This is a genomic window from Mariniphaga anaerophila (genome assembly GCF_900129025.1).
In the GTDB taxonomy this organism is placed as follows: Bacteria; Bacteroidota; Bacteroidia; order Bacteroidales; family Prolixibacteraceae; genus Mariniphaga; species Mariniphaga anaerophila.
Genome location: NZ_FQUM01000002.1, coordinates 576714 through 634384 on the forward strand (window position 1 = coordinate 576714; position 57671 = coordinate 634384).

Here is a 57671-nt window from a genome sequence, read left to right on the forward strand (position 1 = left end):
GGCGAATGGCATTTTCTGCCCAGTTATCAAAACCTTTGGATAACTTAGTTTATCCAAACTTTTATATTATCCCAACTTTCATTTTAACAATCATGCAGACAATGTGTTGCCTGTGGAAAGTTAGGATAATATTATTGCCTTTATTCGATTTTCATTCCAAACAATGCAGCCAATCCCTTGTTCTCGGGTAGTTTCCATTTTTTTCTCATGGACTTGGTTACAGTATCTTCTAGTGTTTCAATTGCAGCCTTTTTTTGTTCTTCTGTAACATCCTGATATATCATTGTTGATTGCAGACTGGAGTGTCCCATCAATTCCTTTATTTCAACGATATTGATGTTGTCTTCTCTCCAATGACATGCCATACTGTGACGCCATAAATGACTGTGTAGGTCGAGGGGAACCTCCTTACATCTTTCATGGGCTTTTTTTGCATATAACTTAAGGCGTTTGCTAATAGCAGGTTGTGTCAGTTTGCCTCGTGTTCCGTGGCATGGGGAATAAAACAGAAAGTCATCCTGTTTCGGATTAGTTTTATGGAACAACTTTAGATACCGCTCCAGCCATTCAACAAGTCGCTTTTGAAGGTATATCGATCTAATCCTACCCCCTTTACCATGAAGAATAACAAAAGGTTCCTTTGCCTCAAGATGGATGTCAAGAACTTTCAATGAAAGTATTTCATCAATACGGGCAGCAACTCCGTAACTCAGCATCATTAAGACAAGGTCTCTCAAGCCTATGCGTGTTGTCGTGTCAGGAACTGCAAATACAGCCTGTACCGCATTTCTACTCATTCCGTTTACCTTTCTTTTAGGCTCTCTGAGAGAATGTATATGTTCGGAGGCTCTGATATAAAGATAACTGTATGCGGGGTTTCTTCCCCCGATGTATTCCAACAGGCTTTTTATTGCCGCCATTCTGTTATTGCAAGTTCCGTTGCATACTCCCCGTTCCTGCTTCAACCACGTCCGCCATTCATTCAATTTTTCAACGGAGAAACATTCACCATTCAAATTGAATGGTGTGATACCTTTATTGGATTCCAGAAACCTGCCATATAATGAAAGGGATAATCTATACGACCGCTCAGTATGGCAGCTGCTTGTCTTCAGTGAAGGAATATGGATATTAATCCAGTCATATGTATAACGTGCAAGATCCTTTGCTTGCTGGGGAATGCTACTTTTTATACTATTCTTCGTTCTCATCGTCTGATAATTGAGGTAAGACATTGTTGAAACTGTTTTCGGTATTCCTTTTCAGTTTGTCGGTGAGCATCGGTGTTATATGGAAGTAACCATATGTACTTTGGATACTTTTATGCCCCATGCTTCTGGACAGAAAAAGAAGTTTTCCGCTTAATTCATACCCATGGTCCTCCCATTTGGTAATATTAGTTACTGCGTAATGACTACGAAGATCATATGCACGTGCTGCTTCGGTATTCAATCTGTACCAGATATTTCTGAAGTGATATCCTTCCCATGCGGGAGTATGTACATTGTCATTCCTATCCGGGAAAAAGTATTCGCGCCTCGGCATCAGTTCTGACATAGCTACATTATACTTTTTTAGAATAGCCAGCATTGATTGGTGAAGTGCGATACGGTGTTGGCCGGCCCCTTTAGACTTTTCAATCTCTACCACTCCATTCTTTAGGTCAACATTTCTGCACTTCAGCCATCTGACCTCACAGGTTCTCATTCCCGAACTCAAAAGAAGGCGGAAGAATACCGGGAGTTCAAGGCGGTTCAGCAGGGCATGGAGACTCCTTTGTCGTAATGACAGCTTCATGAAGTAGATGTCGCATTCATGGAAAAAGGAAACCAGTTCTTCTCGTGTAAAATAATGAGGTAAATATGAACTTGGAACACTTGCAGAATTTCTTTTCGATCTCGATTTCGTCCATTTACGCTTGCGAGCATAATCTATAAAGTTCCATATGACCGTAGTTCGTACCCTACAAGAATTTCCATTTTCTGTCGGTCTTGGATTACACCAAGAAGTCATTTCATCGGTAATGATATCCGCTGTCGGATATTTGTCAGCAATGTAATTGTCAAAATAATGCAGGTTCTCGTAATAAGTCTTGCACCATTGTCCTGCGGCCTGCCTGCTCAGGATAAACTCTTCAAAAAGCGGCGCAAGAAAGGATTTAAACGGCCTTTTCATATTTCGAACAATTCGTTTGATACCGGAAATTCAGCAACGCTTATTGAGCATTCACGCAGATGCTCAATATCTGCATCTGCATACGGTTTGATGGATTCAGGAGAGCTATGGCCGGCAATCGAAGAAACAACATCACATTCAACACCGTGACTTAAAAGATATGTGACCAGGTGGTGGCGCAGTACTCTCAATCCTTTGGGCTCTCCATCGGTTCGTACTCCCGATTTTCTTAAAAGCTTCCGAGCTATGCCTCCAAGATATTTCAGTTCACCATGAGGCCGGCTTTTTGTTACCAAAACAGTCTGCGCGGCATTTTTAGGCCTTTCTGTTGTTATGTAATCAAACAGCTCGTTTCCTATTGCTGCATTCATGGGCATTGTTAATGGCTCCCCTGTTTTTGATTGTATAAGGTGAATCCGGTCATGTTTCCAATCAATATTTTCTGGCTTAAGGTTTGAGATATCAGTTCCCCTTAGTCCCAGAAAATATAACAGCCATCCGACACTCCGTTCTAGGTGTGTCAGTCCCGAGGTCTCGTTTTCAAGGCATTCTCGTATTTTTGTTGATTCTTCCGGTGTCAGATACTGGAAATTCTTGTTGCCGGCTTTTATACTCGGCAACATTTCGAGAATGTTTAGTGCCGGCTCTCCATATAATTGCACAGCTGTTTTTAATGCAGCCTTAATCAAGTTACAATAATCTTTGCCTCTAATTTGTTGTTCTCCATTGAAAAAGAATGTATAAACCATTTTGTTTTCAACATCAAGGAATGTTTCAGCGCCACAGTTTTGCAAATGTTTGAAGAAATTCATCGCTGCACGAGCCTCTGTCCATACGGTCTTTTCACGTTTTTCATGCAATCCGCCTAATCTAAAATGATTGTCTATAGCTGATTGAAAAACTGTATTCAGTTGGTCATATAAAGATGGAGATGCGAGAAATCCATTTTTGGAGCCAACTCCTCCTGGGTATATGCCTTTACAGTCAAACTGTTTAACATTTCCCATATAAGTCCTTAAATGTTTATACCTTCCCTCTTCCGGTTTATAGCCACGTTTCTTAACTTCAAGAAAAAAAAGTTCCTCATACGAGTTAATTTCTGGTGATGTACCAGCTTCCAAAGCCAACCTGATACATTTTCTGGTTTGCAGGAGAGAATCTTTCTTGTAACCGTTTTTAATAAGGAAGTCCATCAACTTTTGATGTATCTTCCGAAGATTTGATGTATCCATATGATATTATATTTAGTTTATGGACACAATTTACAATAATATTATCCAAACTTTCAACAGGTAAAATATTGATTATATGACTATTGGACTAAGTATTTGGATAATGGTAAAGTTTGGATAAGCCAGGTTGTTGTCGATTTCCAACGAGCCGTCGTGCAGATAATTTATCAGGTTATCCCATCGGGGCAGACAATAAGCCACAGCCTTGCCAATGGGCGATTTTGGAAGTGATGTTTTCCAGGTTTTCACCATCCATTTGCTCATCTCGTTTAACAGCGGGAGCGATTTTTCAAGCCTGAGTTTATACCGTTCTTCCGGCGAAAAGTTTTCCTCCCTGGCTACCTGTTCAATGGCATAAAGTTTCTGGAACATATCCATGGCATACCCGGCCTTCTCTTCATCATAAGGCAATGCTTTTTCAACCCCCCTTCGGGCATGCGCCATGCAATTGAGATGGGTTATGTTTTTTCTTTTGGCGATAAAATCATAAACAGTATAACCATCGGTCTGGAGGTAGCCTTTAAAGTTTTTCAATAGTTTTGATGGCCCTTCCCTTGAACGGCCGTGCTGATAATCGAACAACACGGTTTTTTCCAGTGGCGATGAATAAATCCAGTGGTACCCGCGGTGAGTTTTTCCCTTTTTTGTTTTGTCAAGTACCTGGATTGGCGTTTCATCGACCTGTAAATATCCTTGCTGCAATACCCTTCGTTTCAGGTTTTCATACAGCGGCCAAAGCAAACTGCTGACTGATTCCTGCCATCCGTTAAGGGTCGATGACGGGATTTTGATGCCTTCGCGTTTAAACCGCTCGATTTGACGATAAACCGGCAGGTGATCGACGAATTTATCAATCATTACCTGCGCCAAAAGTCCGGGTCCTGCTATCCCTTTTTCAATGGGGAACACCGGAAGCGGGGCAATAACACCTTTTTGTGTCAATGTTTCTTCATCTTCAGGTTTGATATATTTGGGGCGAATAAACCGCCTAATGAAAAGTTTTGCCGGAATCAGCTCCAACTGGTCGGTTACTTCGCGTCCGATACATTTCATGCCGGTGGTGTCTTCCTCGGGCTCAATTACAGTTTCTTTAACCGGAAGATGAGACGGAAGCGCCATGCGCCCGGGGTGGTTTACCCGTTTTGTTTTTTTACGAACGTAGGTAATGGTTTCTTCTTGTTTTTCCGGCTGGGCTTCTTTAGGAACATCAAAGGGGAGTTTCATCTGGTTTTCATCCTCGTTTTTTATGAAACGTTCGCGTTTTGAACCATAAAGCAAACGGTTCATTTGGTCAACCTGAAACTGGAGTTGAGATACTTTCGATTCTAATATGGATTTGTCAGACTCCAGCTTTTTGTTAGCCTCCAAAAGCTGCTCGTAACTCATATTTCCCAGTGCCTTTGACATACGACAAAAATACTGTAAATACAGGTTTTTCAGAAGAAAAAACAGAGGGAGTTATCAAGGTATTATTCGGATAAATAATGGGGTAAATATTTGGCTCCTAACTTTCGTTTACAACTCCGGTTGGCGAAGTGTAACGTTTTCTTTTTTGAATGTTTTCAATGCTCAAACCATCGATAATCATCACCAGCTTGGCATAATCCAGGACAATGCTCCCGGCCGAAGAGTCGTACCGGGGAAGTTCAAAAGCACCTTTCTCCAGGCGTTTGTAATACAGGATGAACCCCGCTCCCTGCCAGTGCAGTAGTTTAATTTTGTCGCGGCGTTTATTAATGAAAATAAACACATCGCCATTACAGGGATTGCGGGCAAGAATATTTTGTATAAGTCCGCTCAGACCGTCAAAACTTTTTCTCATATCAGTTGGCTGGCTGTACAAATGGAACCGGTTTTCAGATGACAGGGCAAACATGGGCTAAAAGTTTATCAGGGTTTTCAACTGGCTGATATCAATCCCGACCGGACAACTCAGCTGGACCCCGTCTGAAAAAGATACATCTATCCGCCCGGAATTTGCGTTTGTTTCGGTTGGAGTTCCACCTCTGGAGATTTCCACAGGAATAAATGTGTCGGAAACTTTTTTGTCACCCTTAACCTGGAACGCCTTTTCCTTTCTGTACTTCCTCAGCCAGTAGCTGAATGTCTTTACTGAGAGTTTTTCACGTGAACAAAACTTAACCTGGGACAATCCGCTTTCCTGCCATAACTCAATGGCCAGGTACATCTCCTCTTTGCTATACTTCTGATTTTTTCGCATGGCGCGAAGGTAGGCCCCGGTTATTCAACTGGAAAGACGGGGTTGGTAGAGGGGATACGTATAAACAGTGCTATTTTGTCCATTTCGGGCTTTCGTCTGAAGAAGAAGAAGTCTTTCCCTTAAAGTAAGGCCAGCCGTTTTCATCCCAAAATACTTTATCTATGTTCATGCACCGACCGTTATAGCCGTTTTCTGCCCAATACGCATGGTAAGGCATCCAGTCCTGTCCAGAATCATCTGTAATGATTTCAGCGTTATGCCCGGTTCCTGTGAATAACTTGTCCTCACTGGATTGAAGTATTGTGTAGCTGTAACCTTCATTGGTTAGTGGCTCTCCCGCAGGACTAACATACGGGCCTAAAATATTTTTTGAACGTGCTACTACAATATGGTAAGTACTCTCTTTGCCTTCACAGCACAGCCCTTTGGATGTGAATGCATAATAGTACCCGTTGGAATGTTTATGAATGTATACGCCTTCCATATTATTGGCGCCTATAAATGTTTTTTTGGCTCCTGCTTTTATTGCCAAACCGTCATTTGTCAGTTCAATAGCCCAGATGCCGGAATTAGCACCAAAACTACCCCAAAAAAGGTATTTCCCTTCTCCTGTATCAATAAAATTAGGATCGATTGAATTTTTCACACCCGTGTTTTCGTATCCGATAAGCATTCCCTGGTCTTCAAAAGGTCCAGTAGGAGAATTTGAAACAGCCACTCCACTTGCACTCCATTGGGGGGCATCCCAAAGACCAGCAGCGTAGTAGAGAATATACTTTCCGTTGATGTAATTTATATCCGGAGCCCACATTCTGCTATCTTCTCGCCATTGCGGTCTGTCCTCGCCAAATGCGTCTGCAATGTATTCCCAGGTTACCAAATCTTTGGATCTATATATCGGAAGATAAACGCAATCGGATGCGCCGCTGGTTCCATTCTGAGTTGAATATGAATAAAAGTACCCTGTTCGGTCGCGGTCATCAATTACCGAAGGATCTGCACAATTGTGAGCGATTACAGGATTATAATATTTCGAGTTGTTGAATTCATCCTCATCAACAGGCGTATTGTTACAAGCAGATATTATTAGGAGCAGCGTTGCTGAAAATGTTTTGCCAAATATTTTTTTCATTTGTGTATTTTTTTAAGATTACGCAATATTTATGCTGATTTTGTATGATAAAGCCGCCACTGGCAGCCGTTGAAGTTAGCTATTCAGCTAAAGTAATATTTCCTATTTTATATCGTTTATGAGAATCTGAATTGTTGTAGGGTAGCTCGAATATTGGAGTCCCATCAAGAGTTCCTACAGAGATATATAAATCATACGTTCCGGGCAGACATGTTCTTGAAAAAAGGCCTTTTATATCATGAAATGAAGGAGCCACAACGAATGAGGAAGTCAATGGGTATTCTGCTGCTTCTCCCGGAGGCGCTGGCTGCATCTTTTTTACATTAAAAGAGGGGTCGACTAAAACTGAAACTATTCCTCCTTTTTTGTCTTTCAATGTAAAGCAAGGATACCCCCCGGCATAACATGGTGCAACTCCGACATTTTTCCAAACGGATTGTATAATGAAAGATTCTGATTTTTTTATTTCTTTTGGGTATACTAAATGAGTAACCTGCAGCCGATATCCCAAACGCCTGTTGATTCGACTTATTACATCTTCATTTTCATTCAATAATAATCTTGGCCAGGTATGTATGGACATATAGGATGCATGATAGTCTTCTATCGATTGAATAAGCAATTCTTTATTCCAGCACCCCCTGGCTTTGGAGCCTTCATAGTGTTCATGTTCCAAAATAACAGGTAACGACGGCCAGAATAGCTGCGCCATTTCGCTGTGAAACCATTGCTTCGGCGCTTTTTGTACCAGTATGCTGTCGTCTCTCATGGTCACTCCCCGTGAAAAAGCATAATCCATAATAGGAAAACGTTTTCCCGGAGTATATGCGCCGGCATAATCGTCTGAAATACACAGCAAGGTTTTTTTAAAGTGGCGGCAATAAATATCGATATGTTTTTTTTGAGTTTTTATTCCCCATGATTTTCCGTGTACAGGAGTGGAAACAATTGTATGTCCTTCTCCCCACATGCCATAATGACCAACATCAACGAACGCAACATTAGGATTTTCATCATATTTTTCGGCCATCTTCGCAACAAATTTTTCAACTTTTTCAACGAAAACTGGGTCGTCATAATCAGGTTCAATATAATCGTGAGCCTTATAATATTTAGCTCCTGCATCGAACACCCATTGAGGAGTTCCCTGATGCATCCAGTTTTCAGTTGCAGTAATCCGGAACGCTACTTTTTTCCCTTTTTCAATCCATCGTTGGGCAGGCGTATCCAGAATTTCCCACGTATACTGGTTTTCTTCAGGTTGAACAAAAGCCCAGGGAATACGAAGATATACAGTACTTAACCCCGGAAAATCGTCCAGGGTGTCTGAAGGTGCTAATTTGGAACCATAGTTACTCAGCAGATTCGAATAAAAATGCATGGTCCAACCCATATCCGGATTTACCAATGCTTTGCCGTTATCTTCAGGGAAAAACTCATATATATCAGAGGGGTCTGTCCTTCCTTTTTTTAATGAATGATTCGTTGATAGCATATTATTGGGGACAATAACAACTGATAGCATACCAGTTGTTGCAAGTCCCATTTTGTTTAAAAATTCTCGTCGGTTTATCCCTTCCATACTATTATTTTTCACGTGTGAAATCGTCGGTTCTAAAGGAACTTGCCGGCAATCCGTGTGCATTAAATAACGAGCCTTTTAAGAAGTTTTTAAATCCATAACGTACATAATACGGCTCTTTTACATCATCTGACCAGACTTCGATCGTGTTCCCAAAGTTATTAACCACAGCTTTTGCTGTAACATATTTGCCATCTTTGCCGGCAATCTGAAAGCCTTCAAGCTCAACTAACCTGGGGTACAGGCCAATTTCTGCATTTTTAAAAGCAAGAATCATTTTATTCTGCTCAATATTTACCGATTCTAAATTGGGTCCATCACATGGAAAATTTTCAAACTGATAGGTTTTGGCCAAAGCCTGATAGGCTAAACGCTGGCCAACGATTTCCTTTTCTGCCGGATGGATACAGCTTTGTTCTCCTTTATCCAAAGTTATGGCCATTCCTGAATTGGGAATAATTGTAGTGCACTTTAGCTGGGATTCCCTTAGAAACGCACTTTCTTCTTTGTCTTTCCCGCTGTAAACGAAAGGAGCAATTTGCACATAATAGAATGGAAGATTTTCATCGCCAAACAAAACACGCCATTCTTTAACCATGTCAGGGAATAGAGAAGTATATTGATCGTAGTTGGGAATATTGGTTTCGCCCTGATACCAAATAAAACCTTTTATGGTATACTTACTTACCGGACGAAGCATTCCGTTATATAAAAGAGTAGGAACCTGTTGCGGGTGAGGTGAATCCAGGTTTAGATTGTCCAGTTTGATATTTGGATACATTCTCAGTATGTCCTTGCTCATCCATGCCTCAATAGAGGCACCTCCCCAACTAACGTGAATCATGCCAATGGGAATGTGCAATGCCTGATATAAGGTTTTTGCATAAAAATACCCCACTGCACTGAATTTCCCTGATTCTTTGATAGACGCCTGTTTCCAGCTTCCTTCAACATCATCTTGAGGAGTTAATGCCGGAGTTTTGATTCCGGTATACATGCGAATTTCGGGATACTGTTCTGATTCAATAATAGCATTAAGCGAATTTTCTACAGGTTGGCCGGTAAAGCCTTTCAATGGCATTTCCATGTTCGATTGTCCTGAGCATACCCAAACATCCCCAAGAAAAACATCGCTAAGAACAGTTTTTTCTCCATCATCAAAACATATGGAATAAGGTCCGCCGGCCTGAATCGTTTTTATTTTTACAGTCCAATTTCCTGCCTGGTCGACTGTTGTTTTGTAAACTTTGTTATCCCATGAAGTGGTTACTTCTATAGTTGTATGCCGGTTACTCTTTCCCCACAGGCAAACTTCTGCGTCACGTTGTAAAACCATATTATCTCCAATTACAGAAGGGAGTATAACATTTGCATGCAGTGTTGTCATGTTGGTCAATACAACAACAATAATAAATAGTATTCTTTTCATGTTTTTCAGATGTAGAGCAATAATATGTAAAAAAGATATTTAAAACAACACCACCTTCCTTTTAGAAGGTGGCGTTTCAATTAAAGACAAAATGATCAGCTAATTATTAGTTCCATCCCGGATTTTGAAAATTTTCCCCGGTATATTCTTTCAACCGAATAACTTCATCTCCGGGTATAGGAAAAATTAAGTATTTATCATCGTAAGCTTTTCTGTCATTATCTACGACAATGCGCTCGTAAGTATATTTCCCGTCGTTTTTTATGGCTTTCATACCGGTTACAACTTTATCAGTCTGTGACAAAATTTTCCAACGGCGAACATCAAAAAAGCGGTGTTCTTCAAATGCTAATTCCACGCGTCTTTCGTTTCTTACTTTTTTTCGGAACTCGTCACAGGTAATATTATCAGGAACCGAAACCATTCCTACTCTGTTGCGAACCGTATTTACAGCGTTAATCGCATTTTTGGGAACATTGGCATTGCCCTGAGCTGCCGCCGCTTCATTAACCGCTTCTGCCATGTTAAGGTATAACTCAGCCAGACGGAACACTTTAAAGTAACCGTCTTTATTCGTGTTTTTATCGGAAGAGTAGTTGGAAAATTTCCTTAAATAATATCCGGTACGGGTATTGAGGGATTTTGTTTTTGAAATTTCACAATTTCCTCCTTCATATGTCCATACCCTGCTGTTTGCATCATCGAGCCTGTAAGGTGCTCCGTTATAATAAACAGAAGCTTTCAGTCGGGGATCCCTGTTCGCATAAGGGTTGTTTTCGTTATATGCTGTTGCTTCAGGATTAATGACAGGTTCTAAATGATTAGCATCTTTATATCCCAGAATAGGAGCTTTACCATTAATGGTTTCATATGAATCTATCAGCTCTTGAGAGGGACAGATGCCTGCTTTTTCTGAACCTGAGGTAATTGGTAAACCACAGTATTTAAATATCGCCAACTGCACGTTTTTTGTCTCATAAATGGTTTCTTTATCAGAAACACCGTTGACGTCTGAACGAGTGTAAAAATACACATCATACGGAGAATAGCCGGCAGTACTACCCGGGTAACTTTTATACAGGCTGTACCCATTTTGAACACAAGCTTCTAAGGCTTCGGTTGTAATAATTGCCGCATCAGCCCAGGTAATTGTTCCGTCACTCCACAAAGGGCTGGCAGCATAAAGAGCCGTTTGTGATTTAATTGCATGCACAACAGCTTTTGTGAACTTGCCCCTGTCGCTTTCAGCACTACCAGCAATCCATCCGAGTTCATTGTCTTTTGCTGTTAAAGCACTGTCGCAATCTGCAAAAATTTGTTTTGCGCAGTCTGCAAAAGAATTTTTTCTCACTTGTGAATAGTCAAAGTTCATAGGATAAGGTTCGGTGGCAATGGGCACCCCTCCGAATCGTTTTATAAGTTGTAAATAGTAATAAGCTCTAATGGCATAAGCCTGATATTTCCAACTGTTGCGGTTTATCTCGTTGTTAATGCGAGCGGTATAAATGTTATCCAGGAAAATATTGCAGTGACGTATTCCGGCCCAATAGTGCTCCCACCATCCATTACGTATAGGATTATAGTAAGGGGTCATGCGGCCCTGATACCAGCTTGAAGCACTACCGTTTAATACATCCCGGGCATCATGGGCTTCATCTGAAAAGGCAGCCAGCATAGTGTGGTCAGAATATTGCATCCCTAATGGCTCGATATATGCATAACAGCGATTCAAATATGCGGCTGTTTTTTTATCGTTCTGAAATATTTCATCATAGGAAATTCTTCCATCCTCGTATATGTCTATTTCTGTACAGGAGCCTAACAAAGCAGCTGTAAGAATAATCAACGAATATTTTATTATTTCTCTCATTTGATTTTATTTTAGAAAATAATATTGAGTCCCAAATTATACGTACGATATTGGGGATAGCTTGATAAACTGCTTGTTTCCGGATCCAAATCCTTAAATTGCATATTGTCAAATGTCAACAGGTTTGTTCCACTCAAATAGAAGCGGATTTTTTCTGTCGAAATTTTGTTGCACAAACGACTTGGTAAATTGCATCCAATTTCTATGTTTTTCAACCTTAAATAAGATTTGTCGCCAATGAAAAAGGAGTTGGCTTGTATGCTTGAAGAAGCACTGGTAGACAAAGCCGGGTAAGAAATTTTTTCTCCGTTTTGGAAGCGTTCGGCGCTCCATGCATTTTTATGCAGCTCGCTGTATGTGCCTTCGCTGTATATTTCATTAACACCAATCCCTGAATAGTACCCTGAAACTTTTGATATACCCTGAAACTGAACAAATAAATCAACGACTTTATATGCTAAGTTAAGGTTTGCTGCGTATGCTAGTTGAGGAAGCGTGTTGTATTTTATAGGAGCATTATCCTGATTGTTGATAACTCCGTCTTCGTTCAGGTCTTTATAAATAAAGTCTCCCGGACGGGGAGCTATTCCCTCATAATGCAGGTTACTGTCAATAATTTCCTGCTCACTGTTAAAGTATCCGTTTCCGTTAGAATAGTCAACAAGTAATCCGAAGTTTTGCCCAATTGAATAGCCAGTACTGCGATATGGATAGAAAAAATTGCTTGAAGCGCGATTAACCTCATTTATATCAACAATTTCATTTTTATTGTAAGCAATATTTCCGGAGGCGCTAATATGCCACTCGTTGTCAATTTGTTTCTCGTATGCCAGTTCAATTTCAAATCCGTGATTTTTTACTTTTCCGCTGTTTTCATACGGATAATAGTCAAGGGGCAAACCCTGCAATCCGGGTATTTGGCTGTTTTTAATCAGTACATCGCTCTGGTTGTGAATGTAATAATCAAAATTCATAGTAAGGGAGTTAAACAAACCGATACTGACCCCATAGTTCTGCTGTCTGGAATCTTCCCATTTTAGATACGGATTTCCCAATAAAGATTCGTAAATGATAGCGCCGGAATACAATCCGCTGATATATCCACCACTTCCTAAACGTATATCATCTTCATACATGTATCTGCGATCGGTAAACTGGTCATTACCAACTTTTCCATACGAAGCTTTAAATTTCAGCAGCGTTAACCAGGAATCGGTATTACTTTTAAGAAAATTTTCGTTCGATGCAATCCATGCTCCAGAAATGGTAGGGAACAATCCGTAACGGTTTTCCCCTCCGAATTGGTCGGATGTCATAAAGCTTGCATCCATCTGGATATAGTATTTGCTGTTGAACCCATATTTGGCATGACCGTTAAATGAAATTTGATCATAAGGAAGCAGTTGTGAACCAGCTCCTTCCTGTATTACATCTTGATTAAAATAGCTCACGAAAGCATTAACTTCATGAACTTTATTAAATGTTCTTTTGTAATTGATAAATCCCTGGAAATTAATAAAGTAACGATAATTGGAGCCTTTGTTTAGTTTTAACTCTGAATCAATCCACGAGCCAAAAGGTTTGAAAGCCAATTCATCATAACTACTGTCGTCTTTAACATAGCGGGCATAACTCCTCGAACCGAATATTCCACTTTGATGACGTGATTCGTATCCAAAAATACCTTTCATATTAAGCCCTTTGGTTATAAAACCTATATCCCAATCTAATCCCAACGCAACATTCACTGTTGTTTCTGTATATTTTTGGGACCCCGAGCGGTTTATTTTGCCATAAATGGGGTTGGTATCCCATGGTGTGGCAATAACGTTGCCATCAGGAGTCAGAGGGCCGTATTCTGTAGCAGGCATGCTAAATATGCCACTTAATATATCACTTGTCGAATATGCAGGTGAATTAATTCTTTTTACAACCACCATCTGATTTAAGAAAGCACGCAAATTTGAAAGCAATTTAATGTCGATATTAGTTCTTTCGTTAAATCGCTGCATATATTTTGACGGGTCACATACTTCTTTTTCCTGTACCTTCAATAAAGCGTCTTGCTCTATAAATCCTGTATTAACGAAATACTTGACACGTCCATTCCCTCCGCTTATATTAACATTGTAACGCTGCATGGGGGCAATGTCCTTCATATAAGCATCGTACCAATTGTTATCGGGGAAAAGTTCGCGATTTTCTCCAGTTCTGTATGCATTAATTTTTTTCTCACTAAAAGGCATGTCCATATCGTCATTGCTGGCAGCTTCATTACGTAACATCGCGTACTCCCAGCTATGAAGCATTTTGGGCCTGACAGTAGCTTCCTGCAGGGAGAAATCGGCAGACACCGATACTTGTGATTCTCCGTTATAACCGCGCTTGGTTGTAATAAGAATAGCACCGGCAGAACCATTAAACCCGTATAATGCAGTGGCCGCGGCGTCTTTTAATATAGCTATAGATTCTACTGTTTTGGGGTCAAGCATGTTCAGGTCGAAAGTAGGAGAGGGGACTCCGTCAATTACAAAAATCGGATGGTTACCACTTGTAGAATTACGGCCACGAATGAACATTCCAACACCATCATATCCGGGTTCGCCACTTCCCTGGAGAATAGTGAGGCCGGCAAGTTTGCCTGTTAAAGAGCCTGCAAAACCTCCAGACGGATATTTTTCCAGCTCACTGCCTTCAACTATTGAAAAAGCCCCTGTTATACTTTTTCTTCTTTCTTTTCGAAGCATTGAAACAGGTATGTATTCATCTTGCCTGTGTGCATCAGGTATAAGGGAGATGGTAACATCATCGCCACTTTTTACCGATAATAGTTTGGTTTTGTAGCCTGTGAATTCTACCAGAAGTTCGGCAACGTCGCCAGTAAGAGGAACCGCAAATTTTCCCTGTCTGTTGGTTGAAATAGAGAAATCTGTTTCAGGAACAGAAACAACAGCACCAACAATAGGTTTTCCTGTCTCATCAATAATAACCCCGGATACAATTTTTTTTGAAGCTGTTTGCTCCATCCGGTTTTTTGCCGAATAATTGTTCCCGGCAAAGGTATTGTACCCCAATAAGCATGCGGCTAATAAGAGGAGGATTGTTTTTCTCAAAGAATATTGTTTTGTTATCATAATTTCAATCTGTTATAAAATATTACCATCCAGGATTCTGCCATTTCTGACCGGTCTGAGTCTCCAGTTTGGAAACCTCAGCCAACGGTATTGGCATCCAGTGATATTTTCTTTCGTATGACATTTTGCTGGGGGAGCTTGAGTCTAGAGTACCTACAAGAATTCGTTTATAAGAAAATGTATTATCTGCGTTTTTAGTAATCTCCATTCCTGTACTGAATTTCTCAACTATATTATCTTCGTCAGGCATGCTCCATCTTCTGGTGTCGAAATAACGATGTTCTTCGTAGCATAATTCAACCCTGCGCTCATGGCGAACCAACAGTATAGCCTCTTCTTTTGAAGATGCTTTTACATCTACAGATGCTGGAAATCCGGCACGATGCCTGATTGTGTTCACATATTTCATTGCTTCATCTGTTTTGCCACATTCGGCAGCTGCCTCTGCTGCATTCAGGTAAACAGCTCCCAGACGATAGTATTTCCATGTTCCGTCGTCTTGCGGACGCAGTGGCCCTGATTCCGGGTGCATAAATTTTTTGGAATAGTAACCGGTACGTGTATGTGAGCGGTTATTAGGGTGTATTCCACAATTCCCTCCCACATAAGTTTCAATTTTTGTTGAAATGCCCGACATTAATTTATAACTGCCGTTATAAAATACTGTAGCATAAAAACGTGGGTCGCGGTCTTTGTAGGGGTTTTGGAGATCGTAACCTGAATCAGGATTGTAATTGGGTTGCAGTTTTGTTTCATCTTTGTATGGTTTAGCCAAATTCAGAACAGGTTTGCCGGTGGTAACCATATCAAAAGCATCTACAAGTTCCTGGGTAGGTACACATCCTGCCATATAACCCCCTTCAATAGGAAAGCCCCTGATAACAAAGTGCCCGGCAGCTTTATGCCTGTTTTGCCATATGGTTTCACGGTCACGCGGGTTTTCGTTCAAATCGGCTGTTTCAACAAAATATTCTTCATACGCACTGTTATACAGGTTTGTATTATGTACTTTGGTATATAATTCGTAGCCATTGGCAAGTAACATATCTAAACTCTCCTTGTTAACCTTGTATGCCCATTCCCAAATGTTTTCGCCACCATTGTTTTGCGGACTTGCTGCAAATAGACTGGCCTCTGAACGAATAGCAGCAGCTATGGCTTTGGTCATTCGGTGAATTTCTGCCTCAGATTTGATTCTCCAGGGAAGTGTCTCGCATTGAATCGCGAAGTCACAGTCATCTACAATCTGTTCTGCACATTCCACAAAAGTATTTCTCTTCATTTTTGAGTAATCGTAGTCCAGCGGTATTGCTTCTGTTTCAATAGGAAGACCTCCATACCATTTAATCAGTTGGAGAAAAAAGTAGGCTCTTAACACATGAGCTTCTGCCGTCCAGCGTTCTCTAATCGCTTCTGTCTCTACAACAGCGGAAGGGATTCTCTCCAAAAAAACATTGATAGTACGTATCTGAGTCCAGTATTTACTCCAGTAAAGGCCATCCATAGAAGGAATGTTAGGCTCTTCGAGCGGATGTCCTGTTGAGCTGGTCATTCCTTTGTACATTTTTGCTATTTGCAATCCCTGACCATCATCACAATCCCAGGTTTCGTCGCAAATGCCTGTAGGAATATTTGCCCAGAAGTAATACCAGAATCCTTTTTTTGGAATATTGTTGTAGCAGTTACTTAAGTATTTCGCAGTCAATTCAGGATCCTGAAATACTTCGTTGAGTGTAACACGCCCGTCAGGTGTAACATCGAGTATATCTTCACACGAATAAAAAGATACGATGGCGATTAATAATATTATGAATTTCTTTTTCATTTTCATTTGTTTTATTTAGAAGATTACATTTAATCCTACATTAAATGTTCTCATATTTGGATATTGCGTAGGTCCGGTCTGTTCCGGGTCAAAACCTTTTGTCTTCAGGTTGTGCCAGGTATATAAGTTATTCCCATTGATATACAAACGAATAGTTTCGGAACCTATAAGGCGGCAAACCCTTGCCGGGAAAGTGTAGCCTATCTCGGCATTTTTTAACCGCACAAACGAAGCGTCCATAATATAATAGTCATTCATAACGTGGCTGGTTGATGTAGTATTTGCCAGGCGGGGGTGTGAAATATTGATATCCTCTCCATTTAGCTTTTGTTCATAACGCTCTTCCGACCATCTGTCCATGTGCATATCGAAATATGCCTTAGCACTCAATTCTTCGAAAATACCGGCATCTGCATAATATTTACTGAACTTGCCAATCCCTTGAACTAAACAAGAAAAGTCAAGTCCTTTAAACTGAAGATTCAAACTGGCGCCATATGTTGATTGAGGTAATAAACTTGAATATTTGATAGGAACGATATCCCTGTCGTTAATTACCCCGTCGTTATTTTGGTCAATATAAATGAAGTCTCCGGGAAGTGGAGTTCCAATTTCATATTTCAACCCGCTTTTCTCAATACCTTCTTGGCTATTAAAGAAGCCGCTTCCGTCTTTCCCTTTTTCGTCATCTACCGAACGGTCTATCTGGTACCCCCAGTTCTGGCCGAGGGCGAATCCTGTTGCCCGATAACGGTAAGCATAATCTTCGGGCAGCTGAGCTTCGTCAGCGTACAATACTTTATTTTTATTGTAGCTATAATTAAGCCCTACCCCCAGTGAGAAGTCTTTATTGATTGTTTTATTGTATCCTGCTTCAATTTCAAACCCTTTGTTATTCACCTTCCCCATATTCACCTTTGGCAAAGTATATTGAGGCCTGCCCTGAATTTCAGGAATAATTCCGCGGGAAATCAGAATCTGATCTCGATCTTCAACAAAATAGTCAAATGCCAGAGTGAAATTTCTGTATAAACTTAAATCGAGGGCATAGTTTTGCTTCTCCGCAATTTCCCAGGTGATGTCAGGATTTCCAATATAATTTTCCTCTATTTTTCCTCCATGGCCTAAACTTGGAACAGGCAGTACCAAAACGTCGGCATTTGTCCATCCGTTTGGATTAATTTTGTCGAGGTACAAAAAGCGGGCATTGCCAATTTTGTCATTACCAACTTTCCCGAAAGAACTTCTTACTTTTAAGTTTGTGATGACGTCATTATTTTTCAAAAAGGCCTCATTGCTGACAACCCATCCGGCGGATACCGCAGGGAAAAAACCAAAACGTTTATTTGGCGAGAATTGCTCGGAGCCATTGTAACCCATATTTACCTCAAATAAGTAGCGGTCATCGTAAGCATAGGTGCCTCTGACAGAAAGTCCAATTACATTAAAAGGCAGGTATTTATCCGTTACATTGTCATCCTGAGAGGCTTCCTTGTAATCTCTCTGGGCTAAAACCAGCCCTCCCAAACGATGTTTTTCCCCAAATAATTTTTGATAGTTAACTTGCCATTGTAAGTTTAAGAAATAGCCCGAAGCAGTACCTTTACTTACAGAAATCGGTCCTTCTGAATCGTCATCTCCTCCTTCAAGTGTATAAATGTAGTCATCGTCGCCGTTTCTTATCCACCGGTAACGAACGTAGGGATGATCGCCTACTATTGTAGATCTGGCATGGCTGTCATAAGAAACCTGGGCTTTGGTAGACAAGCCAGGAGTAATAAATCCTAAATCAATGTCTAAGCCCGCAACAGCATTTAATCCTGAATTGGTATCTTCTCTGTATCCTGCCCGGTTTAGCAATGCGTATGCAGAACGCAGCGGATCATTAGGATCGCAAACTACCCGGTTGGGTAATGCCGGGCTAACCACATTATTGAATTGTAACATGTAGTCGGTATTGGACAACGGACCGGCCGAGGTGGGACGGTGGGTCAATGACCCTACGAAAATTTCGGAAATAGATTCTTTGGTAGAATTTACTTTCTCAACATAGCTGAATAAGTTCGCAAAGACTTTAATATTTTCATTAAAATGATAGTCAATGTTTGAGCGGAAATTATATCTGTCAAGAGAAGATTGAGGATTATAACCTAGCTGCTCCTTATTTTCTACATTAAATATACCTCCCTGGTTAACATAGCCTGTATTGATGAAATATTGAACTTTATCGCTTCCTCCCGAAAGGTTTACGTTGGTTTTAACCATAGGCGCAAACTTTTTAAACAGTATATTTTGCCAGTTCTGGTTGGGATGCCAATACGGATCTTCCGGGTTTCCTGTTTCCCAGGTTTCGAACAGCCTTATATCTTCTTTTGAAAATTCAGAATAGTCGCCGGCCCCCTCATTTTTCCTTGCTTCATTGCGCAATACCGCATAATCCCATGAATTGATGCGTTCCGGTTGAAAGGCAAATTGTTGCATACTATATTCGGCAGACACATTAACTTCAACTTCGCCTTTCTCCCCCCTCTTTGTAGTAATAAGTATTACTCCGTTGGCCCCGCGCACACCAAACACTGCTGTAGCAGAGGCGTCTTTCAATACCGAAATATTGGCAATTTCGTGTGGGTCGATACTGGAAAGGTTATCATACGGGACTCCATCTACCAGAATAAGGGGGCTCGTTCCGTTAGTGGTAGCCGCACCTCTTAAGAAGAGATTTACATTTTCACGTCCGGGTTCTCCACTTGTTTGAATAGTAGTTAAGCCGGGAAGCCGTCCTGCAAGCGCCGAAGCAACATTGGTTGTAGGTGTCTTGAGTAGGTCTTTGTTGGTAACAGATGCAACAGATCCTGTTATAGTTACTTTTTTCTGAGCTCCGTAAGCAACTACTACAACTTCATCGAAAGTTTCTACATCCGAAACCATTTTGATTCTGATGGCTTTGTTGCCGGTAACTTCTATTTCCTGTGATTGATACCCTATGTATGAGAATACCAAAGTAACAGGCATGGGGACAGAAATGGAGAAATTGCCGTCAATATCTGTAACTACTCCATATCTTGTCGAGCCTTTCACAACAATATTTACCCCAATAAGTGGTTCTCCGCTTTCGTCAACCACTGTCCCTTTTATGGTTTCGTTCTGCTGTTCAATACTGACTTTATCCGGGATTGCACTAACTGTGCCGGGTGAAGTAATTATGTGAAATAAAGAAAGAGAACCGATTAGAATAATCCTCTTTAAACGGTAAGAAAATATTTTTTGTTGATTTTGTAATTTATACTTCATGACTGAATATTAGAATTTGATTAACATTAAAAGCAATGCTAAAAGATGACCTTTTACCCCTTTTAAACAGGATGAATTTTGTTATTTCCATAAGCATGAGATTTTTCGTTAACAGATAATTTTAAGTTTTCCCATTTGAGCATAAACCGAAGTGCAGTTATGCAGGTGAAATTTTGTAAGCAACCAGATTTTTTGTTTAATCCCATAGTTTCAGATTTTAATTTGTGCGCACAAATTTAGGAGCCGGGTGTACAAATAAGCTATTAAAATCGTTTGTTTTTTTATTTTAAAAATACTTATCCTCTATGTTTTATTATGATTTGTACAATAGAGCAAAATAAACGAACGAAAAAGGCATGCGGGGTGAACATTCGTTTTTGTACATTGCGGGCATTGAAGATTAAAGATGAAAATATGCGTTTTTGGGTGATTCTCCTTTTAACAACTATAAATTTTGTTCAAAACACATATGCGCTAAACAAAAAACTGGAGGTGTCTAATTTTTGTTTCAGGCATTTAACAGTAGATGACGGGCTGCCTCATTCAGATGCCAATGTAACTGTTCAGGACGAACATGGATATATCTGGATTGGTTCTTATTCCGGATTAAGTCGTTATGACGGCTACAAAGTTCACAACTTTTATAACGAACTCAGTAAAATTAACAATTCCTACCTGAATCGTATCACTGATATCTCGGTTGATACTGATGGAATGTTATGGCTGGCTACGTTTGCCGGCGTTCAGCTATTTGACCCAAACCGTGAATGTTTCGTTCCTCTGACTGTTCGAAATGAAGTAATTTTTGAAGATGACTATGAAATAGAAAAAATAGTAGCAGCAGGAAAATTTTATCTGTTTGTAAAGAATAACAGGAACAGGCTCATTGTGTACAAAAAACATGACAATAACGTTCTTACGCGTGAGCCCTTTAGCTTGAATGCCAAATGTTTTTCTCTGTTTTGCGACAATGAAGACCGTGTTTGGATAAGTACCGATGAAGGACTATATGTTTGGCAGGAGAACAGTGAGTTTATTCATTTAAAGCTGGCAGAGTCACTAAGTAAGACAGAAGGAGGGACAATTCGTTTTTCATTAATCGATTCAAACGATAACCTGTTATTCGCCACCGAAAAAAGCCTGTTTCGTTGTGAAGAAGATGTGAATACGTTATTTCGAAACGACAATAATGTATTGAGTAAAGTGAAACGAATGCCCGTGGATTTTTCGAATGGACTGATTACTGATGCTGTTGAAGACTGCCAGGGAAATTATTGGGTAAGCTCGTTAAAAGGTTTATTTTTTTTACATAATGAAGTAAATCAATATTCTTGTAAACCCATTTATGCAGGTAATTTGAATAGTAGCCTGAACTCCGATTTTATTAGCAATTTGTTTATAGACAGAAGCGATAATCTCTTTATATCTACCTATGGAGGAGGGGTAAATATTTTTGATTTACACCAGAAACCTTTTCTTCAGATACAGCATTTGCCTTTTTCTAAAAATACATTATCAGAAAAAATAGTCAGGGCAATAGCAGACGATGGAGATTATCTTTGGCTGGGTACGAATTCAATGGGACTAAATCGTTTGAATAAAGAAACCGGAATTTTTACTGCATTCACTCATGACGTAAACGAATCTGAAAGCATCGGAGCCGACGGTATAAGAGCATTGCTGAATGATGGTAACGGACACTTGTGGATAGGACATACCAAGGGCTTGGATATGGTTTCCTCTACTTCCGGAAAACAACTGCGTTTTGTACATATGGACGCAGAGGCTGGATTTCCGTCGTCCGAAGCATCATGCATTGCCAAAGACTGTTTTAATCAAATATGGGTAGGTACTTGGAATAGTGGTATTTGCCGTATCCGCGAAAACGAAAACGGGCAATTTGAAACCAGTGCCTTTAAAACTTTAAATTCTAATTATCCTGCATTTTCTCCTTCGAGAATTATTACCGTTTATGCAGATTCTCTTCGCCCTGAAGTTTTTTATTCGTCAGGAAAACAAATCATCCGATTGTTTTTGGACAAGAAGGGAGATGTTTCAGAAGCATATATTTATCAGGGAGATGAAAAAAAGGAACATTCGTTAAGCTCTAATTACATATGTTCCATTCGTCGTGAAAATGATTCAATATTGTGGGTCGGATGCATAGGAGGCGGAATAAACAGGATGACGCTACTTCCGGACGGGGACTATAAAGCGGAAATTTTTTCCTCGGAGGAAGGCATAAACCAAAGAGACATTGAATGCATCGAGATCGATAATCAGGGAAATATTTGGGGAGGAGGAAATGGATTGGTTCGATACCAGAAAAAAACAGGAGTTTTTAAGTCGTACAGACCTGTTAACGGGATTACAACCAATAGTTACAAGGTTGGAGCTTCTTGCGTTGGAAAGGATGGATTGATATATTTGGGAGGTATTAAAGGTGTTGTTTATTTTAACCCAGAAAATATTCTGGATAACATGCTGGTAGCAAAACCGAGGGTTTCTGCAATAGCGGTTAATAACCACAGAAAAGTATTGTCAGATAAATTGAAGCTAAACTACAAAGAAAATAATCTTACATTATGTCTGACGTCTACACATTATGCAAGCCCTAAAAACTGCCAGTTTCTGTATCGTCTGGTAGGATACGATAAAAAGTGGAAATTAAGCCCTTCCCATTCTAATATGGTTTATTACACCAACCTCCCTTACGGAAAATATATTTTTGAAATGCAGGCATCTAATCCTGATGGAATATGGAGCTTTGACACATATTCTTTACCTGTTGAAATACAGCCACCATGGTGGTTGTCTGGTTCGGCAAAGGGCATGTATTTAATTTTGTTCTTATTGTCTTTTTATATAATATATTTCTACCTGTTGCGATGGATAAACCTGAAAAAACAGTTGAAAATAAAAGAGATACACGAAGTCCAAAATGAACGTATTCATGAACTGCAACTTGAGTTTTTTACAAATATATCCCACGAATTCAGAACTCCATTAACATTGATTTTAGGAACAGTAGAAAAGTTTTCTCAGGAAAACAGATGGAATGCTTCTTACGGAGAGGTGTTGGTGAAAAATGTAAGAAGACTAATGTGTATGATAGATAACCTGATGGATTTCAGAAAAACAGAAACAGAAAATCCTGAGCTTACACTACAGGAGGAGGACGTTAACCTTTTTTTGCATAAACTATCTAAAGACTTTTATAACTTGGCATCAGTTAGGCAGATCGAACTCATAACTGATATTCCGAAGGAGGAAAGAAGAGTATGGTTTGATACTGAAATTATGGAGAAAATATTCCTGAATCTATTAAATAATGCATTTAAATATACACAAAAGGGAGGTGCAATTGAAGTTAAAATGTTAACTGAACAAGATGAGTATAAACCTGCATTTGATAATAGATACGAAATTTCAGCCAAGCAACCTTTAAAGGATAGCATCCGGTTTTATATACGCGATACAGGGACAGGCATCTCAAAAGAATCTATAAATAAGATATTTACCCGGTATTACCGTATTCATGATTCGGAATACGATCCGCACCTGGGCTCGGGAATAGGGCTTGCGCTGGTGAAAAGCCTTATTCAGCTTCATAAAGGTAGCCTTTTGGTTTCCAGTGAGCGTGATAAAGGTACAGACTTTTTTATCTCGATTCCTTGTCGCAGGGAAGATTATGGAGGAATAGGACTCCTGGCCAAAGAAGAGCAAAAAAACGCGTCAACAGGAGATATATTACTCGACAGGCAGGAAAAAGAATTGCTTCTCAAAGAGAAGAAAAATGGCGATAACGAATTTGGAGTTGACGAAAAGCCGCTGCTTCTTTTAGTAGAAGACAATGATGAGGTTCGAACATTTCTGTCCGGTTGTTTACAAAACCAGTTTCAGATTATACAATCGGTTGACGGCATGGATGCTCTTGAAATAATTCAGGATAACACGCCTGATATTATAGTGAGTGATATGATGATGCCCAATATGGATGGAAACATATTGTGCAGAACACTGAAGAACAGCACGAAAAATAATCAGATACCTTTTGTTATGCTGACGGCTAAGAATTCTTTGGAGGCTCGTATTGAAGGCACCAACGCAGGAGCCGATGCTTATCTTAGCAAACCAGTAAGCCTGAAATTGCTCCACTCAACAATTCGGAACCTGCTTGATAATAAGAAAAGGATAAAAAAATATATTTCCTCGAATTATTTATCAGACACCATTGAAGATACAGTGCAATGTAAGGACAAAGCTTTTTACGATAATCTGTTAAAGTTAATAGAGTCAAATATTTCAGATGTTAACCTTGATGTTGATTTCATTAGTAACACGATGGGGTATAGCCGCACCCGTTTATACCAAAAAGTAAAGCAAATAACTGGCATGCCTATAAAAGAACTGGTACGTACTATCCGTTTACAAAAAGCGATACAAATTATGGCAGAAGAAGACTTGTCAATTTCAGAGGTTATTATCAGAATTGGTTTTCAAAGTCAATCATATTTTACAAGTATTTTTAAGAAAAAATATGGGGAAACTCCGGCACAATTTGTACGCAATTTAAAGAAATAGCAACCCAATTTCTCCAACAAGAGTCCATGAAAAATCCAGAATGAACGAGTATATCCAATTTTCTTCTTTGAAAGAAAATGCACAAAAACGAGTCTCATTTGCTACTGCTCAAGAACAAAAATTTTAAACTCATGAAAAAAATATTATTTGTCTTATTCATTGGTGGTATTATTTGTACCTCATGCTTTTATGCGAACAAAGAAAAAGATCAAATCAACTATGCTCAGTATGTCAATCCATTTATTGGAACCGCAGATAATGGGCATACTTTTCCCGGGGCAACCGCACCCTTTGGCCTGGTACAAGCAAGTCCCGAAACGGGGAATGATGGATGGAAGTATTGTTCCGGCTATAATTATGCAGATGATTCGATAATCGGATTTGCCCAGACTCATTTAAACGGAACAGGGGGACCAGATTTAGGTGATATTCTTCTATTCCCATTTTGCGGTGAAATTGATAGTGGAATTTATAAAAGTAAATTTGAAAAAGCTACTCAAAAAGGATCTGCCGGCTATTATGCTGTAAATTTATCTGACTTTGATGTGGATGTAGAAGTTACCGCAACTGCAAGAACAGCATTTTATAAATATACCTATAACAATAATGAACCAGCTCGGCTGATGGTGGATTTACAAAATGGAATTGCAGGATGGGGAAAGACCGTTAAAAACCATGTTATTTCAGCCCAGATGAACATGCCTGATAATAAAACGATAACAGGGCACAACGAAGTGGACGCATGGGTTAAACGCCACTATTTTTATGCAATAAAGTTTGACAAACCTTTTACGTTAGAAAAAAAGTTACAAGCATCTCCGGAAGAAAAGGCTCAAAAACTAGTTTTGTCTTTTGACCTTCAGCCGGGTGAGTCGTTGCAGGTAAAAGTTGCGCTGTCGGGCGTTAGCGTAAATGGGGCTATGGCTTCTATTGATAAGGAAAACGCTGCATGGGATTTCAACAAGGTAAGGAAGAAAACTGAAACAGAATGGAACAAATTACTGTCACGTACGCAAATAGTTGGAACTGACGATGAAAAAGTGAATTTTTATACATCGTTGTACCACCTTTATATTCAGCCTAATAATTTGGCAGATACCGATGGCAGATATCGAGGGTTGAACGATAGCCTGTTTACTTCTCCTACAAAAGAATACTATTCTACTCTGTCATTATGGGACACCTATCGGGCTGCTCATCCGTGGTACACCATTATGGTTCCTGAAAAAGTAAATGGGATGGTACAGACAATGCTAAATCATTATAAAATACAAGGATTTCTTCCAATTTGGGCTCTATGGGGAAAAGAAACTTTTTGTATGATCGGAAACCACGCCATTCCTGTTGTAGTTGATGCCTATTTAAAAGGGTTTGATGGATTTGACTCTGAATTGGCATATGAAGCAGTAAGGGCATCTGCAACGACCAGCCATTTAAATTCTGATTGGGAAACATACACCAAATATGGTTATTACCCTTTCGATCTAGTAAAAGTTGAATCTGTATCCAGAACACTGGAGTCTGCTTTTGATGATTATTGTGTGGCACAGATGGCCAAGGCTATGGGTAAAACAAACGATTTTGAATATTTTTCAAAACGTGCTGACTATTATAAGAACTTGTTTGATCCGTCAACAAAACTTATGCGGGGAAAAGATTCGGAAGGAAACTGGCGTGAACCGTTCAACTCTTTATTATTGTCTCATGCGACTACTGCCGGAGGTGATTACACTGAAGGTAATGCATGGCAGTATACCTGGCATGTACAGCATGACATTGAGTCGCTTGTAGATTTGATGGGAAGCGAAGAAATATTTGCAAACAAGCTGGATTCATTGTTCTTTATTGAATCAAATGAAGAAAACGTCGGCTTCGTATCTGATGTGACAGGGCTTATTGGCCAGTATGCGCACGGCAACGAACCAAGCCACCATGTTGCTTACTTGTATAATTATGCCGGACAATCATGGAAAACCCAGCAGTTGGTGCGAGAAATATTCGATCGTTTTTATCTGGCAAAACCGGATGGGCTATGTGGCAATGATGATTGCGGACAAATGTCTGCATGGTATGTTTTTTCTTCAATGGGTTTTTATCCGCTCAATCCGGCAGGAGGTGAATATATTTTGGGAGCTCCGCAACTCAAAAAAGCAATTCTGTCGTTGCCTGGTGATAAGACCTTCACTATCGAGGCAAAAAACCTGAATAAAAACAACAAGTATGTAAAATGTGTAACAATGAACGGAAAGCCATTGGAAGGGTTCATTTTTAAGCACGACGATATCCTGAGAGGTGGCACATTAACATTTGAAATGACCAACACTCCCGCGTATGAGTAAAATGTGAAAGTAATACTTGCAAAAACTATTTCCCTTTAGGTATATTTAAAACCACGGGTACTCCGGAGTAGAGCACCGACTGGTAATTGTAATACGCTTCGTCTCTTGCGTCGGGCATTTCAACTGTAATTACAGAATTGTTGCCCTCTCTCTTTACCTCGGCAAATTCTCCTTCTCTCGGGTAAATGCCAGGCACAGTGTACGAATATTTCCCTTCCTTTAAAGGAGTTGAAAAACGAAGGGTGATTTGTTCTTTATGCACATCGGCAGTCGGATCGCCCACTGAAACTGTCCACGAGTTTTGGTTCTCTTTCAGCATTACCATTGCCGTATTGTCGCACTCGATGGTTTTCTTGTTCACTTTTATTTTTCCGGGTGCGTAAAATGCAATTTGCGTAATGCTGTCTGCTTTCGCATAAACCGAGTGGATAGAATCGTTTTGCAGCGTGCAATTAAGCTCGTTTGCTAATCGTGAAACCAGCCCGGGCATATCTTCCGCAGAAACATTGGGCAGCAGCAAATAGAAATAGTTGTTATCCTCCTGCTCACCGGGATTAACGCCATGCCCAACGGCAATAATGTAATTGGGAGCATTGTTTGAAATCCGGGTATCGGTAGTGTTGACAGATTTCCCTGTTTTTATTACCAGTTCACACTCTTTTTTCTGGAAAATAACAAATCCTCTGTCGCCGGTATGAAACCAGCAGGGCTGCGTAATTTTTTCATGGATGTCAACAGATTGATTTGTGCCGATTTTCGCGACTTTTCCGTTTACAAAGCACGTGAGTTTGCTGGTAAAACCGGCCTGATCGATGCAGGTAGATATTCCTTTTCCCTGTCCGGCTCTGTTGCGTTGGATGTTGCTTCCCAGTGCAATTATTTTGTTGCCGATAAAGTGATAACTTTTCAGTGCAGTTGCCGTGCTGTATGTTTCGCGGGGGAGGTGATGGTACATGGCCATTCCTGATTTCCCGTCGGAAAGCACGCCTGCAATTTTATTTAGCCCGGGCAAACACGCCTGTGCGCCGCCTTTTGCAGGCAGCGGATCGGTTCGCCATTCTTCGGTGATTCCGGGCAACATGTGCCAGTCCATATTTTTTAATACCTGTTGCGAATACTCATCGCCTTTTGTCCGCAACTGCAAAACGCCGCTTCCGCTGTGCCACGATTTGCGTACCCGGTCGAAATCTTCGGCGCCAACAGCACGTTCCGATTTCAACTTAACCGAGGAGTAAAATGAATTGTTTTCATTTTCTCTACGATGTACCAGAAATTCATTAACCCAGTAGGCATCTGTTCCCGAATAATGATGAGAATTGTTTTGGATGTTGTTTTTGAGCGCCAATAATTCGGTTTCGTTTTCAATTTTGTTATCCCTGCTTTTTGATTCCAGAAGCTCGTCGATAGCATCCGCAATCTGAACGGTGACAAATTTTTCCATGTCAGATAAATACGACCGCCCGGCAATAGTAAAATCGAATCTGTTTTTGTAAATCAGCCGGCCGTAAACATGGAGCAGACGATCTGCCGGAAACTGAAAATATTTGTCTTCCAGCCGAAACGGCGTGTCTTTAAACTGATGAAACCCTACGAATGGTTCGGTCAGCCAGCCAAAACCGTAAGCGATCATCGGGGCGTCGGTTCCTTTACCTATATGGTGAGAAACCGTTCCGTCAGGCTGAAAACCAGACTGTGCGAATTCATGCGCCGGAACATCGAATTTTGTCATCCACCTTCTTACGTCGGGAACTACGCCATGCGGACTCCATCCCGGCGAAAAACTAAAATTTTTAAAGGGCTTATCGTTGTAAAAATCGCTGTACCAGTATTGCACATATGTCATCGGGCGGTTGTAGTCTGCCCATATAATTGGCAATGCCAGCATAATCCGCAGGCGATGGCCAAGGTTGGCATCTGCCCAGGCTCCTTCCGAGTAGATGGTATCCTGAATTTCGCCCCAACGCTGCGAGGGATCATCAATGGCCCGTCGTTGTTTTATGATGGAAGTGAACACCTGGTAGAACTGAACCAGTGCATTGTAAACTTCAGTGGCTTCGTTGTTTTCCTCCTTCATTTCCGCAAGTAAATCGGGCATCAAATGTACCGCGGGAGCAACCAGCGGATCTGAAATTACCCACTGATGAGTACATACCTGGTGCCCCATCATTTTGTGCTCCACAAGGTTTGCAAAACCGTCGCCGGTATATTCCCCAATGGGCTTTCCGTTTACGTAAACATCGTTTCCTTCAATGGGCACACACGCGGTGTAAGCAATTATAGCTTTGTACATAGCTTTTTTCAATCGCTCACGGGACGCAGCATCTCCTGACGGCCCGTACTTTTCCGACCGGGCATAGGCATATCCCAGTCCGCCAATTAGTTTTGCTACTTGTTCCCATTCGTATTCAATTGTGCCGTAAACTCTTCCGGTAAGCGGATCAACGTTGGTCTCTCCCAAATAATCTTCAGGATGCCGGGTGTAACATTTAAAACCATTAAAGCGGCCGTTATTGTTTTCCAGTTCGATAATTTTTGCTGCTGTTTCTTTGTCAGAAAAAATTGTGCGCCCATACATTCTGCTTCCTTTTGAGCTCACGGTAAAATCTTTGTACCGGTCAAATAAAACGTTCCAGAGGGGAGTTTCAACAATTCGTACTTCAACAGGAAAACGGTTTAAAATCTCGTTGCCGTTTTTCAGCAGAACAGTAAGTTGATGACTTTTTTCTGTTTCTCCGGTGTTTTGTCCTTCGCTAACTGTTAATACTCCCATTATCCGGCGATGCAAATCGTACCGGGTTTCAATTTCAAACAGATTTCCATCCTGATTTTCAATTTCAAAATGATATCCTTTGGGAACAGGAGATTTCAGTACATCTTTGTTTCTTTCGAGGTGGATTCGTCCGATAACTTCTGTGCCTTCGGAACTGTTGGTGGAAATGTCGAAATAGGATGCAAATATTTTTTCCTGCGCATCTGTTTTGCTGACTGTAGCAAAAGCACAAAGCGCAAAAATTGTAATGAATAGAACCGGTTTAAATTTCATCTGTTGCTGATTTTAGATGTTCGTTTTATTGTTATTTTTTGCCATCAACCTTTGCGTGTCAGTGTTATATTTATCTCTTTCCCTTCGAGGGCAAAAAGAATGGCTTCCATTCCCGGAACATGATTAAAAATTCTGCTGTTTCCTTCAAGCACCGGAAGCTTTTTTAGCGGAGCATCTGCCTCAATCAGGAGGTTTCCTTCCTTTTTCTTCACCAAGTATTTTTGGTCAGAAATTTTTTGGATACTCTCTTCTGAACTGGAAATAACCGGAAGAATGAATTCTGTGAGATGTTCGTTTTTTAGGTTTTGCCTGAGCTCAATCTTCACCGTTTCATCCGAAAAAATGTAGTTAACGTTGCAGGTTAATTCTCCGGTTGGAGGTGCCTGTTGCTCGCCGTTAACCAGTTTCGATTTTGTATAAACGGCAATGCGATTTTCCGATTGTTTGGTGTTTACAGTTGCCGCAAGATCTGAAATATTCATGTACTTCTCGTCCTTTGTCTGCAGTCGTGGAGTTAAGGTTGTGGAAAACGGGTCGTACTGCGCCTGCATATTTGTAGCTTCAACCAGTTGGTATTCATTCATGCTCGATGCCAGCACCGGCCCTAATATTTTGTGGTAAAGTAATGTTAGCGCCCCGCCCGACGGGTGACCGTTTTGTATTTTGTATTCCCGGTCGTACTCGGTTACCGTGGCTATCCAGTTATTTTTTGAAACCAGCCAGGTCTGAATGTCTTCAAACGGTTTAATTCCGTACTGTTTTTCCCGCGGTAATGTTAGTTTTTCTGCATTGGGTACTGGTGCGTATCCATGGTCGAGAATTGCTGCCTGCGCTTTTGCATGGCAAAATGTATGATGAATACACGGGCGAACGCCATGCGTGTGGTAATGCAAGCCTCCGTGCAGTAGTCCGTTGTGGGTGCATTTTTGCAACAGAAGCGTGTTTTGTAAAGCCACTTTATGAAATACAGGATTTCTGCCGGACAAGAAAGCATAAGCCGGCTGGCAACCATCGCTGGTGCGGCTTCCCCAGTATGTCCATTTAAAGCTGCGCGTTCCCCAGCTGTTGTCCCAGCCTCCGTCAGGAAGCATGAATTCCATGTGCGTTTCAAGAGATTCTGTTACTGTTTTCAGAATTTTTTCATCTCCGGTTTCAATTCCGTATAACGCCAGTGCCGGAAGCGATTCTTCCACATTGTAGCCGAGGTCAACCGGGAGGCATCCTTTGGGACTGCGCGTGTACCGATCACCTCCGCCTTCGCCAAAAAGGAACGTGTTTTTTTCGGTGAAGAAGCGAAAGGACTCGTCGGCAAGTTCTTTTGCGTGGGAAGAATACCGATTATCGTTGAAAATCTTTCCCATCAGAAACAAAGCATAAGTTCCGGTGAGCGGATAATTTACATTGGAGTATTCAATGTGAAATGTTTTATGGATAAATTCTGCCGCTTTTTTCAGCCTCGCCAGCCATTGTTTTCTGGTTTCTGCCGGCAGTAAATCGCCATGGTTTAAAAGCGCTTCTCCAAGGGAAATGGCGCCGAAAACAGTAATTCCGTTCCATTTCGACACGTTTACATCGTTTACCCACGAGCCGTTGGGAATACTGACGTTTTGCTCCATCCACTCAAAAAGTAACCGGGCTGAGTTGATGTATTTTTCGTCGCCGGTTTTTCGTGCAAGAAATAACATCGGGTAAATGGCATCTCCACAGCGTCCGTGAATCCGGGCACAGGCAGGACAAAGAATTCCTCCGTGTAATCCCGGTTTTCCGGAATCGTTAATCTGATAACCGATGAGCGTGTCGCACCAGGTTTTCAGCAGGTTGTAACCGATGTCTGTTAATGTTTTGTCTGCCGCCAAAGGTGTGGCACTTAACGGTTTCATAAACGAAACACCCGTTGCTGCCGCGGCGCTGCACGCAGTTATTGCTTTTACAAAGTTTCTGCGGGAAAAAAGGCTGTTTCCCGGGGTGCTTTCCTGTTTTAACGGAGAACGGTTGACTGTTTTATCCATTTCGAATTATTTAAAATCCTGGTTAAGTTACTTCATTTATTTTAGCTCCGAGCGGTTTCAGTTCAGCTGATTTCCGATAGGGTCAGTATATAGTTTCTGCTGTTCGGCCAGTTCTTTTTTCAGCTCCTTTACAACATCTTTATATTTTGGATCATTGTAAATATTCGTCATTTCCTGCGGGTCTTCCAGCATGTCGTAAAGCTCCCATTCGTCAACGTCGTTGTAGAAATGAATCAGTTTATAGCGTTCGGTCCGTATTCCGTAATGGCGTTTTACGGAGTGCCACGACGGGTATTCGTAATAATGATAATAGGTGGCTTTCCGCCAGTTGTCCGGTTTTTTACCGTTGTTTTCGAAAACCGGACGAAGCGATATTCCCTGCATTTCCTCGGGAATTGGCGCATTGGCATAGTCCAGAAAAGTGGGAGCAAAATCTACGTTCATGGTAAATGCGTCGGAAACGGTTCCTGCCTTAATGGCTTTGGGATAACGAATGAGCAACGGCATTCGGTAGCTTTCTTCGTACATGAGCCGTTTGTCGAACCATCCGTGTTCTCCCAGAAAAAAGCCCTGGTCAGATGTGTAAACAACGATAGTATTATCCAGTTGGCCGGTTTCTTTCAGGTAATCTAAAATCCGCCCAACATTTTCGTCCAGCGAAAGGATGCAGGCCAGGTAGTCTCTCATGTAAAGCTGGTACTTCCATTGAACGAGTTCTTTTCCAGTGGGCTTGTTGTTTTTATACTTGTCAACGCGTTTTGCATAAGCTTTGTGCCACAAATTTTTCTCTTCGGGAGTTAGCCTGCTGTAAACCCGGTATAGTTTTTTCAGGTCTTCGCTTCTTTTGTTAGCGCCCTCCACATCGTGTTGTTTGGCGTCTGTTATTTTTTTCAGCACATTGTTTTTTCCGAATTCTTCCAACTCTTCGCGGCTTGCAAGTTTCAAATCCCACGCATCCCACAAATGGTTGGCAATTTCCATTTCCTGCTCGCGTGCTGCGCTTCCCCGTCCCTTGTAATCGTCGAAAAGCGTTTCTGGAACCGGAAATTCTTTGTTCTCCAGAACACCCATGTGCCGCGGAGCCGGAATCCAGTTTCTGTGCGGCGCTTTGTGCTGATAAACCAATGCAAACGGTTTGTCCTGATTTTTTTCGCTAAGCCACTTAATGGCCTTATCGGTTATTACATCGGTAACATAACCGGTTTCAGTAATTGTGTCGCCCATTTCAATAAACTCGGGCTGGTAGTAATCGCCCTGGCCGGGAAGAACGCTCCAGTAATCAAACCCGGTGGGAGAGGAGCCGAGGTGCCATTTGCCGATAACGGCAGTTTGGTAGCCGGCCTTCTGCAATATTTTTGGATAGGTAACCTGCGTGCCGTCAAAAATTTTTGCGTTATCGGTTACTCCGTTCAGGTGACTGAATTTTCCGGTAAGTATGGCCGCACGCGACGGTGCACAAATGGAATTGGTTACATAGCAATGCTCAAATTGCATCCCTTCTTCTGAAATGCGGTCGAGGTTGGGTGTTTCTATCAGTTTACTTCCGTAACAACTCATAGCCTGGGTCGTGTGGTCGTCAGACATGATAAACAGAATGTTCGGCCGTTTTTCTTCCTGCTCCTGCCTGCTGGCAACGTTGCAACCGAAAAGAATAATTAATAAACCGGTAATGGTTAAAAGCTTCATGGTATTGTATTTTTTTGATTCATTTTTAATTTCTATTTCAAAATTACCTAATCGTTGCACAAGCAGATTTTAAGAATGTGTTTAAAAGTTTAGGCAGGGGGAGCGAATATTTAATTTCTATTGAATTTTATATTAAAATGGTTGAAAGAAGGTTTTTGTGTGTGCCGGTTTGTTGTTTCGCAGTAGAAAAATGGTTTTGGAAATGAACCGATTTTTTGAAATGAATTTGACGTGGAACCCGGAATGTTATATTGAAGATCGGGTATTTCAACAAAAGTTATAAAGAATTAAACATTTATGATAGAACGATGCCCGTAACTAATAGAATTATACGGGTTGCTGTTCTATTTTTGAAAGGGTCGAAATCAGTCCTTTAAAAGCGAAGTTTAATCAAATCCGGAGCAATGCGAATTAAAACGCTCATAATATTTTCCATCCTCCTGCTTTTCTCTGTATTGGTGTGTTTGGGTCAGGGCCGGTTAATTTTTCAATACAATTTTGATGAAAACGACAGTTTAGCCGACTGGAAAATTGAAGGCGAGGGAAAAGCGTTTGTGGAAAACGGAAAGCTGATTCTTGAACCGGGTTACTATCCGCTATTGAAGTTGGCCATAGACGAAGGGAAACTTTCTTTAGAAAACCGGCAGGAAGAATACCAGCACTGGCTGGTTGATGCCATGACCAAAAAATACGGGAAAGACATCGAAAAATACTATATAACAGGAGAAGATGGCAATTCGGTTTTTCGTGGCGGACATTTCAATTTTTGGAATAAAAAATATCCCACGCCAGATGATTTTGCAATAGAATTTGAGTTTGTAAGCTTGTCGCCCGCTCCGCTACAGATGATTATGTTTTGTGCACGCGGAAAAAACGGAGAAAGCATTTTTGCCCCGTCAATGCCGGTGCGATACGGTTTGGCGCAGGAGATAATGTATGACCCCATGGTGCAGTACCGCATTTCCTATTTCCATCCTTCCAGAAAAACGGCAAACATGCGCCGCGCGCCCGGTAGAGAGCTGGTTGCCGAAGGCAGAGATGCCGTTTCTGAAACGCCGCGTAAAATGCATTTGTGCCGGGTAGAAAAAGTGGGTAATCAGATAACCTACAGCGTAGATGGAGATACAATCCTAACCTTTTGCGATAACGACCCGTTAAACGGAGGGTACTGGGGATTTCGGTTAATGGCGTGTGCAAAGGGAGAATATGACAACATTAAAATTTTTGATTTGAGCGAATACTAAATGATTAGCGCATCGAAAAACGGGATGCGCAAAAGGTTCATTTTTATAGATGGCACGTAGGAAATGGACGGTGTTATTCTTTTAAAGGACCGTATTGCAACAGAAAATTACCAAGGAGAAACTACATATTTTATAACTTTTCAGATATCTATTTTAAATGAAAACAGGAATATTTATTTTACTTATTTTATCCTTGCAACTCATATTTCAAGGGTGCAAAAACGGAACTTCTGTTCCTGAACAACCCAATATTCTTTTTATTGCAGTTGACGATCTTAATGATTGGACCGGCACAATGGGTGGAAACAACCAGGCCATAACGCCCAACCTGGATTTGCTGACTACGCAGGGCGTTTTGTTCAGTAATGCGCATGCTTCCATGCCGGTGTGTGTGGCTTCGCGCAATTCGTTGCTGAGCGGCCTGCATCCGGTTACAACCGGCTGGTACACCGGAGTGGGCGAGCGGCAGGCCATGATTCGATCCTATCACGAAGTGATGGAAGGGAAAAAAATGCTTCCCGAATTTTTTAAAGACAACGGGTACAAAACATTTTGTGCCGGTAAAATATTTCATTCCGGAGCAACTGATTACCCGTTTCTGCTCGATTCTTTGTGGGATGATGTTGCGCCCGGTTATGCCGATAAAGTTACCGGAAAGTTTCTGGAGCGCGGCGAAGGGTATGGCGGTCTTTTCTTTTATCCGTTTCCTAAAAACGGCAGCCAGTTAAAACGGCATTATGGAGACAAGCTGGGGTCGGGGCATTCGTTGTGTGGCGGGCCGCTGGATGAAGAGGATATTCCGGGTGGAAAAATGTACGATGAGTTAATTGCCGATTATGCCGTTCAGAAATTAAACGAAAATCACGATAACCCGTTTTTTCTGTCGGTTGGGTTTGTGCGCCCGCATGTTCCGTACACTGCTCCCCGAAAATATTTCGATTTATACGACGAAGAAAAGGTGAAAATTCCGGACGTTCCGGACGACGAAATGAAAGATATTCCGATAATGGGAAAAGCAATTGCTTACGGAGCAACCAATTTTGGCGACCATCAGGCGGTTTTGGGAGTCGGGCCCGACTACTGGAGGTACCTGGTTTATTCTTACCTGGCCTGCATTTCTTTTGTGGACGACCAGATTGGTCGCGTGCTAAAAGCGCTTGAGAACAGCCGGTACGCTGAAAATACCATTATTGTGCTTTGGAGCGACCACGGTCAAAATCTGGGCGAGAAAAAGCACTGGCGAAAAATGTGCCTTTGGGAAGAGTCAACCCGGGTTCCGCTTTGTATTTTGGTGCCTGGCAATAAAGCAAACGGGCAGGTTTGCGACGAGCCGGTGAGCCTGCTTGATATTTATCCGACTTTGGCTAATCTGTGCAACCTGCCGGTTCCGGAACATCTGGATGGGCAGAACCTGCAACCGTTGCTCGAAGCTCCCGGTTCGGAGTGGCCTCACGTTGTGCTGAGCAACTGGATGTATAAAAACTACTCGGTGCGCGACAGAAACTACCGTTATATTTTGTATCGCGACGGAACGGAAGAATTATACGATCGTTCGGAAGACCCGGGAGAACATTTTAATTTGGCCGATAACCAACAATACGAAACAATAAAAGCCCGCCTGAAACAGGCAATACCTGAAAATCCGGCGTTGCCGGCCGGTGCTAAAAGTTGGAGGGGAGACAAGCTCGACGAGTTAATTTATCATTGGCAGGTTCAGGATAGTATTCCGGTTTGGTTAAGGTAACCTGCTCTTAAAAATAGATCATCAATGAAAAAACTGTTCTGGGGATTGTTTTTTTTAATAACTGTAAACTTTGCTTTTGCTCAGGGCAAAGAGTATCACTGCTATTATATTCAGGAAAAAATTGAAATTGACGGACAGCCGTTGGAAAAATTCTGGCAAAACGTAAAGCCCGTTTATTTTATTTCAAATACCGAAGGCGAAGCGTGCGCAACAACGTTTTTTAAAGCAGCGTGGGACGACAAATATTTGTATTTCTACATTTGGATGGAGGATGATGATATACGCTGTACAATGACCGAGCGGGACGCACACCTTTGGCACGAAGAGGTGGTGGAGATTTTTATTGACGCTGATTGTAATCCGAAAACCTATTACGAATTTGAGTGGAATGCGCTGAATACACTGCTCGATTTGTATGTTTTAAATCCGGGATATTCCAGAGATAAAATTACCCAGTGGTGGGATTGGAACTGCCTGGGAATTAAATCGGAAACTTATGTTGAAGGGACTATTCAAAACTCTAACGATATAGACAAAGGGTGGGGAATTGAAATTGCTATTCCGTTCGATCAGATTGAATCTGCTCCCAATATTCCGCCACAAAGTGGAGATGTATGGCGGGTGGATTTAACCCGAAGAGAAGGTTCGGAAAATGCCGGAGACTTAAAAAAATCATCGTGGCTGCCTCCTTCATGTCATTTTCCGCTTTCCTATGGCGATTTTATTTTTAAAAAATAGCAATGAACAGACGAATAGGTGATTTTTATCAGTTCTGTCGTGAAAAAAAAGTAATGTAACGCGAAAAATGAGTTAAAAATGTTTAAAGAGACCTGTTTTTGTTTTCAAACTATTTGTTTTCAGTATTTTATAATTAGTTTTTTAGACGTAATTTTTGGTTTTTTGGGCATAAATTCAACGATTTTTAAAGCTGATTCAACCACACTGAAACTTTTTTTTTATGGTTGAAAGCATATTCAACCTCGTTGCAATCTATTACTACCGGAGAGTGTCAATTTTGTGGTAGAAATTTGAAGTTAATTAAATCTTAAAATCGAAATTATGACTAAATCAAAGTTCATCAGATTTTTTCTAATAAATCTTTTTTTGATTGCGCTGTTCATTCCGGGATATGGACAAGGGCTTATTATAAAAGGGATTGTAACAAGCGAACAGGGAGAAACTCTTCCTGGCGTGAACGTGGTTGTTCAGGGAACAACTTCAGGAACTGTTACCGGAATTGATGGCAATTATTCTCTTAATGTACCCAACCCCGCAGAAGATGTTTTGATGTTTTCTTTTATCGGTTTCGAAACTCAATATATACAAGTTGCCGGAAAAACGAACATCGATGTAGTAATGGAAACTTCGTACAACGAGTTGGACGAGGTTATTGCCATTGGATATGGTACAGTGCGAAAAAGAGATCTTACCGGTTCGGTAGCTTCTGCAGATGTTGCTGAACTGGCTAAAGCACCGGTATCGAATCTGGCAGAGGCATTAAACGGCCGTGTGTCGGGTGTACAGGTGCAAACCACAGAAGGAGCACCCGGTGCCGAAGTAAAAATCCGCGTTCGCGGTGGCGGTTCAATTACACAAAGTAACGAACCATTATATATTATAGACGGGTTTCCCACCGAAGGAGGATTAAGCCTTTTGGATCCGTCGGAAATTGAATCCATTGATGTGTTGAAAGATGCTTCGTCTACTGCCATTTACGGAGCGCGCGGTGCCAATGGTGTAATTCTTATTACTACCAAAGGTGGTAAAGTTGGAAAGACCAGAGTAAATTACGATGCCTATTTTGGGGTGAAACAACTGGCTAAAAAGCTGGATGTTTTAAGTCCGTATGAGTTTGTTCTTTTGGATTATGAAAGAAACTTAGGCGATGCAAGTGTAATGGAATCGTGGTTTAACAGATACGGAAGTTTCGCCGACATTCAGTCAAACTACGCCAACCGGCCGGGTATCGACTGGCAGGATGAAGTATTTGGAAGCCCGGTAAACAACCAGTACCATAAAGTAAGTATTTCGGGTGGAACTGAAAACACCAAGTACAATCTTTCCTACTCGGTAAACGACGACCAGGGAATTATGGTAAACAGCGGTTTCAAAAGAAATAGCGCCAACTTTAATTTTGACCATAAAGTAAGCGAAAAATTGAAGGCTTCTGCATCAATCAGGTATACCGATCAGACATTCTACGGAATGGGTACATCATCGCAGGGGTCTCGTTTTAATAAACTGGAGCACATTGTACGTTACCGGCCCACAATCGGGATAAAAGGTTCTGACGAGGATTTGGTGAACCTGGATGAAGATCCGATTTATCTGGATGATTCCGGTAATGTTATGCAAAACCCGTTGGCATCAGCAGAAGCCGAACATAAAGAAACTGAAACGAGAGTGCTTTCTATGAATGCAAAACTCGATTACAATCTTTTTAAAGGGCTTACCTACACGTTAACATTAGGTATGCGCACAAGCGACCAGCGGCGCGAAATTTTTAACGGAGCCAGGTCGGTAACAGCAAAAAGATCAGGCGGGCCGTCGGGCTCTCTGCGCCATACAGACAGAAGGGGATATAGCTATTCTAATGTTTTAAATTATAACAAGAGAATTCAGAAAAAACACAAAATAAATTTGATGGTTGGCCAGGAAGAGGTGTATAACGAAGGACGTTGGTTCGAAGCCAGTTCAAACCAGTTTCCGAATGACGATATCGGTTTGGCTGATTTGTCACTGGGAACCCTGCCGGGAATTCCTGCCTCATACGAAGAAGACGATCGACTGCTTTCGTTCTTCGGACGTGCAAATTACGCCTATCAGGATAAATACCTGTTTACAGCAACAATGCGTGCTGATGGATCAACGAAATTTGGTTCGGGTAATAAATACGGGTATTTCCCGTCTGCATCAATAGCCTGGCGGGCAGTTGAAGAAGAGTTCATTAAATCGCTGGATCTTTTCTCGAACCTTAAATTCCGCTTAAGCTACGGGATAGCCGGGAACAACCGGATTCCAAACTACCAGTCGCTTGCATTACTTGGTTCCGATTATTATGCCATTCAGAATACGCCTCAGATTAGCGTAGCATCTACTGTGCTTCCCAACCCAGATTTGAAATGGGAAACAACTGTTTCCAGAAACTTTGGCGTTGACCTTGGTTTCCTCGATCAGCGCATCCAGTTAACAGCAGAAGCTTATCAAACAAATACAAAAGATTTGTTATTGCGGGCGCAAATTCCTCTTACTTCAGGTTATTCGTCTATGATTTTGAATGTTGGAGAAACGCGAAACAAAGGTTTTGAATTGAATTTGAATACCGTGAATGTTTCATCGCGTAACTTCGAGTGGAGAACCAATTTTAATATCTCTTTCAATAAGAATAAAGTAGTAGCATTAACCGATGGTTCTGATTCATTCCTTTACGCATCTGACTGGGGATTAGTTGGGAACGACTACATAGTAAAAGTAGGTGAGCAGATAGGAAGTATGTACGGATACCAAACCGACGGGCTTTTCCAGGTAGAAGATTTTAACTACGATGCAGCAACCGGAAAATACACGTTGAAAGAAGGAATTCCGTACGATCCGAACTGGTACCCGGAACCGGGGTTCTGGAAAATTAAAGATATTTCTGGTCCTGACGGAGAACCCGACGGAATTATTGATCCTAACGATCGTTCGATTATTGGAAATGCCAGCCCGATACATTATGGTGGTATCACCAACTCGTTCAGCTACAAAAATTTCGATTTGAGCGTCTTTTTGAACTGGTCATACGGAAATGATATATATAATGCCAATAAAATTAACTACACAAATTATTCAGGCCCCAGTAAAAATACTCTGGCAAATGTAAAAGATCGCTGGATAAGCATCGATGGAAATGGAAACAGGGTTACTGACCCAACAATACTTGCAGAACTGAATAAGGGGGCAATTATGCCTGTGTACAATGGTTCAGGAGCTAACAATATGCTCCATAGCTGGGGAATTGAAGATGGCTCGTTCCTGCGGATTAACAACGTTAGCCTCGGCTACACACTGCCGAAATCGGTGCTGACGAAATTGAGTATCAGCAACCTTAGAGTTTATACAACGGTTTACAATATTCATACTTTTACAAATTATTCAGGGTACGATCCTGAAGTAAGTACCAGGGAAAGCAGTGGCGTAACACCCGGTGTCGACTTCGGCGCTTATCCAAAAAGCAGATCCATTGTATTTGGTGTAAATCTTTCATTATAAAACACAAACTGAAAATAATTATGAAAAAAATAAAATATACAAAGTGGATAATGATGGTGGTGTTGTTAGTTGTTACGACCACCGCCTGTGAAGACCTGCTGGAAGAAAAACCCAGATCGTATTATGCTGCGGAAACTTTTTTCCAAACTGTGAAGCAGGCAAATATGGCTACTCTTGGCATTTATGATGTGTTGGCAGAGTTGGATACCTATGGCAGAACTCTTTCTATGATTTGGTGTGCAGACACCGATATTATGCAAATGCGCGGAACTGGCCTGGATAACGATCGACGGAAAATGTGCCATTACAATGCAGATCCTTCATTAGGGTGGGTTCAGAATACCTGGACAATGCTTTGGAAAGGAATTGACCGTGCAAACATGGTTATTCAGAAAATTCCGGAAATGGATTTGTACACCGAAGGAACTGAAGATGAAATAAAAATGCTGCAACGCTACTTGGGTGAAGCTAAATTTTTGAGGGGACTGATTTATTTTGACCTGGTACGAATTTGGGGAGCCGTTCCGTTAAAAACAGAGCCCACAAAGGCAAGCGACGATATGTCTGTGAGCCGTGCTTCATACGAAGAGTTGTACAATCAGATTGATAAAGATTTGACCGATGCAGCAGAATTACTGCCCTGGCGTTCGGACGTTCCGGAAGCCGGAGAACGCGCCAGTAAAGGTGCTGCACTGGGAACGCATGCACGCGTTTGTTTGGCCCGTGGCGGATATTATCTCGATGTATACGAGAAACAACGCACAAGGGTAAGCAATTACAAAGACTATTACGAAAAGGCAGCACAGCTTACAAAACAAGTTATTGAGTCGGGCGAGCATGCTCTTAACCCGAGCTACGAGCAAGTATTCCGCAACTATTGTGAATTTAAGGTAGAGCCGAAGGAAAGCATGTTCGAAATCGGGATGTTTAACCTAGAAGGTGGTGCGGCCAATACCGGTATTATTGGTTCTTACAACGGGCCTACTGCAGCGGCAGATTACATTTACGGCAGGGCAAACAGTTTCTTAAATTCAACTCCGCTTTTTAAAGCATCTTTTGCCGATGAAGATTTAAGAAAAGAAGTTGCCGTTACCGATTTCCAGATTTTGGCCGATGGTACGTTGAAGGTTTATCCGAAAAACAATGATCACATGTGGTCACCCGGAAAATGGCGCCGTAACTGGCACATTCAGGCAGCCAAAAATCCCAACAATACCGACCTCAACTGGGTATATTTACGTTATGCCGATGTATTGCTGATGAGGGCCGAAGCAGAAAACGAAGTAAATGAAGGCCCAAATGCAGCAGCCTACGCAGCAATTAACGAAGTACGTGACCGTGCAGGCTTGGAAGATCTTCCTTCCGGTTTATCGAAAGACGAATTTTTTGAAGCGCTTAAACAGGAAAGGGTTTGGGAACTTTGCTTCGAAGGATGGCGGAAAGATGACCTGGTGCGTTGGAATATTTTGGGCGAAACATTAAGGCAGGCTCAAGCCGACCTGAAAGAGCACAGAAGCAATTTTCCATACGTTGCTGGCGACCTGTTTGACGAAGACAAAGACGAATTGTGGCCCATCCCGCTTGTTGATATCGATGAAAATCCGAACTTATTTCAGAATCCTTATTTTTAGCAGATAGAAGTTTAGTTAGATTTGACAACGAATGGGGTAGTTATACTGCCCCATTTTTTTGGTTTAGAAACTACCAGTCCGGTTATTTATACTATTTTTGGCGTATTAAATTATGAATGATGGCATTATGAGAAGCTTTATTGCAGCAATCCTGCTTTCGTTAGGATTCAACATTGCCGTCCAAGCACAACAAACTTCTGGCAACAGAGATATATTATTCGAAAATATTTCAAACAGTCAGGGACTCTCACAAAGTACAGTTTTCTCCATTGTTCAGGATACCCTGGGCTACATGTGGTTTGCAACCCAGGACGGTTTGAACCGATACGATGGAGTTCAGTTTCGGGTTTTTCGTGATGATAACAGTGATTCAACAACTGTTATTTCGCACCATATTCGGGTGTTGTTTAACGACGACGAAGGGAATTTATGGATTGGTGGAAACAAAGGAATCAGCAAGTACAATTACGAGTACGACAACTTTAGGAATTACCCGTTGTTCGACCAGCGCTACGACCGCTTTATTTCAGACATTGAGCAAGACAGTAAGGGCAGGATTTGGGCCGGATCATTCAGCGGGAATATGTATAAATACAACCCGGACAGCAACGATTTTTCGGAATACAAAATTTCCTACAACGGAGAGCGGCTTTATTACATTAACGACATTTGCGCATGTGGAGATGAATTGCTTGTGGGTACTGAATACGGTTTGTATTCGGTGGATGTTGAAAATGAAACCGTAAAAAAAATAGATCTGTTTGAAAAGGACCCAAAAGTCAGGAAGATGCTGAAATGTGCCGACGGGCGTATTTGGGTGGGAACCGAAGGAAACGGGCTTCTTTTATTGAACCGCAATTTTGACATCGAAGAAAACTATCTTCATAAAATAAATAATGGCAACTCGCTGTGTAATAACAATGTGCGCTCCCTTTCTTTTGATAACGACAGCAACCTCTGGATAGGAACTTTTGTGGGATTAAGCATTCTGGACAAAAACACCGGTAGTTTTTCCAATTATTACCAGGATTATACACGGCCTTATACGTTGAGTCAGAACTCGGTGCGTTCACTTTACAAAGATAAAGAAGGCGGAATGTGGCTCGGAACGTTTTACGGAGGTATAAACTTCTATCATCCACACAACCTGCATTTTGATTTGATAAACCAAAACGGCGGTACTTTTTCGTTGAACGACAATGTGTTGAGCTGCATTACAGAAGATGCCCAAGGAAAAGTGTGGATTGGCACCAACGACGGAGGTGTTAACTGCTGGAACCGGAAGGACAACACCGTTAAATATTTTATGTTTGACGAGTCGGATCCGAATACGATCAGCTCAAACAATATAAAATCACTTGTTTTTACCGACGACCAGAAGTTATTGGTGGGAACGCACAAATCGGGGTTGAATCTTTTTGATCCGGAAACCGGGAAAAATATCCGGTTTAAAGCCAGCGAAGCTCCCGGAGCAATTTCCGACAACAGCGTTTACGCATTGCTGAAAGACCGCAAATCGCAAATTTGGGTAGGTGCCTGGGGCGGGTTGGAGAAGTTTAACCTCAAAACAAAAACTTTCGAACTGATTAGTTCCGATTCAAAAGGGCAGCAGCTCACATCCAGCCAGATTACCTCGCTGTTTGAAGACTCGCAAAACAGAATTTGGATTGGCACTTTCGAAGGATTAAATATTTTTTATCCCGAAAAGCGTCTGTTCGAATCGTTCAGAACTCATCCCGGAGACTCCACCAGTTTGAGCCACGATTTTGTAAACTGTATTTACGAAGACAGCAAAAAGAGAATCTGGATTGGAACCAATGGCGGGCTGAATATTTTTAATGAGATTGAACGAAATTTCAAAAGGATTACCACCGAAGACGGGTTGGAAAGCAACGTGTTTTTTGGAATTCTAGAAGATGATCAAAATCGAATGTGGATTAGTACAAATCAGGGAATTATCTCTTTGGATCATCAGGGGAAATCCATGAAAAACTACTTAGTACACGACGGTATCCAGAACACGCAGTTCAACAATTTTTCATACGCAAAACTTAACGATGGCTACTTTTTGTTTGGCGGAATAAAAGGGCTGACCATGTTTCGGCCCGATAGCATTAAAATACTTCCGTTTAACTCAAAAGTTCTTTTAACGAGTTTGAGCATCAACAGTCAGAAAATAAACTCCGATGATGAAACAGGAATACTGGAAAATCACATTAACCAGACGAACAAAATTATTCTGAATCACGACCAGAATACAATTACGCTGGACTATTCTGCTGTAAATTACGTAGATAACGAGAATATAACCTACCTTACTAAACTCGACAATTTTAATAAACAATGGTGGCGCTCCGATAATTCTGTTACATTTTCGCAATTGCCGCCCGGAGAGTACACCTTTAAGGTAAAAGCAGTACGCGGGGAAATTGCCGGTGCCCCAACTTCCCTGCAAATAGTTATTCTAAAACCCTGGTATCTGAGAAATTGGGCACTGGTTTTATATATTTTTCTATTGGCAGTTGCCGCTCATTTCGTTTATAAATTTGCCATGGAGCGGATGAGAACATTGCACGATTTGCGTGTTGAAAGGCTTGAAAAAGAGAAGTTAAGCGAAATTAACCAGATGAAGCTGCAGTTCTTTACCAACATTTCCCACGAGTTCAGAACTCCGCTTACCCTGATTTTGTCGCCTCTGGAAAAAATTCTCGAAAAACCGATAAACGATGAGTGGTTGCGCAAGCAGATTTTGTTAATCAACAAAAATGCCAGCAGGCTGCTCGATTTAATCGACCAATTGCTGGAATTCAGAAAATCGGAAACCGGAAAATTGAAGCTGAACGTTTCGCGAAACGAGCTGGTTGGTTTTGTTAACGATATTTACCTCTCTTTTGCATCGGTGGCAGCGCAAAACAAAATTGTATATTCTTTCAATTCAAAAGAAGAAAAACTGGAAATCTGTTTTGACAAAAATATTATCGAACGGATATTTTTCAACTTGTTGTCCAACGCATTTAAGTTTACTCCCAACGGCGGAAAAATTGGAATCAACCTTCACAAAAACAGCAAATCTGTGGTTATCGAAGTAACAGATTCCGGAAAAGGAATTCCCAAAGATAAACTGTCGCTTATTTTCGAAAGGTACTACAGCGTAACCGAAAGCAACGTAAATATGGGCACGGGTATTGGCCTGGCTTTAACCAAACGGTTGGTGGAGCTGCACTACGGAAGCATCAGGGTTGAAAGCGAAGAGGGGATAGGTTCCAAATTTGTGGTAACGCTGCCAATTTCGGAGAGCGTGTATTCCGAAAGCGAAATTTCCGCCATTTCGGTTGAAACGGGAAGGTATAAAAAAGCAACCGAAGTAATTTCCGACGAAAACGAAGAGGAGCCCGCAGAAATGCTGGTTGCTGACGAAAAAGACACCATTCTGATTGTGGAAGATAACGCTGATATTGTTGCCTATTTAAAAGACAATTTCTCGGTGAACTACAATATTTGCACAGCCCCGAATGGCGAAGAGGCGCTGAAAGTTGTTGAGCAAAGCAATCCTGCACTTATTATATCGGATGTGATGATGCCGGTTATGGACGGGATAAAATTCTGTAAAAAAATAAAGCAAAACATCAAAACAAGTCACATTCCCGTGATTTTGCTCACTGCCAAAACTTCGGTGGAAGATCAGATGGAAGGGCTGGATTCCGGCGCTGACGATTACCTTCCCAAACCGTTTTCTGTCCGGGTGCTCGAAAAGAAAGTTTTCAACCTGATAAAAAGCAGGAAAAGGTTGCAGGATTATTACTCCAAATCAATTGATGTGAATCCGGAAGAGATTGCATTCAATTCGTTGGATCAGGAAATATTGGAAAAGTCGAAGGAGATAATAGAAAAGTACCTCTCCGATCCCGATTTTTCGGTAGAAATATTTGCCCGCGAAATAGGAATGAGCCGGTCGAACCTTCACTTGAAATTGAAAGCAATTACGGGCGAATCTGCAACCGATTTTATCAAAAAAATCAGGCTTGGAAAGGCTGTAAAATTGCTGGAAGAAAACAAGTACTCTATTTCCGAAATCAGTTACATGGTAGGATACAGTTCTCCGTCGTATTTTACCACCAGTTTTAAAAAGTACTTTGGCTATCTTCCTACGGGTCACCTGGATCAGATGCGGAAATAGTATTTTGGAAAAAGCAGCACTTTCGCAGTGAAAAACGCTCTGTTTTATCAAAAAAATAACAGATTTCAACACAATCAATATTCACTTCAACAAAAGTAATATTACGAAAAACCTGTTTACAGGAAGTTGTGTTTTTTATCTCCTACTTTTGAAGTAAAATGGTTTTAATAAAATCCCTTTTATAAGATAAAGTACAATGAAGGAACGGAGACATGCTATAGGAATTGATTTAGGAGGATCATACATTAAATATGCCCTGGTGACTGAAAATGGGAAGATCAAATTTGAATCGAAAAAACCCACGGAAGTTGAGAAGGGAAGAGATCATTTAATAAGTGCGCTAAAACAGTCGATACTTGAAGCAAAATTATTGGCCGAATCGGAAGGACTGGAAATAACCGGGGTTGGAATCGGAACTCCCGGGATAATCGATAACGGGCTAATTCTCGGCGGAGCCGAAAACCTGCCGGAGTGGGAAAGTTTGCCGCTGGCAGGTATTTTAAATAAGGGTTTCGGATTTCCGGTATTTGTTGAAAACGATGCCAACCTGATGGGACTGGGTGAATTTCATTACGGTTCAAAAACTCATAATACCGATATCATTTTTATAACCGTTGGAACCGGAATCGGAGGAGCCATGGTGTTAAACGGAAAATTGTATGGCGGCCACCGAAACAGGGGAGCCGAGCTGGGGCATATTATTATAAACCCCGACGGCGAAAAATGCTCGTGCGGAGGTATCGGTTGCTGGGAGGCTCACGCTTCGGTAACAGCGCTAATCCGCGATTACAAAAACGCTCTTATCGAAAGAGGAAAAAGGGTTCCCGGAAAGGTGGACGGCAAATACATTGTGGAGCGTTATCTGAAAAAAGAAAAAGAAGCGCAGCAGGCGCTCGAAACCCACTTCTATTACCTCTCTGCCGGACTGGCAGGGTTGATTAATATTTTCAGTCCGCAGCGCGTTGTTGTGGGCGGAGGTATTTCTGAAGCCGGCGAGTTTTACATCAGGGAAATAAGGAAAAGAACTCTGAAAATGGCCATGAAAGAGACGCAGGTTTTTACCAAAATAAGCAGGGCCGAACTCGGAAACAAAGCCGGAATGTTTGGTGCTGCTGCCTTGGTTTTTGACAGCCTGAAAAAAAGCGAAAAAGTAGAAAACTAATAGTTCTAATTACTAATAAATATTGAATTAAATGAATAGCAGGAATGGTTTAGTAGTTGTTTTGATTCTGTTTATCTGGTTTGTGATCTCCTTTGTGACTAACATTTTGGGGCCACTAATGCCGGTAATCATCGACAACTACAATTTGAGTTTAACTCTGGGCGCCTTTTTGCCGTTTTCCTTTTTCCTGGCCTACGGGGTAATGTCTATTCCGGCAGGGTTTCTGGTTGAGCGGTACGGGGAAAAAACATCAATGCTCATATCTTTTGGGTTGAATCTGGCGGGTTCGTTTTTGTTCGCGCTGTTCCCCGGTTACACAGTTGCCCTTTTTTCGCTGTTCATAATCGGAATTGGTATGGCCATGCTGCAGGTTATTATTAACCCGCTGATGCGCGTTGCAGGAGGTGAAGAAAATTTCGCGTTTTTTTCTGTAATGGGGCAGCTGGTTTTCGGGGGCGCATCCTTTATCAGCCCTTTTGTTTTTACCTATTTAATGAGAAATCTGAGCAACTACGGTGGCGATGGCAATGCGCTGGTTGATATGCTTAGCCGCGTGATTCCCGAAGGATTGCCCTGGGTTTCGCTGTACTGGATATTTACCGCCGTGTTTGTGGTTGTTCTATTGATAATTGCACTTGTAAAACTGCCCAAGGTTGAGCTGAAAGACGATGAAAAGGTAGAAGCTTTGCAATCGTATCTTTCTCTTTTCCGCCAGCGTAAAGTGCTGCTTTACTTTGCCGGAATAATGGCCTATGTGGGAACAGAGCAGGGAGTGGCCAACTGGATGAGCAAGTTTTTGCACAGTTACCACGGAATTAGTCCCGAAGGGGCAGGTGCACACGCCATCTCCTGGTTTTGGGGATTGATGTCAATCGGTTGCCTGGTGGGGTTGGTTTTATTAAAACTGATGGATTCCCGCCGCGTTCTGAAAATATTTTCAGTGCTATCAGTCATAAGTTTACTGCTGGCGTTGTTCGGCAGCAGCAGTGTATCGCTCATTGCCTTCCCGGCCATTGGGTTTTTTATCTCTGTAATGTTTTCCATCATATTCTCGCTGGCGCTGAATTCGGTAAAGGCACACCACGGTGCTTTCTCCGGAATATTGTGTTCGGGAATATTTGGTGGGGCGCTGGTTCCGCTGATAATCGGCTGGATTGGCGATTTTGTCGGGCTGAGGCTGGCCATGCTGTTTTTACTGCTCACCATGGGGTATATTTTCAGTATTGCTTTTTGGGCCCGCCCGTTAGTTAATAATAAAACAACGACTGTGAAGGAGATTTTTGCATCGCTTCAAACCCGGTCGTTACGCAGGAAAGATGTTTAATTGAAAAACTAATATAAGATGAAACTAAATTACCGTAGAATTTTTATGTCACTGCTTCTGGTCTCCTTTCTGTTCCAGTTGGGTTGTAGCCAGGCTGAAAAGAAAAAAGAAGAACGCCGTCCTAATTTTATCATTTTGATGTCCGACAACCACAGTTGGGATCATTTGGGTTGTTACGGCGATCCGGTAATCCAGACGCCGAATATCGACAAGCTGGCTGCCGAAGGCATTCGTTTTACACAGGCTTACTGTTCAGCGCCATCATGCGCTCCTGCACGAGCATCCATGCTCACCGGTCAGGACATTTGGCGATTGGATGAAGCTGCCAATCTGTGGGGCGATTTTCCACCCCAGTTTGAGGTTTTCACCAAGTTGTTGGAAGAATCGGGCTACCTGGTTGGGCACGAAGGCAAGGGCTGGGGCCCCGGAGACTGGGAAGCTGGCGGCCGCACGGAAAATCCGGCAGGTACCAAATACTATTCGTTTGAAGAGTTTTATAACGACCGTGAAAAAGGACAACCCTTTTTCTATTGGTTCAGCTCCCGCGACCCACACCGTCCGTTCAAAGCCGACGGCTGGAAAAAAGGCAAAATTGATATCGACAAGCTGGTTGTTCCGCCTTACCTGCCCGACGTAGAAGATGTGCGCAAAGACATTGGTGATTACTATGCCGAGATAGAGAATTTTGACCGCGATGTCTCTTCATACATTCAGCTGCTGAAAGAGATGGGCCAATTGGACAACACACTGATATTGGTTTGCAGCGATAATGGCTGGCAGATGCCGCGTGGTTTGGGTAATCTTTACGACTTTGGCACGCGCCTTCCGTTTGTAATTTCCATGCCCAAGCGCTTTGCAGGCGGACGAGTGGTCGATGATTTTGTAAGCCTGAACGACGTTGCTCCTACATTTTTGGAACTTGCCGGTGTAGAGATTCCGGAAGAGATGAATGCCCGGAGCTTTGCAAATATCCTGGAATCAGACAAAGACGGACAGGTAGATGCCACCCGTGATTTTGTGGTAACTGCAAGAGAACGTCATGCCTTTGCCCGCAAAAACGGAACCGGCTACGGAGCCCGTTCGTACCGTACGCACGACTATTTGTACATCCGCAATTACAACCCGGAATACTGGCCGGCAGGAGATCCACCGTTGTTTGGAGACGTGGATGCCCACATGTTGCAATATCCTTGTCCGACCAAAATGTATATTCTGAAAAATCGCGATAAAGAAGGCGTATCAGAGTTGTTCGACTTAGGTTTTGGAAAACGTCCGGCAGAAGAGTTGTACGATTTGAACAAAGACCCGTTCCAGATGAACAATGTGGCAGGCAGCGAAGAGTATAAAGCCGTAAAAGACGAGTTGGCAACTACTTTAACCAATTACCTGAAAGAGCAGGGAGACCCGCGTGAAACCGGAGCGCCGATGAAATGGCTGAATGCTCCGTACTATGCAGAAAAAGATAAATACCCTACCCCGAGTGAAGAGGCAATCCGTGAACTGGGCCTCAAAGAAGAATATTCACTGGTAGACGAATAGGTTAAGGAAAGAAACTATAAGGCAATCAAATCAAATAACAACATGGAATCTAATAAAATAGGCAGAAGGGATTTTGTAAAGGCCGGAACATTTGCAGCGGCCGGAATCAGCATTGTTCCCAGCCACGTCATTTCCGGGCTGGGGCATAAAGCCCCGAGCGATAAGCTCAATATTGCGGGAATTGGCGTAGGTGGAAGAGGCTTTGGCAACCTGCGTGAACTGGAGAGCGAGAACATTGTGGCGTTGTGCGATGTGGACTGGCGATACAGCCAGCGGGTGTTTGATTATTTTCCAAAAGCGAAGAGATACAAAGACTGGCGTGTGATGTACGACGAACTTGGAGACTCGTTTGACGCGGTGATGATTGCAACAGCCGACCACACGCATGCCATTATCGGTGCATATGCCATTACCATGGGCAAACATGTTTACCTGCAAAAGCCGCTTACCCATTCGGTTTACGAATCGCGGTTGCTGACCAAATTGGCCAAAGAGTACAAGGTAGCCACCAGCATGGGAAACCAGGGCGCCTCTGACGACGATGCCAGCATCACCATTGAGTGGCTCCAAAGCGGAATATTGGGCGATGTAAAAAAAGTGGAAGCTTTTACCGACCGCCCAATCTGGCCACAGGGCCTGAACCGCCCTGAGCCGGGAATGTGGGTGCCTGATTACCTGAATTGGGATCTGTTTGTTGGCCCGGCAAAAATGCGTCCCTACCACAACCTTTACCATCCGTGGAACTGGCGCGGTTGGTGGGATTTTGGGGTTGGAGCACTGGGCGACATGGGATGCCACGTACTGCACCCGGTCTATTTTGGCCTCGATTTAAAATATCCTACCAGTTTACAGGCCATTTCTACACTGTTGTTAAACGACTGTGCGCCGTCTGCACAAACCGTAAAAATGGTTTTCCCGGAGCGAAAAAGCACGGTTATGAAAAAGAGCAAACAACCCGGAGTAGAAGTGATTTGGTACGATGGCGGACTACGGCCGATGGTACCGGCAGGGTGGCCGGCCGGCAAAGAGATGAACATCAAAGGCGGTGGCGTTATTTATCACGGGGAGAAAGACATTCTGGTGACCGGCAGCAAGGGCAGCGATCCCTGGCTGATGTCGGGTAATGTACCGGAGGTGGCTCCCACACGGCGCAGGGTGAAAATCAGCCACGAGATGGACTGGGTCAGGGCATGTAAAGAGAGTCCCGAAACCCGGGTTCCCACGTTATCAGATTTTGCAGAAGCCGGCCCGTTTAACGAAATGGTGGTAATTGGTACGGCAGCAGTGCGTTTGCAGTCGCTGTTTAAAGAGCTGGCCTGGGATGGCGAGAACATGCAGTTTACCAACATCACCGACAGTGAAACCATCAAAACAGTAGTAAGAGACGGTTTTGAAATTACTGACGGTCACCCGACATTCGACAAAACCTGGACGGAGCCGATCAGCGCCAAAGCATTTGCAGAGGAGATAATCAGTCATACCTATCGCGAGCCATGGCGCTTGCCCGATATGCCTGCATAGTTTTGCAGCAAAAGCTAAGGTTGTGGCAGGCGTGTCCTGCTGCAACCTACATAAGATGGCACAGAACAAATAATATTTACTGAATGAAAAAGATGAACCATATAACAATACTGGCAGCCCTGTTTTTCGCCCTTTCTTTTAATGCCTATTCAGCAGATGGCGGCAAAGGCGATGCAGTGGCCGGCGAGGAACAGCAAGCGTTGAATACGCTGACCAAAAAGGAGAAACAGGAAGGATGGAAACTTCTTTTTGACGGGGTTTCAATAAAAAACTGGAAGACCTTTAACGGGGGAAAGAAAGTTGAAGGGTGGAAAATTGTTGATGGCATATTGTACAACTCGGGCGAAGGCAGCGACCACGGCGGAGACATCATTACAAAAAAACAGTACGACAATTTTGAGTTGTCGCTGGAGTGGAACATCTCGCCGCTGAGTAACTCGGGGATTTTCATCCGTGCGCAGGAAAACATTGTAAATACGATTTACAAAACAGCTCCGGAGTACCAGTTAAGCGATGACATTGGCATAACGCGTAAACGCGAGAAATACCAGTTTACAGCCGCCTGTTACGGCATGTACGAAACCGAAGGAGCAGCGATAAACCCGCCGGGAGAGTGGAATACCTCGCGGCTGGTGGTTAACGGCGCCCATGTGGAGCACTGGCTAAACGGGAAGAAAGTAGTGGAGTACGAACTGTGGAGCCAGGACTGGAAAGAGCGCAAGGCTAAAAGCAAATGGAAAGACGAGCCTTATTACGGCATGGCAAAGAAAGGCCATGTGGGGCTCCAGGACCACGGCGGTCTGACTCGTTTCAGAAATATCAAAATAAAGAAGTTGTAGTAAAAACCAGTAAAAGAAGGTCCCAATGAATAAAACTAATTACCAGTTGTTTACCCCGGGCTTGATTTTGTCGTTGCTTTTATTGTTGTTGTGCTTCAATGCCGGGGCACGCGACAAAGGCGACAAACCAAATGTCATTTTTGTTATTTGCGACCAAATGCGCGCAGATGCGTTTGGTGCGGCAGGCAACAGTGTGGTTCACACGCCCCATCTCGATCGGATGGCCGAACAGGGCGCCATGTTTACCAACAATTTTTCAAACAGCCCGGTATGCTTGTCTTCCCGGATAAGCATGTTCAGCGGTAAATACACTTCGGAAACCGGGGTTTTCAGCAATAGGTATCCTGAGGAAACACATCTGGTATTTAGAAATTCGTTGCCGTGGTATTTCAAAGAGGCCGGTTACCGTACCGGTTATGTCGGAAAGAACCACACTTACCAGCGGGCAGAGTTGAAAAATTTTGACGACGTTATTATCCGTGGAAGGGAAGAGTGCCGGAGCTATTCAAAATATGTTCCTCCTTTTTGGCACTCAGATATGTTTTGGCCTGAAGAGGATTGCAATCCCGGGAAAAACACCCGCGACGCAATAAATTTTATCGAACAGACCGATGACGACCAGCCGTTTTTTTTGGTGGTTAGCTACTTCGATCCGCATCCGCCATATATGGCACCTTCAAAATATACCAGCGGGTACTGCTCTTCAGAAATGGTACTACCCGAATACATCGATCCCGAACAGTTGGGGCCGCGAATCGCTACTCAGCAAAAAGCATTGCACTACGATAAAATTACTGACACTGACCTGAAAGAAACCATGCGTTATTATTACGCCTCTGTTGAGTGGGGCGTGGACGAGCAGGTTGGACGACTGGTTGAATTGTTGGAGAAAAAAGGGATTGATGAAAATACCGTTATTGTTTTTACTTCTGACCACGGCGATTTTATGGGGCAGCACAGAATGGTGCGGAAGGGAATGTTCCTGTACGACGCATTGCTGCATGTGCCAATGATTTGGTATGCGCCGGGAATTGTACAGCAAGGTAAAGTGGTTAGCGGAATGAGCCAGAATGTAGATATTTTTCCAACGTTGCTCGACCTCGCCGGAATTGAAGTTCCGGGTTTTCTGGCAGGGCAGTCGTTAAAAAATGTGCTTGTGAAAAAGGAAGCAGAAATTCCTGCCGAACGAAAAATATTTGCACATGCTACTTACAGCGAGTTGCCCGAAAATTATTGGAACAACCCGGAACCTTATTTTAAGCCCGACAGCGACGTTCCGTTTCACACGCGAATTGAGAGGCTTACCTGGGAAAACGATTGGAGAACATCAATGGTGCGCACTGCCGGTTGGAAATTGATTCTGAGTGATACGCATCAACCTGAGCTCTATTTTATGGACGGGAAAAATGTGGAGAAAAAGAATCTGTATGGAGAGACTGAGTACAACCAAAAGTACCAGGAATTAAAAGAAACACTGGAAAATTAGTATAAAACGTGTATGGTGAATTATTCGTACAACGAAGCGTGACCATTGTGCCGCAGATTGTTTGATTCACCATAAAACAACCAATAATAGCGAAATGAAAATACGAACGAAACCCTTTAGAATATTGCTATGCCTGATAGCTGCAGGTTTTTTTATGCCGGTTTTAAAGGCTGAAGATAAGCAGGATGTTGTCCCGAACTGGGTGCGAAACTCAATGGAATATGCCCAGGTGCAGGCAAAAAAAATGCTGCCCGAGGTGTTAAAAACTGAAAAGTTACCCCGCTCTTTTGAGCGCGGCTTGTGTGAAATCGATGACTGGACAAGCGGTTTTTATCCCGGAGTTTTATGGTATTTGTACGAGTACTCCGGTGACGATTTCTGGAAAAGTAATGCCGAGAAAGTAACGTCATTTTTGGCTGAACAACAATACAATACAGGTGATCACGATGTGGGGTTCAGAATATTTTGCAGCTATGGAAACGGCTGGCTGCTTACCGGTAATAAAGAATACGAAAAAGTAATTGTTCAGGCAGCCAGGTCATTGGCTTCCAGGTACAACGACAAAACAAAAACAATTATGTCGTGGAATCCAAACGAAAGGCGTGACTGGAAGTTCCCGGTTATTATCGATAACATGATGAACCTGGAATTGATTTACGAAGCGTATAAATTGTCGGGTGACGAAAGGTTGAAAGATGTTGCCATTTCGCACGCCGATCAGACCATAAAATATCAGTACCGGCCGAACTACTCCTGCCCGCATGTAATTGATTTTGATCCGGAGACCGGGGCATTTAGGAAGATGGACTGGAACAATGGTTTTTCAGATCCGGAAATTGCCGAATGGAGCCGCGGCCAAAGTTGGGGATTGTACGGATTTACAATGATGTACCGCGAAACCAATAAAGAGGAATACCTGAAGCAGGCTGAAAAAATTGCGGATTTTTTGTTGAATCATCCCAACATGCCCGAAGATTTGGTGCCGTACTGGGATTATGTGTCGCCAAAAATTCCAACCATGCGCGATGCCTCTGCTGGTGCCATCATGGCTTCGGCGTTGCTCGAACTGAGTACTTTTTCCAGCCAGGGAGAAAAATATTTTAAGGCCGGCGAAAAAATGCTGAAAAGCCTGGCTTCGGACGAATACCGCGCTGACCCGGTGTGCAATGGCAACTATATTTTACGCCACGCTACCGGAAATTTTCTGCGTGGCAGTGAAGTAGACGGTACTTTAATTTATGCCGACTACTATTTTGTTGAAGGGCTTCTCAGGTATTTGAAGCTGACCAACGGAAAACCGCTTTTTGCGCTGAAGTAGTTTTTATTGAAACTGGCTTTTAGGTCATTTAGCTGAAACAGAAACAGATAAAATAGGATTAGAAATGAAACTGTTACTATTTATTACTTTATTATTTCCGAATGCTTTTTTTTCGGATAATCAACCCACGACAATTCAGGAAAAACCAAACATTTTGTGGCTTACGTTGGAGGACACCAGTCCTCACCAGTTTGGCTGCTATGGCAGTCCCGACGTAAAAACGCCGGAAGTTGATGCGCTTGCCGGCAAAGGAATACGCTACACCAACGCATCATCAAATGCACCGCATTGTTCGGCAGCCCGTTCAACCTTAATTACCGGTTGCTACGCCACCACCTACGGAATGGATATTCACCGCGAACAATATGAAACTCCGGAAGATATTTTTTATCCGTTGTACCTGCGGAAGGCCGGGTATTTTTGTACCAACAACGCCAAAACTGATTACAATTCTACAATAGACGACAAAAGCCTTTGGGATGAATGCAGTCACGAGGCTTCGTACAACAGTCCTGCTCGCAAGCCCGGACAGCCGTTTTTCGCAATTTTTAATACAACGGCCACGCACATGGGGCTGGTGCGCACCATAACCACCGAAGGACGCCCCGATTTTAAGAAATTTGGAATCGATGAAAATAAAATATTCCTGCCGCCTCATGTTCCCGATTTACCGGAAATGCGGTCGGATGAAGCGTATGAGCTGAAAGCCAGTCAGGAATCCAGTCAATGGGCACAGGTTTTTTTAGATGATTTGGAAAAGAGAGGATTGGCTGAAAATACCATCGTGTTTTTTTATAGCGACCACGGAGGATGCCTGCCCCGGGGAAAAGGATTCCCATACGAAAGCGGGTTGCGTGTGCCTCTGATTATTTATGTGCCCCCGGCCTGGCAGGAAAAGCTGGGTGTTGAATCGGGAATTGTAGATCCGCGGCTGGTAAGTTTTGTCGATTTTGCACCAACCATTTTGAGCCTCGCCGGCGTAGAACCACCTGATTTTATGCAGGGAAAAGCTTTCATGGGAAAATATGCCGAGGCTCCTCGTAAACTACAGTTCGGGTTCAGGGCGAATCAGGAAAACTATCATTACGATCCTTGCCGGACTGTTACCGACGGGCGTTACAAATACATTCGAAACTACATTCCACATAAGCCGTTTTGCCTGCGGAATCTTTATCAGTGGGGAATGCCTGCAAATCTGGCGTGGGACGAATACGTTATGTCGGGCAAATGTACCCGCCCCGAGTGGCTGCAACCGTTTCAGCCAAAATCTGCGGAAATGCTTTTTGATTTGGAAAATGATCCCTGGGAGCTGAACAACCTGGCCGGAGATTCGGAATACAATAACGAACTACAGTTTTTCAGAAAAGAAACAGCAAAACATATTCGCGAAAGTAACGACCTGGGATTGTTTGTGAGGGGACTGCGGAAAAAGCCGGGTGGTTTGTATCGCTGGGTGAAAGAAGAAAATTTTCCGCTTGAAAAGTTGTATGAGGCAGCCGAACTTGCCAGTTCGCCCACTGCCGCCGATACCGAAAAATTGGTGGAATTGCTTCAAAGTCCGTATCCGGAATTTCGCTACTGGGGAGCCATTGGTTTTTGCACGTTGGGCTCACAAAAACAGACGGGTGAGTGCCCCGAAGAACTGATTCAGGCTGCCAACGACAAAACCAAAGAGGTTGCTACCGCTGCTGCCGAGGCGCTTTGCTATCTCGGTGAGTTCGATAAAGGCGTGAAAAAACTGATTCACTTGTTTGAAAATAATTTTAACCTGGCGTACTCTTCGTTGGAAACTTTAACCTGGTATCCGGAGCAAAGGCAAATGATGATGAAGTACCTGCCTGAGTTTATATCGATGAATAAAAAGCAGGAACAAATAGTTCAGG

General features: G+C 42.3%; 32 protein-coding genes and 1 pseudogene (2 of these 33 cut by a window edge). 16 read left to right on the forward strand and 17 right to left on the reverse strand.

What is annotated here, in order from left to right:
* The 14 genes and pseudogenes from BUB08_RS20770 to BUB08_RS05635 form a co-directional block, all read right to left on the reverse strand.
* Positions 1-13: pseudogene (locus BUB08_RS20770) on the reverse strand (hypothetical protein) (its annotated part extends 44 nt beyond the left edge of the window); the annotation flags it as partial.
* Between the two features lie 127 nt (positions 14-140).
* Positions 141-1211, reverse strand: coding sequence for a tyrosine-type recombinase/integrase (locus tag BUB08_RS05575; protein ID WP_175549954.1), 1071 nt, complete (start codon positions 1209-1211; stop codon positions 141-143).
* The gene (locus tag BUB08_RS20590) at positions 1195-2175 is read right to left on the reverse strand and encodes a tyrosine-type recombinase/integrase (RefSeq protein WP_072999660.1); all 981 of its coding nucleotides are present in this window, start codon (positions 2173-2175) and stop codon (positions 1195-1197) included. Before BUB08_RS20590 ends, BUB08_RS05575 begins: the two co-directional genes overlap by 17 nt.
* Positions 2172-3407 carry a tyrosine-type recombinase/integrase gene (locus tag BUB08_RS05585; protein WP_072999662.1) on the reverse strand — a complete coding sequence of 412 codons (1236 nt, stop codon included), beginning with the start codon at positions 3405-3407 and terminating at the stop codon, positions 2172-2174. The genes BUB08_RS20590 and BUB08_RS05585 overlap by 4 nt, the downstream gene beginning before the upstream one ends.
* Before the next feature lie 72 nt (positions 3408-3479).
* Positions 3480-4814 (reverse strand): IS66 family transposase, encoded by a 1335-nt coding sequence (gene tnpC / locus BUB08_RS05590; protein WP_072999664.1) that lies wholly within the window; start codon positions 4812-4814, stop codon positions 3480-3482.
* A gap of 97 nt (positions 4815-4911) precedes the next feature.
* The gene (gene tnpB / locus BUB08_RS05595; RefSeq protein WP_072999666.1) at positions 4912-5283 is read right to left on the reverse strand and encodes an IS66 family insertion sequence element accessory protein TnpB; all 372 of its coding nucleotides are present in this window, start codon (positions 5281-5283) and stop codon (positions 4912-4914) included.
* Between the two features lie 3 nt (positions 5284-5286).
* A complete protein-coding gene (gene tnpA / locus BUB08_RS05600; protein WP_072999668.1) occupies positions 5287-5628 on the reverse strand; it encodes an IS66 family insertion sequence element accessory protein TnpA in 342 nt (113 codons plus the stop codon).
* A 70-nt stretch (positions 5629-5698) separates the two neighbouring features.
* On the reverse strand, positions 5699-6760 hold the full coding sequence (locus tag BUB08_RS05605; protein WP_072999670.1) for a family 43 glycosylhydrolase: 1062 nt from the start codon (positions 6758-6760) through the stop codon (positions 5699-5701).
* A gap of 79 nt (positions 6761-6839) precedes the next feature.
* Positions 6840-8342 carry a DUF4832 domain-containing protein gene (locus BUB08_RS05610; RefSeq protein WP_072999672.1) on the reverse strand — a complete coding sequence of 501 codons (1503 nt, stop codon included), beginning with the start codon at positions 8340-8342 and terminating at the stop codon, positions 6840-6842.
* Between the two features lie 4 nt (positions 8343-8346).
* On the reverse strand, positions 8347-9771 hold the full coding sequence (locus BUB08_RS05615; protein ID WP_072999674.1) for a sialate O-acetylesterase: 1425 nt from the start codon (positions 9769-9771) through the stop codon (positions 8347-8349).
* Between the two features lie 106 nt (positions 9772-9877).
* Entirely contained in the window at positions 9878-11641 is a 1764-nt protein-coding gene (locus tag BUB08_RS05620; protein WP_072999675.1) for a RagB/SusD family nutrient uptake outer membrane protein, read from the reverse strand.
* 11 nt (positions 11642-11652) lie between these two features.
* Positions 11653-14754: a SusC/RagA family TonB-linked outer membrane protein gene (locus BUB08_RS05625; protein ID WP_175549955.1), complete on the reverse strand. Its 3102-nt coding sequence runs from the start codon at positions 14752-14754 to the stop codon at positions 11653-11655.
* Positions 14755-14797: 43 nt separating this feature from the next.
* Positions 14798-16600, reverse strand: coding sequence for a RagB/SusD family nutrient uptake outer membrane protein (locus tag BUB08_RS05630; RefSeq protein ID WP_083570614.1), 1803 nt, complete (start codon positions 16598-16600; stop codon positions 14798-14800).
* Positions 16601-16615: 15 nt separating this feature from the next.
* Positions 16616-19891, reverse strand: coding sequence for a SusC/RagA family TonB-linked outer membrane protein (locus BUB08_RS05635; protein ID WP_072999681.1), 3276 nt, complete (start codon positions 19889-19891; stop codon positions 16616-16618).
* 492 nt (positions 19892-20383) lie between these two features.
* Here BUB08_RS05635 and BUB08_RS05640 point away from each other — a divergent pair, with 492 nt between their 5' ends.
* Together BUB08_RS05640 and BUB08_RS05645 are read left to right on the forward strand one after the other, a co-directional pair.
* The gene (locus BUB08_RS05640) at positions 20384-24475 is read left to right on the forward strand and encodes a hybrid sensor histidine kinase/response regulator transcription factor (protein WP_175549956.1); all 4092 of its coding nucleotides are present in this window, start codon (positions 20384-20386) and stop codon (positions 24473-24475) included.
* Positions 24476-24606: 131 nt separating this feature from the next.
* Positions 24607-26814, forward strand: a complete 2208-nt coding sequence (locus tag BUB08_RS05645) for a GH92 family glycosyl hydrolase (protein WP_072999910.1) — start codon at positions 24607-24609, stop codon at positions 26812-26814.
* A gap of 25 nt (positions 26815-26839) precedes the next feature.
* Here the strand turns inward: BUB08_RS05645 and BUB08_RS05650 are convergent, their stop codons facing one another.
* From BUB08_RS05650 to BUB08_RS05660, 3 genes are read right to left on the reverse strand one after another with little or no spacing between them, the layout of a single operon-like run.
* Positions 26840-29857, reverse strand: coding sequence for a polysaccharide lyase family 8 super-sandwich domain-containing protein (locus tag BUB08_RS05650; RefSeq protein ID WP_072999685.1), 3018 nt, complete (start codon positions 29855-29857; stop codon positions 26840-26842).
* A gap of 44 nt (positions 29858-29901) precedes the next feature.
* A complete protein-coding gene (locus BUB08_RS05655) occupies positions 29902-31866 on the reverse strand; it encodes an ulvan lysase-like protein (protein ID WP_083570600.1) in 1965 nt (654 codons plus the stop codon).
* Between the two features lie 57 nt (positions 31867-31923).
* On the reverse strand, positions 31924-33552 hold the full coding sequence (locus tag BUB08_RS05660; protein WP_072999914.1) for a sulfatase family protein: 1629 nt from the start codon (positions 33550-33552) through the stop codon (positions 31924-31926).
* Positions 33553-33956: 404 nt separating this feature from the next.
* On the opposite strand from BUB08_RS05660, the gene BUB08_RS05665 reads away from it, so the two are divergent.
* The 14 genes from BUB08_RS05665 to BUB08_RS05730 all read left to right on the forward strand — a co-directional run.
* Positions 33957-34796 (forward strand): DUF1961 family protein, encoded by an 840-nt coding sequence (locus tag BUB08_RS05665; protein ID WP_072999687.1) that lies wholly within the window; start codon positions 33957-33959, stop codon positions 34794-34796.
* Between the two features lie 157 nt (positions 34797-34953).
* On the forward strand, positions 34954-36540 hold the full coding sequence (locus tag BUB08_RS05670; RefSeq protein ID WP_072999688.1) for a sulfatase: 1587 nt from the start codon (positions 34954-34956) through the stop codon (positions 36538-36540).
* A 24-nt stretch (positions 36541-36564) separates the two neighbouring features.
* A complete protein-coding gene (locus BUB08_RS05675; protein ID WP_072999690.1) occupies positions 36565-37278 on the forward strand; it encodes a carbohydrate-binding family 9-like protein in 714 nt (237 codons plus the stop codon).
* A gap of 321 nt (positions 37279-37599) precedes the next feature.
* Entirely contained in the window at positions 37600-40791 is a 3192-nt protein-coding gene (locus BUB08_RS05680) for a SusC/RagA family TonB-linked outer membrane protein (RefSeq protein ID WP_072999692.1), read from the forward strand.
* A gap of 20 nt (positions 40792-40811) precedes the next feature.
* Positions 40812-42422: a RagB/SusD family nutrient uptake outer membrane protein gene (locus BUB08_RS05685; RefSeq protein WP_083570601.1), complete on the forward strand. Its 1611-nt coding sequence runs from the start codon at positions 40812-40814 to the stop codon at positions 42420-42422.
* Positions 42423-42549: 127 nt separating this feature from the next.
* Positions 42550-46599: a hybrid sensor histidine kinase/response regulator transcription factor gene (locus tag BUB08_RS05690; RefSeq protein WP_072999916.1), complete on the forward strand. Its 4050-nt coding sequence runs from the start codon at positions 42550-42552 to the stop codon at positions 46597-46599.
* 196 nt (positions 46600-46795) lie between these two features.
* Positions 46796-47761, forward strand: coding sequence for an ROK family protein (locus BUB08_RS05695; protein ID WP_072999695.1), 966 nt, complete (start codon positions 46796-46798; stop codon positions 47759-47761).
* Positions 47762-47792: 31 nt separating this feature from the next.
* On the forward strand, positions 47793-49085 hold the full coding sequence (locus BUB08_RS05700; protein ID WP_072999697.1) for a sugar MFS transporter: 1293 nt from the start codon (positions 47793-47795) through the stop codon (positions 49083-49085).
* An 18-nt stretch (positions 49086-49103) separates the two neighbouring features.
* Entirely contained in the window at positions 49104-50624 is a 1521-nt protein-coding gene (locus BUB08_RS05705; RefSeq protein WP_072999699.1) for a sulfatase family protein, read from the forward strand.
* Between the two features lie 42 nt (positions 50625-50666).
* Entirely contained in the window at positions 50667-52145 is a 1479-nt protein-coding gene (locus BUB08_RS05710; protein WP_072999701.1) for a Gfo/Idh/MocA family protein, read from the forward strand.
* 92 nt (positions 52146-52237) lie between these two features.
* The gene (locus BUB08_RS05715) at positions 52238-52984 is read left to right on the forward strand and encodes a 3-keto-disaccharide hydrolase (RefSeq protein WP_072999918.1); all 747 of its coding nucleotides are present in this window, start codon (positions 52238-52240) and stop codon (positions 52982-52984) included.
* Positions 52985-53009: 25 nt separating this feature from the next.
* Positions 53010-54470 (forward strand): sulfatase family protein, encoded by a 1461-nt coding sequence (locus BUB08_RS05720; protein ID WP_072999702.1) that lies wholly within the window; start codon positions 53010-53012, stop codon positions 54468-54470.
* A 94-nt stretch (positions 54471-54564) separates the two neighbouring features.
* On the forward strand, positions 54565-55788 hold the full coding sequence (locus tag BUB08_RS05725) for a glycoside hydrolase family 88 protein (RefSeq protein WP_083570615.1): 1224 nt from the start codon (positions 54565-54567) through the stop codon (positions 55786-55788).
* A 64-nt stretch (positions 55789-55852) separates the two neighbouring features.
* Positions 55853-57671, forward strand: partial view of a sulfatase family protein gene (locus tag BUB08_RS05730; protein WP_072999706.1) — the 5' portion only. The gene runs 167 nt beyond the window's last position; only the first 1819 of its 1986 coding nucleotides appear in the window; the start codon lies at positions 55853-55855; its stop codon lies beyond the right edge, outside the window.

Bases quoted from the DNA above. Each gene is read 5' to 3' on its own strand.
- BUB08_RS05575 (WP_175549954.1), bottom strand. From the start codon at position 1,211: ATGAGAACGAAGAATAGTATAAAAAGTAGCATTCCCCAGCAAGCAAAG.
- BUB08_RS20590 (WP_072999660.1), bottom strand. From the start codon at position 2,175: ATGAAAAGGCCGTTTAAATCCTTTCTTGCGCCGCTTTTTGAAGAGTTT.
- BUB08_RS05585 (WP_072999662.1), bottom strand. From the start codon at position 3,407: ATGGATACATCAAATCTTCGGAAGATACATCAAAAGTTGATGGACTTC.
- tnpC (WP_072999664.1), bottom strand. From the start codon at position 4,814: ATGTCAAAGGCACTGGGAAATATGAGTTACGAGCAGCTTTTGGAGGCT.
- tnpB (WP_072999666.1), bottom strand. From the start codon at position 5,283: ATGTTTGCCCTGTCATCTGAAAACCGGTTCCATTTGTACAGCCAGCCA.
- tnpA (WP_072999668.1), bottom strand. From the start codon at position 5,628: ATGCGAAAAAATCAGAAGTATAGCAAAGAGGAGATGTACCTGGCCATT.
- BUB08_RS05605 (WP_072999670.1), bottom strand. From the start codon at position 6,760: ATGAAAAAAATATTTGGCAAAACATTTTCAGCAACGCTGCTCCTAATA.
- BUB08_RS05610 (WP_072999672.1), bottom strand. From the start codon at position 8,342: ATGGAAGGGATAAACCGACGAGAATTTTTAAACAAAATGGGACTTGCA.
- BUB08_RS05615 (WP_072999674.1), bottom strand. From the start codon at position 9,771: ATGAAAAGAATACTATTTATTATTGTTGTTGTATTGACCAACATGACA.
- BUB08_RS05620 (WP_072999675.1), bottom strand. From the start codon at position 11,641: ATGAGAGAAATAATAAAATATTCGTTGATTATTCTTACAGCTGCTTTG.
- BUB08_RS05630 (WP_083570614.1), bottom strand. From the start codon at position 16,600: ATGAAAAAGAAATTCATAATATTATTAATCGCCATCGTATCTTTTTAT.
- BUB08_RS05635 (WP_072999681.1), bottom strand. From the start codon at position 19,891: ATGAAGTATAAATTACAAAATCAACAAAAAATATTTTCTTACCGTTTA.
- BUB08_RS05645 (WP_072999910.1), top strand. From the start codon at position 24,607: ATGAAAAAAATATTATTTGTCTTATTCATTGGTGGTATTATTTGTACC.
- BUB08_RS05650 (WP_072999685.1), bottom strand. From the start codon at position 29,857: ATGAAATTTAAACCGGTTCTATTCATTACAATTTTTGCGCTTTGTGCT.
- BUB08_RS05655 (WP_083570600.1), bottom strand. From the start codon at position 31,866: ATGGATAAAACAGTCAACCGTTCTCCGTTAAAACAGGAAAGCACCCCG.
- BUB08_RS05660 (WP_072999914.1), bottom strand. From the start codon at position 33,552: ATGAAGCTTTTAACCATTACCGGTTTATTAATTATTCTTTTCGGTTGC.
- BUB08_RS05665 (WP_072999687.1), top strand. From the start codon at position 33,957: ATGCGAATTAAAACGCTCATAATATTTTCCATCCTCCTGCTTTTCTCT.
- BUB08_RS05670 (WP_072999688.1), top strand. From the start codon at position 34,954: ATGAAAACAGGAATATTTATTTTACTTATTTTATCCTTGCAACTCATA.
- BUB08_RS05675 (WP_072999690.1), top strand. From the start codon at position 36,565: ATGAAAAAACTGTTCTGGGGATTGTTTTTTTTAATAACTGTAAACTTT.
- BUB08_RS05680 (WP_072999692.1), top strand. From the start codon at position 37,600: ATGACTAAATCAAAGTTCATCAGATTTTTTCTAATAAATCTTTTTTTG.
- BUB08_RS05685 (WP_083570601.1), top strand. From the start codon at position 40,812: ATGAAAAAAATAAAATATACAAAGTGGATAATGATGGTGGTGTTGTTA.
- BUB08_RS05690 (WP_072999916.1), top strand. From the start codon at position 42,550: ATGAGAAGCTTTATTGCAGCAATCCTGCTTTCGTTAGGATTCAACATT.
- BUB08_RS05695 (WP_072999695.1), top strand. From the start codon at position 46,796: ATGAAGGAACGGAGACATGCTATAGGAATTGATTTAGGAGGATCATAC.
- BUB08_RS05700 (WP_072999697.1), top strand. From the start codon at position 47,793: ATGAATAGCAGGAATGGTTTAGTAGTTGTTTTGATTCTGTTTATCTGG.
- BUB08_RS05705 (WP_072999699.1), top strand. From the start codon at position 49,104: ATGAAACTAAATTACCGTAGAATTTTTATGTCACTGCTTCTGGTCTCC.
- BUB08_RS05710 (WP_072999701.1), top strand. From the start codon at position 50,667: ATGGAATCTAATAAAATAGGCAGAAGGGATTTTGTAAAGGCCGGAACA.
- BUB08_RS05715 (WP_072999918.1), top strand. From the start codon at position 52,238: ATGAACCATATAACAATACTGGCAGCCCTGTTTTTCGCCCTTTCTTTT.
- BUB08_RS05720 (WP_072999702.1), top strand. From the start codon at position 53,010: ATGAATAAAACTAATTACCAGTTGTTTACCCCGGGCTTGATTTTGTCG.
- BUB08_RS05725 (WP_083570615.1), top strand. From the start codon at position 54,565: ATGAAAATACGAACGAAACCCTTTAGAATATTGCTATGCCTGATAGCT.